General features: G+C 66.3%; 49 protein-coding genes (1 of these 49 cut by a window edge). 27 read left to right on the top strand and 22 right to left on the bottom strand.

The window, feature by feature from the left end; all coding sequences use genetic code 11:
* The first annotated feature begins 145 nt into the window (after positions 1-145).
* From P24_RS06310 to P24_RS06300, 3 genes are read left to right on the top strand one after another with little or no spacing between them, the layout of a single operon-like run.
* Positions 146-412: a hypothetical protein gene (locus P24_RS06310; protein ID WP_008943864.1), complete on the top strand. Its 267-nt coding sequence runs from the start codon at positions 146-148 to the stop codon at positions 410-412.
* 14 nt (positions 413-426) lie between these two features.
* On the top strand, positions 427-1,209 hold the full coding sequence (locus P24_RS06305; protein ID WP_008943863.1) for an ABC transporter ATP-binding protein: 783 nt from the start codon (positions 427-429) through the stop codon (positions 1,207-1,209).
* Positions 1,206-1,991, top strand: coding sequence for a sulfotransferase (locus P24_RS06300; RefSeq protein ID WP_008943862.1), 786 nt, complete (start codon positions 1,206-1,208; stop codon positions 1,989-1,991). Before P24_RS06305 ends, P24_RS06300 begins: the two co-directional genes overlap by 4 nt.
* On the opposite strand, the gene P24_RS06295 is transcribed toward P24_RS06300, so the two are convergent.
* From P24_RS06295 to P24_RS06275, 5 genes are all read right to left on the bottom strand, one after another.
* Complete coding sequence (locus tag P24_RS06295; protein ID WP_192813233.1) at positions 1,988-5,587, bottom strand: AsmA family protein; 3,600 nt, start codon at positions 5,585-5,587, stop codon at positions 1,988-1,990. The two genes, P24_RS06300 and P24_RS06295, sit on opposite strands and share 4 nt — an antisense overlap.
* A gap of 101 nt (positions 5,588-5,688) precedes the next feature.
* Complete coding sequence (locus tag P24_RS06290; RefSeq protein WP_008943860.1) at positions 5,689-7,092, bottom strand: FAD-binding oxidoreductase; 1,404 nt, start codon at positions 7,090-7,092, stop codon at positions 5,689-5,691.
* 95 nt (positions 7,093-7,187) lie between these two features.
* Positions 7,188-8,981, bottom strand: coding sequence for a chloride channel protein (locus tag P24_RS06285; protein ID WP_008943859.1), 1,794 nt, complete (start codon positions 8,979-8,981; stop codon positions 7,188-7,190).
* Between the two features lies 1 nt (position 8,982).
* On the bottom strand, positions 8,983-10,032 hold the full coding sequence (locus P24_RS06280; RefSeq protein WP_156816199.1) for a GGDEF domain-containing protein: 1,050 nt from the start codon (positions 10,030-10,032) through the stop codon (positions 8,983-8,985).
* 79 nt (positions 10,033-10,111) lie between these two features.
* Complete coding sequence (locus tag P24_RS06275) at positions 10,112-10,618, bottom strand: thioesterase family protein (RefSeq protein ID WP_008943857.1); 507 nt, start codon at positions 10,616-10,618, stop codon at positions 10,112-10,114.
* Positions 10,619-10,678: 60 nt separating this feature from the next.
* On the opposite strand from P24_RS06275, the gene P24_RS06270 reads away from it, so the two are divergent.
* Entirely contained in the window at positions 10,679-11,623 is a 945-nt protein-coding gene (locus tag P24_RS06270) for a Sodium Bile acid symporter family protein (protein WP_008943856.1), read from the top strand.
* A gap of 150 nt (positions 11,624-11,773) precedes the next feature.
* On the top strand, positions 11,774-13,474 hold the full coding sequence (locus P24_RS06265) for a tetratricopeptide repeat protein (RefSeq protein WP_156816198.1): 1,701 nt from the start codon (positions 11,774-11,776) through the stop codon (positions 13,472-13,474).
* Positions 13,475-13,484: 10 nt separating this feature from the next.
* Here the strand turns inward: P24_RS06265 and P24_RS06260 are convergent, their stop codons facing one another.
* Positions 13,485-14,096, bottom strand: a complete 612-nt coding sequence (locus P24_RS06260) for an MlaC/ttg2D family ABC transporter substrate-binding protein (RefSeq protein WP_008943854.1) — start codon at positions 14,094-14,096, stop codon at positions 13,485-13,487.
* 46 nt (positions 14,097-14,142) lie between these two features.
* A complete protein-coding gene (locus P24_RS06255; protein ID WP_040706812.1) occupies positions 14,143-14,913 on the bottom strand; it encodes an MlaA family lipoprotein in 771 nt (256 codons plus the stop codon).
* Positions 14,914-15,347: 434 nt separating this feature from the next.
* Between P24_RS06255 and P24_RS06250 the strand changes: the two genes are divergently transcribed.
* The 11 genes from P24_RS06250 to P24_RS06200 all read left to right on the top strand — a co-directional run bounded on the left by P24_RS06250 (position 15,348) and on the right by P24_RS06200 (position 30,334).
* Positions 15,348-16,364 carry an ArsR/SmtB family transcription factor gene (locus P24_RS06250; RefSeq protein WP_008943852.1) on the top strand — a complete coding sequence of 339 codons (1,017 nt, stop codon included), beginning with the start codon at positions 15,348-15,350 and terminating at the stop codon, positions 16,362-16,364.
* Positions 16,361-17,242, top strand: a complete 882-nt coding sequence (metF, locus tag P24_RS06245; protein ID WP_008943851.1) for a methylenetetrahydrofolate reductase [NAD(P)H] — start codon at positions 16,361-16,363, stop codon at positions 17,240-17,242. The genes P24_RS06250 and metF overlap by 4 nt, the downstream gene beginning before the upstream one ends.
* Before the next feature lie 22 nt (positions 17,243-17,264).
* Positions 17,265-20,768 (top strand): methionine synthase, encoded by a 3,504-nt coding sequence (gene metH / locus P24_RS06240; protein ID WP_008943850.1) that lies wholly within the window; start codon positions 17,265-17,267, stop codon positions 20,766-20,768.
* A gap of 89 nt (positions 20,769-20,857) precedes the next feature.
* Positions 20,858-21,136 (top strand): YggT family protein, encoded by a 279-nt coding sequence (locus P24_RS06235; protein ID WP_008943849.1) that lies wholly within the window; start codon positions 20,858-20,860, stop codon positions 21,134-21,136.
* A gap of 23 nt (positions 21,137-21,159) precedes the next feature.
* Positions 21,160-21,459 carry a DUF167 domain-containing protein gene (locus P24_RS06230; protein WP_008943848.1) on the top strand — a complete coding sequence of 100 codons (300 nt, stop codon included), beginning with the start codon at positions 21,160-21,162 and terminating at the stop codon, positions 21,457-21,459.
* Positions 21,456-22,343, top strand: a complete 888-nt coding sequence (folD, locus tag P24_RS06225; RefSeq protein ID WP_008943847.1) for a bifunctional methylenetetrahydrofolate dehydrogenase/methenyltetrahydrofolate cyclohydrolase FolD — start codon at positions 21,456-21,458, stop codon at positions 22,341-22,343. The genes P24_RS06230 and folD overlap by 4 nt, the downstream gene beginning before the upstream one ends.
* Before the next feature lie 6 nt (positions 22,344-22,349).
* Positions 22,350-22,613 (top strand): DUF1289 domain-containing protein, encoded by a 264-nt coding sequence (locus P24_RS06220; RefSeq protein ID WP_008943846.1) that lies wholly within the window; start codon positions 22,350-22,352, stop codon positions 22,611-22,613.
* Positions 22,614-22,695: 82 nt separating this feature from the next.
* Positions 22,696-23,742 carry a dienelactone hydrolase family protein gene (locus tag P24_RS06215; RefSeq protein ID WP_008943845.1) on the top strand — a complete coding sequence of 349 codons (1,047 nt, stop codon included), beginning with the start codon at positions 22,696-22,698 and terminating at the stop codon, positions 23,740-23,742.
* Positions 23,743-24,411 carry a monofunctional biosynthetic peptidoglycan transglycosylase gene (gene mtgA / locus P24_RS06210; RefSeq protein WP_008943844.1) on the top strand — a complete coding sequence of 223 codons (669 nt, stop codon included), beginning with the start codon at positions 23,743-23,745 and terminating at the stop codon, positions 24,409-24,411.
* A gap of 83 nt (positions 24,412-24,494) precedes the next feature.
* Positions 24,495-26,282, top strand: a complete 1,788-nt coding sequence (locus P24_RS06205; RefSeq protein ID WP_008943843.1) for an autotransporter assembly complex protein TamA — start codon at positions 24,495-24,497, stop codon at positions 26,280-26,282.
* Entirely contained in the window at positions 26,282-30,334 is a 4,053-nt protein-coding gene (locus P24_RS06200; protein WP_008943842.1) for a translocation/assembly module TamB domain-containing protein, read from the top strand. The genes P24_RS06205 and P24_RS06200 overlap by 1 nt, the downstream gene beginning before the upstream one ends.
* Positions 30,335-30,336: 2 nt before the next feature.
* Here the strand turns inward: P24_RS06200 and P24_RS06195 are convergent, their stop codons facing one another.
* Both P24_RS06195 and P24_RS06190 read right to left on the bottom strand, forming a co-directional pair.
* Positions 30,337-30,525: a PLD nuclease N-terminal domain-containing protein gene (locus P24_RS06195; protein WP_008943841.1), complete on the bottom strand. Its 189-nt coding sequence runs from the start codon at positions 30,523-30,525 to the stop codon at positions 30,337-30,339.
* A gap of 148 nt (positions 30,526-30,673) precedes the next feature.
* On the bottom strand, positions 30,674-31,231 hold the full coding sequence (locus P24_RS06190) for a sigma factor-like helix-turn-helix DNA-binding protein (RefSeq protein ID WP_008943840.1): 558 nt from the start codon (positions 31,229-31,231) through the stop codon (positions 30,674-30,676).
* A 199-nt stretch (positions 31,232-31,430) separates the two neighbouring features.
* On the opposite strand from P24_RS06190, the gene P24_RS06185 reads away from it, so the two are divergent.
* Both P24_RS06185 and P24_RS06180 read left to right on the top strand, forming a co-directional pair.
* On the top strand, positions 31,431-31,847 hold the full coding sequence (locus tag P24_RS06185; protein ID WP_156816197.1) for a hypothetical protein: 417 nt from the start codon (positions 31,431-31,433) through the stop codon (positions 31,845-31,847).
* A gap of 151 nt (positions 31,848-31,998) precedes the next feature.
* On the top strand, positions 31,999-32,508 hold the full coding sequence (locus P24_RS06180) for a sigma-70 family RNA polymerase sigma factor (protein ID WP_008943839.1): 510 nt from the start codon (positions 31,999-32,001) through the stop codon (positions 32,506-32,508).
* 118 nt (positions 32,509-32,626) lie between these two features.
* Here the strand turns inward: P24_RS06180 and ettA are convergent, their stop codons facing one another.
* The 8 genes from ettA to P24_RS06140 form a co-directional block, all read right to left on the bottom strand.
* The gene (ettA, locus tag P24_RS06175) at positions 32,627-34,309 is read right to left on the bottom strand and encodes an energy-dependent translational throttle protein EttA (RefSeq protein WP_008943838.1); all 1,683 of its coding nucleotides are present in this window, start codon (positions 34,307-34,309) and stop codon (positions 32,627-32,629) included.
* A 120-nt stretch (positions 34,310-34,429) separates the two neighbouring features.
* Positions 34,430-35,776 carry an O-antigen ligase family protein gene (locus P24_RS06170; protein ID WP_008943837.1) on the bottom strand — a complete coding sequence of 449 codons (1,347 nt, stop codon included), beginning with the start codon at positions 35,774-35,776 and terminating at the stop codon, positions 34,430-34,432.
* 6 nt (positions 35,777-35,782) lie between these two features.
* Positions 35,783-36,568 (bottom strand): WecB/TagA/CpsF family glycosyltransferase, encoded by a 786-nt coding sequence (locus P24_RS06165; protein ID WP_008943836.1) that lies wholly within the window; start codon positions 36,566-36,568, stop codon positions 35,783-35,785.
* Entirely contained in the window at positions 36,565-37,332 is a 768-nt protein-coding gene (locus P24_RS06160) for a polysaccharide biosynthesis/export family protein (protein ID WP_008943835.1), read from the bottom strand. The genes P24_RS06165 and P24_RS06160 overlap by 4 nt, the downstream gene beginning before the upstream one ends.
* Before the next feature lie 8 nt (positions 37,333-37,340).
* On the bottom strand, positions 37,341-39,491 hold the full coding sequence (locus P24_RS06155) for a GumC family protein (protein ID WP_083859575.1): 2,151 nt from the start codon (positions 39,489-39,491) through the stop codon (positions 37,341-37,343).
* The gene (locus P24_RS06150) at positions 39,488-40,300 is read right to left on the bottom strand and encodes an FkbM family methyltransferase (protein WP_083859587.1); all 813 of its coding nucleotides are present in this window, start codon (positions 40,298-40,300) and stop codon (positions 39,488-39,490) included. The genes P24_RS06155 and P24_RS06150 overlap by 4 nt, the downstream gene beginning before the upstream one ends.
* Before the next feature lie 175 nt (positions 40,301-40,475).
* Positions 40,476-41,894 carry an exopolysaccharide biosynthesis polyprenyl glycosylphosphotransferase gene (locus P24_RS06145; RefSeq protein ID WP_008943832.1) on the bottom strand — a complete coding sequence of 473 codons (1,419 nt, stop codon included), beginning with the start codon at positions 41,892-41,894 and terminating at the stop codon, positions 40,476-40,478.
* A gap of 127 nt (positions 41,895-42,021) precedes the next feature.
* Positions 42,022-43,326 carry a lipopolysaccharide biosynthesis protein gene (locus P24_RS06140; RefSeq protein ID WP_008943831.1) on the bottom strand — a complete coding sequence of 435 codons (1,305 nt, stop codon included), beginning with the start codon at positions 43,324-43,326 and terminating at the stop codon, positions 42,022-42,024.
* A 79-nt stretch (positions 43,327-43,405) separates the two neighbouring features.
* On the opposite strand from P24_RS06140, the gene P24_RS06135 reads away from it, so the two are divergent.
* On the top strand, positions 43,406-43,789 hold the full coding sequence (locus tag P24_RS06135; RefSeq protein WP_156816196.1) for a hypothetical protein: 384 nt from the start codon (positions 43,406-43,408) through the stop codon (positions 43,787-43,789).
* Between the two features lie 81 nt (positions 43,790-43,870).
* Positions 43,871-44,653 (top strand): FkbM family methyltransferase, encoded by a 783-nt coding sequence (locus P24_RS06130; RefSeq protein WP_008943829.1) that lies wholly within the window; start codon positions 43,871-43,873, stop codon positions 44,651-44,653.
* A gap of 6 nt (positions 44,654-44,659) precedes the next feature.
* On the opposite strand, the gene P24_RS06125 is transcribed toward P24_RS06130, so the two are convergent.
* Genes P24_RS06125 through P24_RS06105 form a run of 5 tightly spaced genes read right to left on the bottom strand, consistent with a single transcriptional unit; the run spans position 44,660 to position 49,178 of the window.
* Complete coding sequence (locus tag P24_RS06125) at positions 44,660-44,860, bottom strand: hypothetical protein (RefSeq protein WP_008943828.1); 201 nt, start codon at positions 44,858-44,860, stop codon at positions 44,660-44,662.
* Between the two features lie 10 nt (positions 44,861-44,870).
* Positions 44,871-45,686, bottom strand: a complete 816-nt coding sequence (locus tag P24_RS06120; protein ID WP_202802362.1) for a GNAT family N-acetyltransferase — start codon at positions 45,684-45,686, stop codon at positions 44,871-44,873.
* A gap of 50 nt (positions 45,687-45,736) precedes the next feature.
* Positions 45,737-47,197 carry a putative nucleotidyltransferase substrate binding domain-containing protein gene (locus P24_RS06115; protein WP_008943826.1) on the bottom strand — a complete coding sequence of 487 codons (1,461 nt, stop codon included), beginning with the start codon at positions 47,195-47,197 and terminating at the stop codon, positions 45,737-45,739.
* Positions 47,194-48,588: a 3'-5' exonuclease gene (locus tag P24_RS06110; RefSeq protein WP_008943825.1), complete on the bottom strand. Its 1,395-nt coding sequence runs from the start codon at positions 48,586-48,588 to the stop codon at positions 47,194-47,196. Before P24_RS06110 ends, P24_RS06115 begins: the two co-directional genes overlap by 4 nt.
* An 11-nt stretch (positions 48,589-48,599) precedes the next feature.
* Positions 48,600-49,178, bottom strand: coding sequence for a hypothetical protein (locus P24_RS06105; RefSeq protein ID WP_008943824.1), 579 nt, complete (start codon positions 49,176-49,178; stop codon positions 48,600-48,602).
* Positions 49,179-49,463: 285 nt separating this feature from the next.
* On the opposite strand from P24_RS06105, the gene P24_RS06100 reads away from it, so the two are divergent.
* From P24_RS06100 to P24_RS06070, 7 genes are all read left to right on the top strand, one after another.
* Positions 49,464-49,736 carry a DUF4212 domain-containing protein gene (locus tag P24_RS06100; protein ID WP_051013087.1) on the top strand — a complete coding sequence of 91 codons (273 nt, stop codon included), beginning with the start codon at positions 49,464-49,466 and terminating at the stop codon, positions 49,734-49,736.
* Between the two features lie 14 nt (positions 49,737-49,750).
* On the top strand, positions 49,751-51,505 hold the full coding sequence (locus P24_RS06095) for a sodium:solute symporter family protein (protein ID WP_008943822.1): 1,755 nt from the start codon (positions 49,751-49,753) through the stop codon (positions 51,503-51,505).
* A 111-nt stretch (positions 51,506-51,616) separates the two neighbouring features.
* Complete coding sequence (locus P24_RS06090; protein ID WP_008943821.1) at positions 51,617-51,940, top strand: YggT family protein; 324 nt, start codon at positions 51,617-51,619, stop codon at positions 51,938-51,940.
* A gap of 82 nt (positions 51,941-52,022) precedes the next feature.
* On the top strand, positions 52,023-52,388 hold the full coding sequence (locus P24_RS19105; RefSeq protein WP_008943820.1) for a hypothetical protein: 366 nt from the start codon (positions 52,023-52,025) through the stop codon (positions 52,386-52,388).
* Positions 52,389-52,513: 125 nt separating this feature from the next.
* Entirely contained in the window at positions 52,514-56,119 is a 3,606-nt protein-coding gene (cydC, locus tag P24_RS06080) for a thiol reductant ABC exporter subunit CydC (protein WP_008943819.1), read from the top strand.
* 103 nt (positions 56,120-56,222) lie between these two features.
* Positions 56,223-56,609, top strand: a complete 387-nt coding sequence (locus tag P24_RS06075; RefSeq protein ID WP_008943818.1) for a DUF983 domain-containing protein — start codon at positions 56,223-56,225, stop codon at positions 56,607-56,609.
* 287 nt (positions 56,610-56,896) lie between these two features.
* On the top strand, positions 56,897-57,671 hold the start of the coding sequence (locus P24_RS06070) for an ABC transporter substrate-binding protein (protein ID WP_008943817.1). 845 nt of this gene lie beyond the right edge of the window; the window shows 775 of its 1,620 coding nt (coding positions 1-775); its start codon is at positions 56,897-56,899; its stop codon lies off the right edge, out of view.

The following is a 57,671-nucleotide window of genomic DNA, read 5'->3' as shown; positions in this document are numbered from 1 at the left end:
TACACCCGCGCACCTGACAGACGATAGCCGCGCAGCGAAAACCGGGTCTGCAATCGCCGACCCTTCAATTTCCAGGCTTTTGCAGGCATAATCCCGCTTGAGCGTCGCGCCAGGTTGCGAAGGCCCGGCGGCGAAGGAGAGAGCGATGGCGATCAACCCAACCGGCCCCCGCATCGGCGGCCAGGCATCAGGCCAGGCCGGCAACCGGATTCAGCGCGGCCAGGGCGCGCAGCCGCGCCCGGACGCCCTGCTGGAAGGCCCGCGCGAACGACCGCAGCGCCGTTCCATCCTGCGTACCGCCATTGACGATACCGAGATTGGCCGGCAGCTTGCCCGGCTGGGGCGCCTGCTGGCGGCCGACGAGATCGATATGGACGCCCCGCGCGGTTCCTATCTGAATTTCCTGGTCTGATATTTCAAGTAACGATGGGCAGGCTTGAGATCGCCGGCGTCAGCCGGATCTTTCGCGGACGCGACGGCACGGTCGAGGCGCTGCGCCCGGTCGATCTCACCGTCGGCGAGGGCGAGTTCGTGGCGCTGCTTGGCCCCTCGGGCTGCGGTAAGTCCACCCTCCTGCGCATGGCGGCCGGTCTGGACCATCCCGATGGCGGGGCCATCCTGCTGGATGGACAGCCGGTCGAGAAGCCGGGACCGGAGCGTGGCATGGTGTTCCAGCAGCCGGCCCTCTACCCCTGGCTGACCGTGCGCGACAATGTCGCCTTCGGCCTGATCGAGCAGGGCATCAGCCGCAACGACGCCCGGCGGCGGGCCGACGAACTGCTGGCCCAGATCGGGCTGGAGAATTTTGCCGGGCACTATCCGAAGGCGCTGTCCGGCGGCATGCAGCAGCGCGTCGCCCTGGCCCGCGCGCTGGCACCTGACCCAAGCGTGATGCTGCTGGACGAACCGTTCGGCGCGCTCGACACCCAGACCCGCAGCCTGATGCAGGAACTGCTGCTGGCGGTGTGGGAGCGCAACCGCAAGACCGTGCTGTTCGTCACCCACGACATCGAGGAGGCGATCTTCCTGGCCGGCCGTGTCGTCGTGCTGACCGCGCGTCCCGGTACGATCAAGGCGGAAATCCCCATCGACCTGCCGCGGCCGCGCGACTACCACATCCGCACCACGCCTGAATTCTCTGCCCTGAAGGCGCAGTTGACCGACCTGGTGCGTGACGAGAGCCTGCGCGCGGCGGAACTGGCGGTATGACGGCCTCCGCATCGGGCCCTGTCCTTATCGGCGCCACCGGCGGTTCCGGCACACGAGCCATCCGCGAGGCGCTGGTCGCCGCCGGCTTCTTCATGGGCACGACAGTGAACCATGCCGGCGATCTGCGCCATGCACCGCCGGTGCTGGACCGCCTCATCAACCCGGTGCTGGACCGGACCGGCAGCCTCGATTACCGGCTGGAAGACCTGTCGAATGCGCTGGTTGCAACCGGTCTGGAAGGGCTGCGTGGGGTTGCCGCCAAAGTCCTGGAGGAAGGCAGCCAGCCATCCCTGTGGGGCTGGAAGAATCCCCGGCTGATGTTTGTCCTGCCCTTCCTTGCCGAGGCCTTGCCCGACCTGCGCTTTATCCATGTCGTGCGCGACGGGCGCGACATCGCGCTTTCCGACAACCGCCAGCAGATCGACCGGCATTTCGCCGCGCGCCACGGCCATGCCGCGCCGCAGGAACCGGACGCGCTGGCGCTGGCCGCGATCCGCTTCTGGTCGGAAACCAACCTGGAAGCGCTGGCCTGCGGCGAAGCCTTGCTGGGAGAACGCTACCACCTGCTGCGCCTGGAAGACGCGACGGCCCCGGACAGCCCGGCGCTGGCCGAATTGCTGCGGCTGCTGCGCCCCGATATCGACGCGGCCAGCCTCGCCGCCGCGCAGCAGGCCGTCGCACACCGGCCCGGCCATGGGCGCTGGCGCGACCTGCCCGCCGACAGCCTGGCCGCGCTGGAAGAGGCCGGCAGGCCCGGCCTCGCCCGGTTCGGGTATCTCTAGCGCTTCAGCAATTCCGGAATGATCTGGCGCAGCTTGTCAGCCGGCGTGGCGGGCGAGGCCGGTGCGGTCTGAGTACCGCTGCTGTCCTGCTGCTGTGGCGGCAGCAGGCGCATCAGCCCACGCTCCACCGCCCGCTGGACCAGGAACGCCTCCAGCTCCCGCGTGCGCAGATTGACCGCCGGATCGGCAAGCGGTCCTGTGATTGAGGCGCTGAAGGGCGGCGCGCTGGGGTGCCGGGTCAGGGTGAAGGCCGCCGTCGCATCCACCTGCTGGCGCGGCAGGTCGGCGATGCCGGTCACCTTGCCTTCGCCGGCGCTGGCGACCAGCTGGGTATCCTCGGTGCGAGCCACGCCATCGGTGATGGTGAAGCTGCCATCCAGACGCTGGAACGGGGTTTCGCCGCCGGCAAAGGCGGCACGGGCGAGCGTCAGGAAGGCCGCCGCATCGTTCAGCTCCTCCAGCCGGTCACTGATGCTCTGCAGGTCGAAGCCCTCCGCCACGCCTTCGCGCACAGCAAACCGGCCATTGCCGGCCAGTGAGGAGACCATGGCTGCCTCGCTCTGGCCCCGCCCGTTCACCTGCATGTCGAAATCCAGCAGCCCCCGCACACGCGGCGGCTGGCCGGCGGCGGTGGTCGCCGCGCGCAGATCGGCGTTACGCACCTGGAACTCGGCCCGAACGGTTGGCATATCGGCCGCGACCAGCCGGCCATTCATGCCGATGCTGCCACCGAACATGGTGCCGTTGATCTTGCTGATATCCAGCACGCCATCCTGCAGGGCAACCAGCGCCAGCACATCCTCCACCCGGTAGGCGTCATAGAGGACGGTCCTGGCGGTGGCGGTCAGCTCCGCATCGACGCTGCGCAGGGCGGTCAGGCGCAACGGCTCAGCCGACCAGCCGCCGCCGGAAACCGGCAGCGGCACGGGCGCCGCCGGCCTTGCATCGCCACCGCCGCGTGCGGGATCGGGAAGCCAGGGTTCGAGCTGGATTTCGCCCGCATCGAGCTTGGCGGTGATCTTCGGGCGTGCGGCAGAGAGCGAGACGGCAGCATTGCCCGTCGCCTCCACCGTGCCAGCCCGCAGCTTCAGGTCGCCCAGCGTGAAGGCCGCAGCATTGCCGGCGAGCCGCGCGGTGACTTCCAGCGGCCGGTCGCGGGTGCCGCCGGGCCGGTAGTCGGGCGCGAAGATGCGCAGGAAGCGCACCGCATTGCCGTGCCGCAGATCCAGCGCGAGCGCGAAAGTCGGCGAGGGCGCGAAGGGATTGACGTCGCCTTCCATGGTGAACATGCCGCCGGCGGCCTCGATCCGCCCGTTCACCGCCATCGCGTCGGTATCGCCGCTTTTCGCCGTCAGCCAGAGCCGGAAATCCTCCAGCGCCGGCCCGGCCTCCGGGTCGCGCCCCAGCAGCGTCTTCAGAAGCTTGCCGAAATCGGGATGGCTGCCTTCCGCAACCAGGTCGATCTTCGGCGGGAACTGGGCCAACGCCATGCCGCCGGTCACCTTCACCTGCCCCCCGGCCGCCGTCAGCGTGGTATCGATGTCGAAGGCTTCCGGCGTGCCCACAAGCCGGCCGGACAGTTCCAGCCGGCCAAGCTGTGCCGGGTTCGGCACGGTCGGCACGTTCAGCAGCTGCAGGAGGCGGGCAGGCTCGCGCGCCTCCAGCTTGAAGCCCAAATCGCCCGCAGACGCCCCTTCGCGCGCGGTCAGCGTGCCGCCGAGACCGACACGCGCGCCGGCGAAATCGGCGACAGCGGCTTCCCGCACATAGGCCACGCCATCGCGCACGGTGGCGTCCAGATTGATGTCGCGCAGCTGCTGGCCACGCAGCGTCACATGGCCGACCGTCAGCTTCACCTCGGCGTCGAAGCTCTTCAGGAATTCCAGGGGCGGCGGCGGCGCCTCGTTATTGGTGCGCGGCATCTGTTCCGGCACGACGGGGCCAGGCAGCAAGGCGGGCGGTTGCACGGCGTAGCCATCGAGATTGATCCGGTCGAGCGACAGCGACAGGCCGACAAAGGGCCTACCGGCAAACCGGTAGCTGGCACTGCCGGCCAGCTTGCTGGCATCGACGCGCAGGTCGAGACTGGCAAGGCGCAGTTCCGTGGAATCGACGGCAAGGTCGGTCTGCAGCGACAGGCTGCGCAGGCGTTCCGCCGGCACGTCCGGCAGCCCCAGCTGCAACCAGACCGCCAGATCGCGCATGCTGGTCGCCGTCAGTTCGGCCGATCCCTCAAAGCGTGTGCCAGAATCGCCCATTCCAGTACCACTGGGCCCGGAGGTGGCGACGCCATAGAGGCTGGCCTCGGCCCCGCCTGGAAGCTGTGCCGACAGCTGGTTCAGCGCCATGCGGCCATCCTGTACCGCGACATTGCCGCGCACCTGCCGGACCAGCCGGCCGCGATAGTCGATCGCGTCCACGGTCAGGTCCAGCGTCAGATTCACGCCGACTGGGATCGCCGGCAGGGCGAAGGGTATGGCCTGACCGGCTTGCTGGGCCTGAGAAGGCTGGCCCTGCGCCTGACTTTGCACCTGGCGCTGGCCGGAGCGCTGTGCCGTCCCGGTACCGGATTGCGCCGCCATCATCCTGTCCAGGTCGAAACGGCCAACCTCCAGCACCGCATCGACCGAGGGCGTGCCTTCCAGCCTGATGTTCACCGCGCCGGTGGCCTGCGCCTCGCCAAGCGCCAGACGCATATCGTCCAGCGCCACGGCCTGCGGCGTCGCCGACAGGGTGGCGCGCAGCGAGCCCGGCTGACGCAGCAGCGGCAGGACGGCACCACCACGGGACGCCGTTGCGGCCAGGGCCAGCACATCCGGCGAGTCCAGTTCCAGCTTGCCGGTCAGCCGCGGCTCCGCCCCGCCCTGCATCGCGCCAGACAGGACCAGCGTGCCGCGATCCGCGAGGCCAAGGTTCAGATAGACCGGTGCCGGCTTCCCGGGCAGGCCGATCCGCCCGACCGATACCTCGATCGTCGCCGGCACGCCCTGATAGGCAAGGTTCCCCTTCGCCTGATACGGCCCCTGCAGGGACTGCGCGTTCAGCGACAGGGACAGCTTGTCGAAGCGCTGCTCCGCCCCATCGGCGGACCGATAGAGCAGCGTGCCATTTTCGATGCGCACATCGTCCAGCGTGACGCTGGTGCCACCATCGCCGGTGAAGGCCGAATCGCCCGCCGTCTCGTCCGGGATATCCGATGCCTGCTGCGGGACCGTGAAGTCCCAGCTGCGTCGGCCATCGGGCAGTTCCTCCAGCGCGATGAAGGGCTCGACCAGCACCAGCCGCTTTACCTCGATGTCACCGGTCAGCAGGGGGCGCAGGGCGACCTCGACATCCAGCGCCTTCACGCGCACCAGATCGGGTGACGAGGCGCCTTCCAGATTGCGCAGGCGCACGCCGCCGACAGACAGGGTGGGCGTGGGCAGGATCGACAGGCCGATATCGCCCTCAATGACGAGGTCGCGGCCGGTCGTCTCGCGCACGGCCTCGGCGATGCGCGGCTTGTACCCGTTCCAGTCCACCAGCGAAGGCACAAGGAAGACCGCCGCCAGCAGCAACACCGCTACAACGCCCAGCCCGATCAGAACCCTACGCACCCTGCCTCCTATGCACATCGCGCCGAAAAACGCGCCCTGCGTCCGGCAAATCTTGTAAATTCCAGCTTATCCGCGGCCTATGGCCGTTTCGTGGCGCGGGTTCAGAGCCGGATGATCTTGCCGGGATTCATCAGATTATCGGGGTCCAGCGCCAGCTTGATCTGGCGCATGATACTGACAGCCTCACCAGCCTCGGCGACCAGGAAATCCATCTTGCCATAGCCGACGCCATGCTCGCCGGTGCAGGTCCCTTCCATCGCCAGGGCGCGCATGACCATGCGGTCGTTCAGCGCCTTGGCCTGCTCCAGCTCTTCCGGGCTATCCGGGTCAATCACATAGACCAGGTGGAAATTGCCATCGCCGACATGGCCGACCAGCGGTGCCAGCATGCCTGAGGCCGCGATGTCCTTCTTGGTCTCCAGGATGCATTCGGCAAGGCGCGAGATCGGCACGCAGACGTCGGTCGGCCAGCCTTTCGCGCCGGGGCGCAGCGACAGCGCCGCGTAATAGGCCTTGTGCCGCGCCTCCCACAGCGCCGTGCGATCCTCCGACTTGGTCGCCCATTTGAAATCGGTACCGCCGAAATCGGCGGCGATGGCCTTCACCATCTCCACCTGCTCGGCCACGCCCGCCTCGGTGCCATGGAACTCGAAGAACAGAGTAGGCGCGGGCTGATAGCCTTCCAGCTTCGAATAGGCGATGCAGGCGCCCATCTGCACCTCGTCCAGCAGCTCGATGCGGGCCACCGGAATGCCGGACTGGATGGTCAGGATGACGCTGTTCACGGCACCCTCCATGTCCGGGAAGGCGCAGACGGCTGAGGAGATCTGCTCCGGCACGCCATAGAGCCTTACCGCGACCTCGGTGATGATGCCGAGCGTGCCTTCCGAACCGACGAACAGGCGGGTCAGATCGTAGCCGGCTGCGGACTTCTTGGAGCGGCGCGCGGTCTTGATGATGCGCCCGTCCGCCGTGACCACGGTCAGCGACAGCACATTCTCGCGCATCGTGCCATAGCGCACCGCGTTGGTGCCGGACGCCCGGGTCGCGGCCATGCCGCCCAGCGAGGCGTCGGCGCCCGGATCGATGGGGAAGAACAGGCCGGTATCGCGCAGATGCTCGTTCAGCTGCTTGCGCGTCACCCCGGCCTGAACACGGCAATCCATGTCTGCCGTATTGACTTCCAGGATGCGATTCATCTGGCTGACATCGATGGTGATGCCGCCCTGCAGTGCCGCCACACCGCCCTCCAGCGAGGTGCCGATGCCGAACGGGATCATCGGCACCTTGTGCGCGGCGCAGATCTTCACGATGGCGGAGACTTCCTCGGTCGATTGCGCGAAGGCCACCGCATCGGGCGCCATGACCGGATGATAGCTCTCGTCTTTGCCATGCTGTTCCAGCACTGCCGGCGCCATCGACAGCCGGTCGCCCAGCAGCGCCTTAAGCTCCGCAATCGCCTCGGCGATATGCGCGTCATTCCGTCGGATCGCCTCGGCGCCCATCCTGCCCTCGTTTGCCAGACTGCCTGAAAGAGGCGAAAACCCTAGAGCGAGTCGGGCAGAATGAGAAGCGATTCCGTGCGCAGACGCCTTATGCGTCAGTTCTCGGCCCGCTCGCCATGTTCCTCGGCGCGCAGCTTGATCAGCGCCCGGTTATAGGCCCGCATGACGTCCCGTTCGTGCAGGCAGCCAGCCAGCCGCCGGCCATGCCGGGTCTCGACCACCGGCAGCAGCCCTTCCTCGACCTGGGAAAACAGCTTCACCGCCGCCTCCAGCGTATCGTCCGCGGTCAGGAAGGGCGGGTCGGCGCGCATCGCCTCGCCTGCCGTCGGCGCCTTGCCGGGCTTGCCGTCGAACGCCGCCGCACCGAGATCGGCCAGCGTCAGGATGCCGATCAGCCGGCCCTCCTTCACCACGAACAGCTCGGCCTGCGGCGCCTTCAGCAGGTGATTGCGCACCTCGACGATATCGTCTTCCGGGGCCACCACCTCATGATCGCGGCGCAGCAGCCGGCGGACCCTGATCTCCTGCAGCACGCCGACCTCGTGTCCGCCCTTGATCGACAGGCCGCGCTTGGCCAGCTGCCAGGTGAAGTAGCTGTGGCCCAGCAGCGACCGTGTGGCCAGGCTGGACACCGCCACCGCGACCATCGCCGCAATGGTGATCTCGTAATCGCCGGTCATCTCGAACAGCATCAGCACGGTGGAAATCGGCGCGCCCAGCACCGCCCCCGATACCGCCGCCATGCCGACCAGCGTATAGGCCCCCGTCCCCGCCGCATGCTGCGGGAAGGGCATCGCCGCAACGATGCCGAAGGCGCCGCCCAGCATCGCCCCCAGGAACAGCGACGGGCTGAACACGCCGCCCGGAAAGCCACCGCCCAGCGACAACGCCGTGGCCGCCATCTTCGCCGCCAGCAGCGCCACCAGCAGCCAGAAGCCGTACTGCGCCTGGATCGCGCGCTCCGTCGCCTCGTAGCCGACGCCCATCACCTCCGGCAGGATCAGGCCGATCAGCCCGACCGAGAACCCTGCGGCAACGATGGCGGCCAGCTTCGGCACCCGAAAGCGCTGCACGCCCCATTCCACCCAATCGACGCTGCGCACGAAGATGATGGCAACCGCCGCCGCGCACAGGCCCAGCAGGATGAAGGCGGGATATTCCAGCGCCGATACTTCCGCCGTGCCGGGAATGAAGAAGGCCGGGTAATCGCCGTAATGAATGCGGGTCACGATGGCGCCGATGACCGAGGCGATGACGATGGGCGCGAAGGCCTGCAAGCCATAATGGCCGATCACCACCTCCAGCGCGAAGAAGGCGCCGGCCATCGGCGCGTTGAAGGAAGCGGCCACCGCCGAGGCGACGCCGCAACCCAGCAGGGTGCGCACACTGGACCGGCCAAGCCGGAAGCGGCGTGACAGCCAGCTTGCCGTGGTCGCCCCCAGATGCACCGCCGGCCCTTCCCGGCCAACCGAGGCACCGCTGCCGATGGAGATCGAACACAGCACGGCGCTGAGCAGGCCCGATCCGCCATCGATACGCCCGCCGCGCAGCGCGCTGGCCTCGATTACATCGGGGACGCCCCTTGCCCGCCCGCCGGGCATGGCGTAGCGGATCAGCAGGCCGATCAGCAGGCCGCCCAGGGTCGGCGCCAGCAGCGTGCGCCACCAGGGCTGTTCCCGCAGCAGGCTGGCGATGCTTTCCCCGCGAAACCCCAGAAATCCGAATTGAAAGAGCTGGATCGCCTCGCGGAACAGGATGGCGCCGAACGCCGCCAGCACACCGATCGCCACCGACAGGATCGACAGGCGGACATGATCCTGGCGGAGGAAACGCCGCGCCCGAAGAACGATCAGCCGAGGGCGCCAGCGGAAGGCGGGAAGCCTCAACATCTCAGAATGCGTTCCGGTCCGGATCGTTCATCTGCTCTTCCGTGACGACCTTGTTGCGGCCGGTCCGCTTGGCGACATAAAGCGCCTCGTCGGCGCGGTCGATCAATGCGGGAATCGGCTCGCCCTTCTGATACAGCGCAACGCCGATGCAGGTGGTGATCGCGCCCAGCTCGACCTTGCTGTCGCGGCGGACGATGCGCCGCGTAGCGATGGTCTTGCGGATGCGGTCGCCGATCTCCGCCGCCTCCGCCAGATCGGCATTCGGCAGGATGACAGCAAATTCCTCCCCGCCGAAACGGGCGGGCAGGTCGCCATCGCGGATGCAGTCGCGCAGGGTGCGCCCGACCAGCTTCAGCACCTGGTCGCCCATCTGGTGACCATAGAGGTCGTTGAACTTCTTGAAGTGATCGATGTCGGCCAGGATCAGGCAGAGCGGCTTGCCATCGACCTCCGCCGCGGCGACGGCTTCCCGCAACGTCGCATCGAAGCGTTTGCGGTTGGCGATGTTCGTCAGACCGTCGGTCTGCGCATCGCGCTGGATCGCCTCCATGTCGCGGCGCAGGATGACCACCTGTTCGGTGGATTTCTGCAGGTCTCGCTCCAGCACCTCATTGCGCTTCTGCATCACGCCGGTCTGTTCGATCAGGGCGGAGATCAGCGTCTCGATATTCCGCACACCGGCATCGCCACCCAGCGCTTCCGATGTATCCTGCAGGAAGGCGGCGTAGCCGGCGACATTGGTCTTGGCGGTACTGATCTTGGACAGCACCTCCTGCAGGATGCGTTCGGTGCCGGCCGCCGCGCCCAGCGTGATCTTGCGCTGGTCGCCGCCAAAGAAACGCGCATAAAGCTCATCATTATGCTGCTCGTCGAACGGCTCCGCATCCTGGATGCGCTTGTCCACCAACCGGGTCAGGTCGCCATAGGTGTCCGAATGGTAATGGAACCAGATGGTGAAGTTTTCCGGCGAGGGCGGAATGCCGTGCTGGCGCATCGATTCGAAGGCCGCATTGGCAAATTCCTGGGTCTGCAAGATTGACGTCACTGACACTCCGACCGCTCCCCTTCCATCCGCCACCGATCCGGTGACGTCCTTCACGGCCCTACTCTAGCGTTTCCGCCGCCGGTTTCTAGCGTGGACGTCGCTGTCCGATGCCGATGGACCGGCCAACCTCCGGTGGCAGGGACCGTTCGGCGGCTTTTTGCTCCAATTCCATCAATCCGGCAAGAATGGGGGCAGGAAACGGCGCGCTGCGCCGGCTCTGCATGTCCATATGCAGGATCATCATCTCGCAGGTCGCCGCCTGCGCGCCGTCCGAGGCCCGCTCCATGCGCTCGAACAGATGCAGTTTCTTGCCATCGATGCCGAGCACGCGCGTCTCCACGCGGAAGGCCTCTCCCTCCAGCAGTTCCTGGCCATAGGTCAGGTGCGTCTCGACGACGAAAATGCCGCTCTGATGTTCGGCCCGATAGGCGCGGGTAAAGCCGATGGCATCGGTGAAATCGTCCAGCGCCTTGTCGAACGCCATCAGATAATAGGCGAGGTTCATGTGGCCGTTATTGTCGATCCATTCCGGCAGCACCGTACCGTGATGGAGCGTGCCAGGCGTAGAGCCGGCAGTCGTCAGATCAGTCATATCGGCTATGCTAGGGCGTGCTTGCCGGCCTGCCTAGCGTGAACCTACACTCGCCCCATCATGATCACCCGCTTCCTCGCGTCGCTTGGCCGGCGTGCCCCCCTCATCCTTGCCCTCGGCATCTTCATCGGCCTCGCCCTGCCGGACCTGGCCGCCTTTGTCCGCCCGCTGCTGACGCCCAGCGTGTTCTGCATGCTGGTCATCACCATGCTGCGCATCGACTGGCCGACCGTTGGAGGGCACATGCGCAGCCCGGCGCGGCTGACCCTGTCGCTGGGCTGGGTGATGATCCTATGCCCGGCGGTCATGGCGCTGCTGGTCGCCCCGCTGGACCTGCCGCCGGGGCTGAAGATGGCGATGGTGCTGTATGCCGCCGCCCCGCCGCTGCTGACCGCGCCGGCGCTGGCACTGTTCGCCGGGCTGGACGGCGCGCTGGCGCTGATCGTCGTGGTCGCCGCGATGTTCATCTATCCGGTGGTGCTGCCGCCGCTGGCCTTCGCCCTGCTGGGGGTCAACCTCGCGGTCGGCGCCATCGACCTGATGCTGCGCCTGGCGCTGCTGATCGGCGGTGCCTTCGGTCTTGCCATGCTGATTCGCCTGCGCGCCGGGACGCCGCGCATTGCCGAGCTGAAGCATCATCTGGATGGCGGGCTGGTGGTGCTGATGATCATCTTCGCCATCGCCACCATGGACGGCATCGCCGCACGCGCCATCGCCGAGCCGGCCTTCGTTGCCACCTTCGTGGCCGCCGTCTTCGCCGTCAATCTCGGCCTACAGGCATTGACCATGCTGGCTTTCTGGCGGCTGGACGCGATTCCCCGCACGACCCTCGGTCTTGTCGCGGGCAACCGCAACTTGGCGTTGCTGACCGCCGCACTGGGCAGCGCGGTCGATCCTGACCTGTTCCTCTATTTCGCTATCGGCCAGTTGCCGATATATCTGCTTCCCATGCTGCTGCTGCCGGTCTATCGCTGGTTGACCAGGCCACGGACGATGGCAAGCTAGGAAAAGAAAATTATATAAAATTTTTCCTTTTAATCCGATGGTGCCTGCCTATAGAAATCTGGTCAGCACCAAAACGGTGTTGTAGCCGAGGATGAGTCGTTGAGATCACCCGCCCGCCGGTCGGCCCGCCAGAAAAGACGGAACAGGTTGGTGCGCCGCTCGCTGATGTTCAGCGGGGCGCTCGCGGCGGCTGGCAGCAGCTATTTCCTGACGCTCGGCAAGCCCGAGACCTATCAGCATATCGTCGCCGGGGCGACCTTCCTGCTCGGTTGCGGCAGCATTCTCGTCGATGTAGTGACGACGCGCGGCCTGGAACGCGAGGGCGGCATCGACGCGCTGATGAGCGGCGGCAAGCTGAGCACCGGCCTGCAATCCGCCGCCGGGCGCAGCTGGGTGCAGGGCGAGGGGGCGAAGCTGCTGGAGCATGACACCGAGGCCAGCAGCTTCTATGAGGAGGCCCTCTCCCAGTTCAAGGAGAGTGAAGACGAGCTTGGCATTGCGCAGGTGCTTGTCGGCCGTGCCGAGCTGACGATGGCCAGGGGCAATCTGGCCGAGGCGCAGACCCTGTATCAGCAGGCGCTGGATGGGCTGCCCGAGGGAAAGCTGCACCAGGAACGCGGCGCCATCCTGCAAGCACTGGGCGATATCGCCTATTTCGGTAATGCGCTGGACGAGGCTGCCCAGCGCTATGTCGAGGCGCGGGCCAGCTACAAGCAGGCCGGCGACTATATGGGCGAAGGCAATGTGCTGATCGGCATCGGCGAAGTGGCCGTGAAGCAACTGAAGCAGGAGGATGCCGCCGCCAGCTTCGACCAGGCACGCATCAGCTTCGCGCAGAGCGGCGACAAGCTGGGCGAGGCACATGCGCTGACCCGCCGGGCCGATCTCTCGCGCGAGAAGCGGGACATGCCCGACGCCCAGGTGCGCTACGAGCGGGCGATCAGTCTCTACCGCCGCTGCGGCGACTTCGTCGGCGAGGGTGTGGTGCGCATCGTCATGTACGAGCTGCTGCGCATGATGGAACGCCAGATGGAAGCCCGCACCAGCCTGCTGAATGGCGCCGCGCTGATGCAGCGCGCCGGGCGGCGCATCGGCGACGGCTCGCTATTGTCCGGACGCGGCGACCTGCGCCGGGCGCCGGGCCGGTTCGAGCAGGCGCGGCAGATCGGGGCGGCGGCCTCCGGCATGCTGACCGACCCGAAGGAAAAGGCCGATCTGGCACGGCTGCTGATCGGCCTGGGCGAAATGGAACGCATGCTGGGCCGGCTGAATGAGGCCTCGCAGCATTTCGACCGCGCGGTAAAGCTGGCCCACGACGCCCAGGACAAGGGGCTGATCGGCGACGCGATGAAAGGCCAGGGGCAGATCCACCGGCTGCGCAACAATCAGCGCCAGGCCCGCCAGCTGTTCAAGGATGCCTATGGCTTCTACAGCTCGGCCGGCGACACCAAGGATCAGGCCCAGACGCTGCTGGCGATGGGGCAGACCGAGTTCCTGATGGAAAATACCGATGGCGCCCGGGTGACCTTCGCCTATGCCCGCAGCTTCTACGAACAGCTGGGCGACGGGGCCGGCGCGGGGGCGGCGCTGCGCGCCATCGGCGACCTCGAATCAAAGTCGGGCCGGCTGGCCGCCGCGATGGAGGCCTATACCGAGGCACGGAACTTCTACCAGCAGATCGGCGATGCGCTGGCCGAGGCGGACTGCCTGTTCATGCTGGGCATGATGAATGTCGGCTCGGACAATATGACGGCGGCGGCCCTGCTGGCCGCCTCCGGTCGTGTCTATCGCGTGGTCGGCGTGCCGAACTGGCAGCGCCGGGCGAACAGCTACGCCTCACGCATCCGGTAGGTAAGGCGCGTCAGGCTTTTCCCAGCCGTTCGCGCATCACCTTCAGCAGCGCTTCGATATTGCCGCCGCCCGACTGGATCACCGAGGCGAAGTCGGAGCGCTGGGTGACGCTCATACTCACCCCCTCCACCACGACATCGACGATCTTGAAGTCCTTGCCCTGCCCCAGCAGGCGCCAGGTGACCGCCACCGGGCCGCCGGTCGGACGCTGGATCACGCTGTCGACCAGGATGAAATCCTCGCCATCCTTCCGCGCCTTCTCGACCGCGATCGTCTCGCCCGAATAGTCGGAGAAGCGACGCGCATAGGTGCGGATGATGCTTTCCTCGAACAGCTTCAGATATTCGTCGCGCTGCTCGGGCGTCGCGACGCGCCAGTAACGCCCCAGCACGAAGCGTCCGATACCCGGCACATCGAAATTATCGTTCAGCAGGCTGCGGAACTGCCGCAGCCGTGCCTCCTCGTCCTGCTGGGTGGCGGCAATGGTGCTGACGGCCTTGTCGCCGAGGGTCTGGATGAACCCCTTGGCAGCATCGACGCCATCGGCGAGAGCGGTCCCGGCTGACAAGCCAATGGCCATGAAGACGGCAAGAACCGTCGTCCTGAAAGAAATCGCGGTCATCCGTTCAACCCTGTTGTCTCGTTGCCTTGATAAAACGGCGCAGAGGCTATTTTGTGGCAGCGTCCTTGCCACCCGGCACGTAATCGCGGAATGGCGATGTGGCCGAACCGCCATCAGTGCCGCGATTATTGCGGATTTCCACATCACGGCGCTGACGGTACAGGCTGCGGATCGCCGCGTAATAATCGAAATTATTGGCCTTCACATCATCCAGCGCCTCGATGCTGCGCGCGCGGGCATCGACGGCATTGGCGGCGGCACGGGAATAGCCGATCCACTCACGGTCGGTGTTCCAAGCGTACCAGTTCAGCGGATCCAGCACCATGTCGACGGCAAGGCCAACCGCATCGCGCGGGTTCGACGGGCCGATCAGCGGCAGCACCAGATAGGGGCCTTCCGGCACGCCATAGACGGCGAGGGTCTGGCCGAAATCCTCACTGTGCTTCTCATAGCCCTCAAGCGCGGCGATATCGTAGAGGCCGGCCGAGAAGCTGTTCAGGAAGAAGCGCTTGCTGGTCACGCCGGCGCGCTCCCACTCGCCCTGGAAGACGTCATTGGCCAGGATGACCGGGCTGGTGAGATAGTCCACAAGGTTGCGGACCATGTCCTTGCCCGGCTCCGGCATCCAGTCGCGGTAGGTCACCGCCACCGGGCGCAGCACGAAGGTATCGACCGTCTCGTTCAGCGCGAACACGAACCGGTTGGGAATCTCCAGCGGGTCGTTCGCCTCAGCGCGCCCCTCGTCGGCCATGTTCGCGCAACCGGCCAACAGGCCAACGGCGAGAAGACCGGACAGCGCGGTCGCCCTGCCTGCCAAGAAACGCCACGTCCCAAGCGTCATGCCTACTGCCTCATTTCCAAAACGAGCGGCCATCGGTACCGCCTTTTAGCACCCTTGTGATGCTCCTCGCAAAGACAGCGTCGGCGATCCTGCCGGCGCTGTCTTTTGTCCATTGAGACCTTTTATCAGCCCCGGACTATTGCCTCAAATTACCTTTTGTAACGAACTGTTTCGGTTCGCACACAGAAAAGCAGGTAGCACAGACAGCCCCCTTGTCCAACGCTGGGCGGGGAACAGCGGAAGAGATTCCGTCACAAGTGTTGCAGAAATAGCGCTTTACCAGCATACCGTTGCAGGATTTGCCGCTTTCTTAATCGACAGCCTGCAACAGCCGCCGGCGCAGAATCCAGTTGACGCTAAAATATAAATATATCTTTATGTCTATATCTTTTATGTGAACTGGAACACGCATGGCGCAGCCCCGTCTTCGCCCGGATATCGATATTGAAAGCACCGCCGCCCTGTCGGCGGATTTCCTGCTGGAAGGGCTGCGCGCCGCCGCGGAGCCAACCCGCCTGCGCCTGCTGGCGCTGTGCGCGCGGGCAGAACTGACCGTCAGCGACCTGATGCAGATCGTCGGGCAGAGCCAGCCGCGCGTCTCGCGCCATCTGAAGCTGCTGTGCGAGGCCGGCCTGCTGGTGCGCGTGCGTGAAGGCACCTGGGCCTATTACCGTCTGGCGCAAACCGGGCCAGGCGCGCAACTGGGCGAAACGCTGACCGGGCTGGTGCCCGACGCCGACCCGCTGTTCGCATTGGATGCCGAACGGCTGGACGCGATCAAGCGCGGGCGCGCCGAGGCCGCCGCCGCCTATTTCCGCCGCAATGCCGCCGAATGGCACAAGCTGCGCGCGCTGCACGCCGACCCCCGCGAGGTCGAGCGCAAGCTGCTCTCCCTGCTGCCGCCGGACGGCATTGGCGACCTGCTCGATATCGGCACCGGTACCGGCCGCATCCTCGATCTCTATGGCCCGGGCGTCGGCCATGCGATGGGCATCGACCAGTCCCGCGAGATGCTGGCGGTCGCCCGCGTCAATCTGGAGAATCGCGGCCTGTCGAACTGTGCGGTGCGCCAGGCGGACATGTACCAGCTGCCGCTGAACGGGGCGTCGGTCGATGCCGCGATCCTGCACATGGTGCTGCATTATGCCGAGCGGCCGGGCGAGGTGCTGGCCGAGGCAGCCCGCGTGCTGCGTCCCGGCGGCCGCCTGCTGGTGGTGGATTTTACACCGCACAAGGAGCTTGACCTGCTGAAGGAACACGCCCATCGCTGGCCCGGCTTCGCCAATGAGGAAATCACCGGCTGGTGCAGCGCCGCGGGTCTGACTGTCAGCACCGTCGATAGCCTTTCCGGCACGCCGCTGACCGTGGGCTTCTGGCTGGCGCAGAAACCACCCGCATTACAAAGTATCCAAGGAAACCGGCCATGAGCGGGAACCTGTCTTTCGAATTCTTCCCGCCGAAAACCGAGGCGATGGAGGAGTCGCTGTGGCGGGCGATCCAGCGTCTCGCCCTGCTACGCCCGAATTTCGTCTCCGTGACCTATGGCGCCGGCGGCTCGACCCGGGAGCGTACCCACGCCACGGTGGCGCGCCTGCTGGCCGAGACCGACCTCGTGCCGGCCTCGCACCTGACCTGCGTGAATGCCAGCCGGGACGAGCTGGATACGGTCGCCCGCTCCTACTGGGATATCGGCGTGCGCCATATCGTGGCGCTGCGCGGCGACGCGCCGGGCGACACACCGGGCAGCCTCGGCCCCTACACGCCGCGCGCCGACGGATATGCCTATGCCAGCGATCTGGTAAGTGGCCTGCGGCGGATCGCCGATTTCGAGATCAGCGTCGCCGCCTATCCCGAACGCCATCCGGAATCCACCAGCCTGCAGGCCGACCTCGACAATCTGAAGCGCAAGATCGACGCAGGGGCGACCCGCGCCATCACCCAGTTCTTCTTCGAGGCCGACACCTATTGCCGGTTCCTGGAAAACGCCCGCAAGGCCGGCATCACCGTGCCGATCGTGCCGGGCATCCTCCCGGTGACCAATTTCGGCCAGGTCTGCAAATTCGCCAAAGCCTGCGGCGCGGCCGTGCCGGCCTGGATGGGCGGCCTGTTCGAGGGGCTGGACAACGAACCCGACACGCGCCAGCTCGTCGCCGCCACCGTCGCGGTGAAGCTGTGTGAGAAGCTGCGTGAAAACGGGGTCGAGGATTTCCACTTCTATACGCTGAACCGGGCCGAGCTGACGCTGGCGATCTGCCGCGTGCTGGGGCTTGGCGCGCGAACTGCGGCACCAGCCCCGGTTGCGTGAACGACAAAAAAGGAATTGGGGAATGTCACGCTTTCTGAAGGCACTGGAAGAGCGGGTCCTGCTTGGCGACGGCGCCATGGGCACCCGCGTGCAGGCAGCCGACCTGGATGTCGATAAGGATTATCTCGGCTGCGAGAACTGCACCGAAATCCTGAACCGCAGCCGCGCCGACCTGGTGCGCGACATTCATGCGGGCTATCTGGAGGCCGGCTCCGACGCGGTGCAGACCAACAGCTTCGGCGGCTCGCCGATCACGCTGGCGGAATTCGACCTGCAGGACGAGGCGTTCGAGCTGAACCGCACGGCCGGCATCCTGGCGCGCGAAGCCATTGAGCGCTTCAAGGATGACGGGCGCGAGCGTTTCGTGCTGGGCTCCATCGGCCCCGGCACCAAGCTGCCCTCGCTCGGCCATATCGCCTATCAGCCGCTGGAAGACGCCTTCGCCCTGCAATCGGCCGGCCTGATCGCCGGCGGCATCGACGCCTTCCTGATCGAGACCTGCCAGGACCCGCTGCAGGTGAAGGCCGCAGTGAACGGTGCCAAGCGCGCCAACCGCGAGGCCAAGGCCGACATCCCGATCATGGTGCAGGTGACGGTGGAAACCACCGGCACCATGCTGGTCGGCACCGATATCGCCGCCGCCGCCACCATCATCGATGCGCTGGACGTGCCGGTGATCGGCCTGAACTGCGCCACCGGCCCGCAGGAAATGGCCGAGCATGTGCACTGGCTGGCGGAGAACTGGCGCGGCCGCATTTCGATCCAGCCCAATGCCGGCCTGCCGGAGTTGGTCGATGGCCAGACCGTCTATCCGCTGGCCGCACCCGAACTGGCGACCTGGCTGGAGCGTTTCCTGCGCGAGGACGGCATCAGCTTCGTCGGCGGCTGCTGCGGCACGCAGATCGAGCATATCCAGGCGCTGGACGCCATGCTGCGCCGGCTGGCGGCGGAGGAAGGTGGCGGCCATCACCGCCCGCGCCCGAAGACCCGCAGCCCGCTCTGGACGCCGTCCGTCGCCTCGCTCTATGGCCCTGTGGCGCTCCGGCAGGAGAATGCCTTCTTCGCCATCGGTGAGCGCTGCAACGCTAACGGCTCCAAGAAATTCCGCGAGCTGCAGGATTCCGGCGACTGGGACGGCTGCGTCGAGATGGGCCGCGACCAGGTGCGCGAGGGCAGCCACTCGCTGGATGTCTGCACCGCCTTCGTCGGCCGCGACGAGGTCGCCGACATGACCGAGGTGGTCAGCCGGATGCGCGGCTCCGTCGATTCGCCGCTGGTCATCGATTCGACCGAGCTGATCGTGCTGGAGGCGGCGCTGAAGCTCTATGGCGGCAAGGCGATCCTGAACTCGATCAATTTCGAGGATGGCGAGGAGCCGGCGGAAAAGCGCATGGAACTCGCCCGGCGCTTCGGTACCGCGGTGATCGCGCTGACCATCGACGAGGAAGGCATGGCCAAGACCGTCGAGCGCAAGGTGGAGGTTGCCAAGCGCCTGCACGACTTCGCCTGCGTGAAGCACGGGCTGCCGGCCTCCGACCTGATGTTCGACCCGCTGACCTTCACCATCTGCACCGGCAACGAGGATGACCGCAAGCTGGGGCTGTGGACGCTGGAGGCGATTGAGCGCATCGCGCAGGAACTGCCGGAATGCCAGATCGTCCTCGGCCTCTCCAACATCTCCTTCGGCCTCAACCCGGCGGCGCGCCATGTGCTGAATTCGGTGTTCCTCGACCATGCGGTGAAGCGCGGCATGACCGGCGCCATCGTGCATGTCTCGAAGATCATGCCGCTGCACCAGATCCCCGAAAATGAGGTGAAGGCCGCCGAGGATCTGATCTTCGACCGCCGGTCGGAGGGCTATGACCCGCTGCAGGCCTTCATGGCACTGTTCGAGGGACGGCAGTCCGCCGCCAAAGTAGAGAAGAAGCGCGCCGAGACGGTCGAGGAACGGCTGAAGGAACGCATCATCGACGGCGACCGCAAGGGGCTGGACGACGACCTCGCCGAGGCGATGAAGTCGCATCCGCCGCTCGACATCATCAACACCTACCTGCTGGACGGCATGAAGGTGGTGGGCGAGCTGTTCGGCGCCGGCAAGATGCAGCTGCCCTTCGTGCTGCAATCGGCGGAGACGATGAAGGCCGCCGTCGCCTATCTGGAACCGCATATGGAGCGGGTCGAAGGCCAGGAAAAGGGCACCATCGTGCTGGCCACGGTGAAGGGCGACGTGCACGATATCGGCAAGAACCTGGTCGACATCATCCTCACCAACAACGGCTACAAGGTCGTCAATCTGGGCATCAAGCAGCCCATCGCGACGATCATCCAGGCCGCCGAGGAACATAAGGCCGACGCCATCGGCATGTCCGGACTGCTGGTGAAATCGACTGTCATCATGCGCGAGAATCTGGAGGAGATGACCCGCCTCGGGATGAAGACGCCGGTGATGCTGGGCGGTGCCGCGCTGACCCGCAACTATGTCGAGACCGACTGCGCGCAATCCTACGGTACCGGCCAGGTCGCCTATGCCCGCGACGCCTTCGACGGGCTGAACCTGATGAACAAGGTCATCGATGGCGGCTTCGACGCCTTCCTGCAGGAAGAGCGGGAGAAGCGCACCAGCCGCGCCACCAGCTCACGCGCGCCGGGCAAGACCTCCAAGGCCGCGAATGACGATGCGCTGGACAAGGACGCCGCCCGCGCCCGCCGCCATGCGCTGGCCGACGGCGTGAAGGTGCCTGAGCCGCCCTTCTGGGGCTCCCGAGTCATTGCCCGCGTGCCGGTGCGCACGGTGCTGGCCTATCTGAACGAGATGACGCTGTACCAGTTTCAGTGGGGCTTCCGCAAAAGCGGGCGCACCCGCGCGCAATATCGCAAATATGCCGAGCAGGAGCTGAAGCCGATCCTGAAGCGCGTGCTGGAGACCTGCGAGCAGGAGGATATCCTGGTGCCGCAGGCGGTCTATGGCTACTGGCAGGCCGCCGCCGAGGGCAATGACGTGGTGCTGTTCGGCGAGAATGGCGGAACCGAGGTGTGCCGCTTCAAGCTGCCGCGCCAGGCTGGCCCGGACGGCAAGTGCCTCAGCGACTATTTCCGCGACATCGACGATGCCGAGCGCGACGTGATCGGCCTGCAGGTCGTCACCATGGGCTCCAAGGCCTCCGACATCGCGCGCGACTGGTTCGAGGGCAACCGCTACCAGGACTATCTCTACCTGCACGGCCTGTCGGTGGAGATGGCCGAGGCGATGGCGGAATATGTCCACAAGCGAATCCGCGCCGAGCTGGGCTTCGCCTCGGAGGAGGCCGCCGATATGCAAGGGTTGCTGAAGCAGGAATATCGCGGCAGCCGCTATTCCTTCGGCTATCCGGCCTGCCCGAACCTGGCCGACCAGCGCCCGCTGCTGGAACTGCTGGGGGCGGAGCGCATCGGCGTCAGCCTGACCGACCAGGACCAGCTGGATCCGGAGCAGTCAACCTCCGCCATCGTGCTGCATCATCCGAAGGCGAAGTACTTCAACGTGTAAGATAGGGGGATATCGCCGGCTTGCCCTTGCGCAGCGCCGGCCAACCCCCTACCTTTCCAAGGGCTTCCCCCGACGCATGGCGTGATCCGATGTATTCCTTCCTGGCTTTGGTCGATACGATTATTTCGCTCTATATCTGGGCGTTGATCATCTCCGCGATTCTCAGTTGGCTGGTCGCCTTCAACGTGGTGAACACGTCGAACCGCGTCGTCTATATGATCGGCGACTTCCTGTATCGCATCACCGAGCCGGCGCTGCGGCCGATCCGCCAGATCCTGCCCAATCTGGGCGGCATCGACATCTCGCCGATCGTGCTGATCCTGCTGCTGGTTTTCCTGAAGAACCTGATGTTCGAGTATCTGGCCTGAGCCTGCCGTCGCCCTTCACCACCGTGCCGGATGGGCTGCGCGTCCGTATCCGGCTGACACCCAAGGCGGCGGCTGACCGCATACAGGGGCTGATCGCGGACGATGCCGGCGATGCCAGCCTGAAGATCGGCGTCACCGCCCCGCCGGAGGATGGCAAGGCGAACGCCGCCCTGCTGAAACTGCTGGCGAAAAGCTGGAAACTGCCGAAATCCGACCTGACCATTGTGCTGGGGGCGACCGACCGTCGGAAAACGGTCGAAATCGCGGGCGATTCCGGTCTATTGATGCGGCGCCTGACCGACTGGCTGGAGACGATAGCATGAGCGACACCCCAACCCTGATCGACGGCAAGGGCTTCGCCGCCACCCTGCGCGCCGAGGTCGCCCGCAAGGCCGCCCTGCTGAAGCAGCGCGACTCCGTGGTGCCCGGCCTCGCCGTGGTGCTGGTCGGCAACGATCCCGCCAGCGAGGTCTATGTCCGCAACAAGGGCAAGATGACCGTCGAGGCGGGCATGAACTCCTACGAGCACCGACTGCCCGACACCACCTCGCAGGAGGAGCTGCTGGCGCTGGTCCGGCAACTCAACGAAGACCCGGCGGTCGATGGCATCCTGGTGCAGCTGCCCCTGCCCGCGCAGATCGATTCCGACGCCGTCATCAACGCCATCCACCCGGACAAGGATGTGGACGGCTTCCATGTCGTGAATGCCGGGCGGCTGGCGACCGGCCTGCCCGGCATGGTGCCCTGCACGCCGCTGGGCTGCCTGATGCTGCTGAAACATTATCTGGGCAACTTGTCCGGCCTGAACGCCGTGGTGATCGGCCGATCCAACATCGTCGGCAAGCCGATGGCGCAGTTGCTGCTGCGCGAGAGCTGCACCGTGACAATCGCCCATTCGCGCACCCGCGACCTGCCCGCCGTCTGCCGCAACGCCGATATCCTGGTGGCCGCCGTCGGCCGGCCGCACATGGTGACGGCCGACTGGGTGAAGCCGGGGGCGGCGGTCATCGATGTCGGGATCAACCGCATCCCGAAGGAGGACGGCAAGACCCGGCTGGTCGGCGATGTCGATTTCGAGGATGTCTCCCGCGTGGCAGGCGCCATCACGCCGGTGCCGGGCGGCGTCGGGCCGATGACCATCGCCTGCCTGCTCAGCAACACCCTGACCGCGGCCTGCCTGCGGCGCGGCATCGCCGTCCCCGACTGACACGCGATGCAGCACGATCCTGCCGACCTTAATACCGACCGTCTGCTGACCATGAGTCCCTGTCAGGCGGTGTGCCGGCTGGATGGCGACGGGCGCTGCGCCGGCTGCGGCCGCACGGCGGAGGAGATCGGCCGCTGGATCACCTACAGCGACGACGAGAAGAACACGATCAACCGCCGGCTGCTGCGCGAAGCGCAGGAAAGCCGCCTGACCGCCCGGCTGAGCCTGCTCTGGCGGCGCTTCTTCGGCCCCGGTACCGCGCCGAACTGATGCCACGATTTGCCGGCAGGCTGGCAAGGACTTATCTTCTCGTCTGACGTTCCGACAGAAGCCGACAGGAAAGGATGCCGCGATGCGACGCTTCCTCTGGATTCTGCTGGCCGCCTGCCTGCTGCCGGCCACAGCCCATGCCCGGCTCGCCAGCGGCGACTGGCCGGACGGTGCCGCGATCTCCGCCATCGATGGCCAGCCGGTCAGTTTCGAGAGCCGCAGCCCGTTCAGCCCGCGCGATATCGGCCAGGGGGAGGCACGCAATCCCATGACGCTGGCGTCCGGCCAGCTGTTCCTGCCGGACCGTGCCTCGTCGCGCGACAAGGTGCCGGCGGTGGTGCTGATCCATGGTGCTGGCGGCGTGCGCTACGGGCGCGAGCTGACCTATGGCAGGCAGTTCGCCGCCATGGGCATCGCCGCGCTGGTGGTGGATGCCTTTGCCGCCCGGCGCGAGCTTGCCAGCGGCTTCACCGAACGGCTGCTGAACATCACCGAGACCATGCTGGTGGCCGATGTCTATGCCGGGCTGCGCTACCTCGCCGGGCGCGGCGACATCGATACGGACCGCATCGCGCTGATCGGCTTTTCCTATGGCGGCATGGCCTCGACCTATGCGCTGCACGAGCAGATCGCGAAATCCCTCGCCCCGGAAGGCCTGCGCTTCGCCGGCCATGTCGCCTTCTATGGCCCCTGTGTCGCGCGCTTCGCCGACAAGCGCACGACCGGCGCGCCCTACCTGATGCTCTATGGCGGGCAGGATGCGCTGATCGACCCGGAACGCTGCCAGGAAGTGCTGGCGGATATCCGCGCCGGCGGCTCGCAGACCGATGTGGTGGTCTATGACGAGGCCTATCATCTGTGGGATGGCAGCTGGCGCGGCCCGCGCCGTATTTCCCGCAACCTTGCCGGCTGCAGCTTCGAGGTCTCACAGAGCGGCCTGGTGCGCGACCGCAATACCCTGCTGCCGATGCTGGGGCCGGTGACGCGGCGGCTGATCCTGGCCGCCTGCGTGACCGACGATGGCTATCTGATCGGCGGCGACCCGGATATCCGCCAGCAATCGAACGCAGTGCTGGGCCGTTTCCTCGCCCGGCTGTTCGGCTTCCCGCTCTCGGCGGAGGCGGGCTGAGTGCGGCGGCTGCGCCGTATCCTGCTGATCGCGCTGGCCGTCATCCTGTTGCTGCCGGCGCTGCTGGTGCTGGCCTATGCCATCCTGCCGCCGCCGGGTACGCCGCTGATGCTGATCCGCGCGGCGGAGGGCGAAACCATCGACAAGAGCTGGCGCTGGCTGGGGGAGATATCCCCCCATCTGCCGAAGGCTGTCGTCGCGGCGGAGGATAATCTGTTCTGCCGCCATTCCGGTTTCGACTGGAACGCGCTGGGCGAGGTGCTGCAGGATGCCAGCCAGGGAGAGCGCACGCGCGGCGCCAGCACCATCAGCATGCAGCTGGCGAAGAACCTGTTCCTCTGGCCTGGCCGCAGCTATGTCCGCAAAGGGCTGGAGGCCTATCTGACACTGCATGTCGAACTGCTGCTGCCCAAGCGGCGGATCATGGAGCTGTATCTGAACGTCGCCGAATGGGGCCCCGGTATCTATGGCGCGGAGGCCGCCGCGCGGCATCATTTCGGCAAGGGTGCCAAGACCCTGACCGCACGGGAGGCGGCGTTGCTGGCCGTCGCCCTGCCCAACCCGCGCCAATGGGCGGCAGGAAAACCGGACGGCTATCTCGCGGGCCGGGCCGGCACCATCGGTCGGCGGATCGGCCAGCTGGGGCCGCTGCTGGACTGCGTTTCGTAGTGCCGCGCCTTTCGCTCGCCGTATTCCCCTTTACTATCGCCACTCCACGAGAGTTCAGCCCGAGACGACATACTTTAAAGACGATGCGCTTTTTTCTGCTGACCTTGCTTATTTGCCTTTCCCTGCGCGCCGTGCCGGCGCTCGCGGATATCCGCTACGCCACCGATTTCACGGCGACGGAAAGCGAGGCAATGAAGGATATCGGCAACACCATCCGGCAGGTGGCAGAGGTCGAGCTGCGCAAGGACGAGACCATCGAAAGCCTGGAGCTGCTGCGCCGCCGCGCCGAGGGCGACGAAAAGCGTATCCGCGATGTGCTGAATGCCGAGGGCTATTACGATCCGCGGGTAGAGCTGGCCGTGGAACCGGTGGAAGGCGACCCCGACAAATCGGCCATCGTCAGGCTTTCCCTCGACCCCGGCCCGATCTACCGGCTGCAGCGCTTCACCCTGGTGTTCAGGACAGCAGAGCAGGAAAAGGCCGCGGAGGGGCTTACCTACGAGGCGCTGGGCGTCAGCCTGGGATCGCGGGCAAGGTCGGAGATGATCGTATCCGGCGAACGCGCGGTCACAAGGCGGCTGGGCTGGCGCGGCTACCCCTTCGCCCGGATCGAGGAGCGCGAGGTGGTGGTCGATCACGCCGAGCGCAGCGTCGCCGTGGACATCCGCGTCGATGCCGGCCAGCGGGCCTATTTCGGCCAGACCCGGATCGACGGACTGGAGGATGTCGATGCCAGCGTCGTGCGCCGCGAGCAGCGTTGGAAGGAGGGCGATCTCTACGACACCCGCAAGGTCGCGGAGATGCGGCAGGCGCTGGCCGGGACCGACCTTTTCCTGTCGGTCGCCATTGCCCCGAAGCGCGAGGAGATGGCCGAGGGCAAGGTGCCGATGACGATCAGCCTCGCCGAATCCAAGCCCCGCTCCATCGGCGGCGGTGTGCGCTATTCGACCAGCCAGGGGGCCGGCGTGCGTGCCTTCTGGCGGCACCGCAACCTGTTCGGCTATGGCGAGGATTTCCGGCTGGATGGCGATGTCGCCGAACAGCTGGTCGGGCTGAAGGCCAGCCTCGGCCGGCCGGCCTTCCTCAACCCGCAGCAGCGCCTCGACTTTTCAGTCTATGCCCAGCAGGAGGATGTCGATGCCTACGATGCCACCCGCTTCGGTGGCGTGACGACGCTGACCCGGCAGTTCGGCGGGCCCTACAGCGGCTCCGTCGGCGTGTCACTGGAACAGTCGCGCATCGAGGATGCGAACGGGACAGAGACCTTCACCCTGATCGGCCTGCCGACCAACTTCACGCGCAACACCACGAACGACCTGCTGAACCCCACCAAGGGCGGCAAGCTGACCTTGAGCGCCACGCCCTATACCGGCCTCATTGGCTCCGACAGCAACTTCCTTGTGCTGCGGCTGGACGACACCATGCATCTGCCCTTCGATCCCGAGGGCAAGTACGTGCTGGCGGGCCGTATCGCCGTCGGCTCCATCCTGGGTGCCACCCGCACCGACATCCCCGCCGACAAGCGCTTCTATGCCGGTGGCGGCGACACGGTGCGCGGCTATGCCCATCAGAGCGTGGGGCCGCTCGACGCCAGCAATGACCCGATTGGCGGCTCCTCGCTGATCGCCGGCTCCATCGAGATGCGGGCCCGGGTGATGGAGGATATCGGCCTCGTCGCCTTCCTGGATGGCGGCAATGTGTTCCGCAGCGAATTGCCGGATCTCGGCGTGGACCCGCTGTTCGGCGCCGGCTTCGGCGTGCGCTACTACACCCCCATCGGCCCGCTGCGCGTGGACCTCGCCTTCCCGCTCGACCGCCGCCCGAGCGACGACGCCTTCCAGATCTATATCAGCCTCGGACAGGCCTTCTGATGGTGGAGAAGAAGGACACTGAGAAGGCCGTGCCCGCCGCCCCGAAGAAACGGCCCGCAAAGCCGCGGCGGCGAACGGGCCGGCGCATTCTGCTGGCGATCCTGCTGCTGCCGTTTCTTCTGGCCGGGCTGCTGGCCGGCGCGGTGCTGGCGCTGAACACCGGGCCTGGGCGCGGCCTCGCGGAACGCCTCGCCAACGATCTGCTTGCCGGCCAGGTGGAGATTGCCGGGATCGAACGGTTGGCCCCGTTCGAGGGCATCAGCGTTGGCAGCATTACGCTCCGCGATGCCGAGGGGCCCTGGCTGACCGTCGAGCGCGCCGTGCTGGACTGGTCTCCCCTCGACCTGCTGGACCGGCGCCTCACCCTCGACGCGCTGACGGCGGAGAGGGTGTCGGTGCTGCGGCAGCCCGTTGCCGGCACGACGGAAGAAAGCCAGACCACCGCCTCCCCCTTTCCGCTGCCAGTCGATATCCGGGTGGAACGCCTCAAAATCGAGCGTATCGAGCTGGCCGAACCGGTCGCCGGAATGGCCGCCACGTTGACGGCGGAAGGCAAGGCAAGCCTGCCGCGCGACGGCAAGGCCATCGACATCGCTCTCGACGCAAGACGGCTGGATGCGCCCGCAGCGGCCAGCGTCCTGCTGCGCTACGACGCGACCAGCGACCGTGTGGAAGCGCGGCTCACCGCCTCGGAGCCGGAAAATGGCGTCATCGCCGGGCTGCTTGACCTGCCGGGGCGCCCTGCCGTGGAGGCGACACTGAACGCCGAAGGGCCGCTGGACGGGCTAACCGCCCGCCTGACCGCCAGCGCCGGGCCGGAGATCGGCATCACCGCGGATGTGACGGTCGAGGGCAGCACGGACCGCCATGTGACGCTGGACAGCCGCGTCCGCGCCGGCCCGCTGCTGCCGCCGGAGCTGCGCGCCGTGCTGGCCGAGGAACTGCACATCACGCTCGACGCGGTGGTGCCCGCCGCCGGTCCGGTCCGGATCGGCAGCCTGACGCTGCGCGACGGGCCGTCCGAGATCGCGCTGGCCGGCACCGCCGACCCGCTCAGCCTCGATTTCGATCTGACCGCAACAGCGACAGGCCCGGTTGAACGTTATGCATCGCTCGCCGGGATCGATCTTGCCGGCATGCTGCGCCTGGACGCCACCGCCAGCGGCCACCCTGACGATGCCGGGTTCGATATCACGGCCAGCCTCGCTGATGCCGTACTGGATGGTGCACCCCTGCCACTGCTGGGGAATACCGCCGAGCTGACCGCCGCCGGCCGCATCCGCCAGAAGGCAGGCGAACTTCAGCTCGACCATGTCGGGTTGGCCGGTGAAGCGGCTACGCTGGATGGCAACGCCACCCTCTCCGACAGTTTCCAGAATGTGGCGGCCAGCCTCGCCCTCGACCTGCCCGACATGGCGGAGGCCGGCCGGCAGGCTGGCCTGCGCATGGCAGGTGCGGCCAGCGCCTTCGTGAATATGTCCGGTTCCTGGCCCGCCGGAGTGTCGGGTGAGGCCAATCTGGACTGGCGCAATGCCCGGCTGGAAGGCGAAACGCTGGGCGCCGTGACCGCGGCCCTGTCGCTCGACCGGCTGGCGCTGGATATGGAAACCGGCACGCCCGCCGCCGAGGGAAGACTGCGCCTGACGGCCAGCCCGCGCGGTCTGGCAGCAACCGGAGAGACCCGCTTCGCGGTCGCCGGAAACCGGCTGCAACTGGACGGGCTGTCACTGAACAGCAAGGCGCTGACGCTGCAGGGCGCCCTTGCCATCGACCTGGAACGGCAACTGGCCGCCGGGCGGCTGAAGGCCAGCAGCGACGACCTCGCCACACTGGCGGCGCTGGCCGGCCAGAAGGAGCTGAACCCGTCCGGCAACATGGCGCTGGCGGTGGAGCTGGCCGACCGGTCGGGCCGACAGCATGCCGGGCTGGTGCTGGAAGGCAGTAGCCTCGCACTGGACGGGATAGCCAGCCTCCATAGGCTGCGGCTGGAAGCGCAGCTCGCCGATATTAGGGGTACACCGCGCGGGCCGGTCGCGCTGCGCGCCGAAGGGCTGGAGGCCGACGGGCAGCGGCTGGACAGCCTTGTCCTCGATGCCGACCTGGAACCGCAGGGCGGCGGCTTCTCGCTGCAGGCGGAAGGGCCAGAGCTGTCGCTGGACAGCACCGGCAGCATCGCCGTCGCAAAGCTCGTCACGCTGCGTCTGGACCGGCTGGACGCCACGGTGCGGAAGATAGCACTGGCGCTGCGCCAGCCGGCGACGCTGCGTTATGGGCCTTCGCTGAAGGAGATCGAGGGTCTCGACCTCGCCATTGAGGAGAAAGCCCGGCTGACCGGTCAGGCCCGGCTGACGGATGACGCTGTGGCGGCGCGGCTCTCTCTCTCCGGCCTGCCGCTGGCCCTGGCGAAGAAACTGGGCGCCGGCCCGGACCTCGCCGGTACCGCCGCGGCGGAACTGTCGCTGCAGGGCAAGCCGACCGATCCCAGCAGCGATTTCCGTATCACCCTCAGCGGCATTGCGCTGAACGACCCTGCTGCCCCCGACCTGCCGCCTGCCTCCGCCACGTTGGAAGGCCGGCTGCGGGGCGGGCAGCTTGACGCCAACCTGGCGCTGGACCGGATCGAAGGTGCCCATATCGAGGCACGGGCCAGCCTGCCGGTCCGTCTCGACCTGGCGGTCGGCACGGCCACCTTGCCGCCTGACGGCGCGCTCAGCGGGCGTCTCGAGGCGCAGGCCGAGCTGAGCAGGATCACGCTGCTGGCTCTGGCGCTGGGCGAGGATCGGCTGGAAGGGAGCCTCACCGCCGGCCTCGACCTCGGTGGCACGGTGCGCGACCCGCGCCTCAGCGGCGAAGCGGAGTTTGCCGATGGCCGGTATATGAACGACATGACCGGCGCCACGCTGCAGAACATCGCCTTTCGCATCACGGGCGACGGCGACAGCCTCACCCTGCGCGATCTTGGGGCGCATGACAGCACCGGCGGCACATTGTCCGGCGAAGGCCGCGTCCGGTTCGAGGGCGAGGGTCTGCCGAAGGTCGACATCAGGCTGCGCCAGAACCGGCTGCGCATCCTGAACCGCGAGGAAGGGACGGCCTATGCCAGCGGCACGCTGAGTCTGGAAAGCACCGCCGACGATATGCTGTTGACCGGTCGCATCACAGTGGACGAGGCCGATATCCGTATCCCCAACCGGCTGCCACCCTCCGTGACCGTACTCGATGTCCGCGAGATCAACCGCGATGCGCGCACCAATGTGGATGCCGAACGGCGGCGGGAGGAGGCCCGTCAGGCGCGCGCGCGGCAAGCGGAAGACGATGAAGACGGCTTCGGCCCCAACCTCGTGCGCCTCGACATCGCCATTGAGATACCGGGCCAGGTTTATGTACGCGGGCGCGGGCTGGAGTCCGAATTCAGCGGCAGGATCGAAATCGCCGGCACGGCGGCGGCACCGGCGATTACCGGCGACGTGTCGGTGGTGCGCGGGCAATTTGACTTTGCCGGGCGGCGCTTCGTGCTGGATCGCGGCACCATCGATTTGCTGCCGGACGTACAGGGCGAGATGGAAATCGGCCTTGATATCCTGGCGGTCGCCGATGTCGGCGATATCCAGGCACAGGTGGCGATCACCGGCCCTGTCAGCCGTCCGGATATCGCGCTGTCCTCCTCGCCACCGCTGCCGCGCGACGAAATCCTGTCACGCATCCTGTTCGGCAGCAGTGTCGCCCGGCTGAATGCCGTGCAGGCCGCGCGCCTGGCGCAGACCGCGCTGGAGCTGACCGGCACGGTCAGCAGCGTTGGCATGGTGGACGATCTGCGCCAGTCGCTGGGGCTGGACACGCTGGAGGTCGATGGCGGAGACGTGAACGGCGCCTCGGTACGCGCCGGACGCTATTTGTCGGAGGATCTGTTCGTCGGGGTCAGCCAGGGCTTCGGCGCGGAAAGCACCGCCCTGCTGCTGGAATACAAGGTGCTGCCGAACCTGAAAATAGAAAGCCGGCTGGGCGCTGCCACAGCCGGCGATATCGGTTTGATCTATGAGAAGCGCTACTGACGCTACGCCTTCACGCTGCGCGGCCCCAGAATCAGCCAGACGATGAAGCCCAGCAGCGGCATGATGAGGATGAACAGAATCCAAAGCACCTTGCCGCCTGTGGACGCGCCACTGCCAACGACATTGACGATCGCCCAGATGTTGGCGATCAGGAGAAGCAGGCCCAGAAGGCCGCCGACCTCAATACCCATCGCGTTATTCCTTTCGCTTGCTGCCGGCGCCGTTTCTGGCGCCGTTAACGGTATCCTGATGACTTAACGGCGGGATCGGTCAACGCGTTCCCCAGCCGCTTCAGAAATAACGCCGGCAACGGGCTGGCAATGGGCAGGGCTTACACCATCACTGCTGAAAGGCCGGCGCCCGGTCAGCGGTGCGGCGGACGAAAGACGGTGCCTGCAAGGGTACATCGAAGGCGTCTTCATCATCCGACACACCGGCGGCACCGCCCTGCAGCAGATGACGGTCGATCATGCGCCGGCGTAGCAGCGCGGTCGCCTCGTCGAGGCGGCGGCGCGCATCAGCCTCGTCGATATGCAGGATCGTGGCGATCTCGATTGCCGAGAAGCCTTCCAGGCGCCCCAGCAGGAAAACCTGACGCTTCAGCGCGGGCAGGCTCTGCAGGCCGTCGGCGAGCGGGTCGTCGAGACCGACACCATCGGCCATATCCTCATCCAGCTGCGGCAGGGTCAGCGCCACCACCGACCAGACCTCATGAAACAGGGCAAACAGCCGGACCTTGGTTCCGCCAATGCCGGTCAGGCGCTGCGGCTCCTCCAGGCAGGTCTCAAGGCACAGCTTCACATAGGCATCGCCCCTGGAGCGGCTGCCCGAAAGGGCATGCGCATAGCGCCGCAGATAGGGAAGAGCCTCCGTCAGATCGGTACTATGGGACATCATCTCGTTCGCTCCTTTGTCAGGCCGTCTTACGCGATGCTGCCTTGCGGCATGTCATTGAAATCCCCAACCACCGGTCCAGATTCCCATCGCGAACAATCGACGCTGACCAAGTGGCTAATCTTCGTTAATGCCGGATTTTGGTTGCCCCAAGGCAAACAAGGGCAATTTTGCGGCAGACTGGTGATTGTTGCGGAACAGGATGGAAGCCCATCGCGTTAATCAGGCAGGACATGCGGAAGAGCGGCTGGCAGAAGCACAGCCTGCGTTGCCGCCACCGCAGATGCCGATGAACCCTCTGGCCACGCCATTACAGATGCAGCCGATGACAGAGCGAGCCCCCTATCTGAGACTTGTTTACAGCCGCCCCGCAACGGGCACGGCGATGGCGCGGTCACGGCAGGCCAGTGAACGAAGGCCGGCACCCCGCCCTCAGGCTGACGCCTCCCGGGGGGAGCCCCCCCAGGGTGAGAATGGTGCCGACCCGCATTTCGCGCATTGGGTCGATGCCTATCTGCAAGAGATGTATGACGGGATCGTGGAGCAGCCGCTGCCCGACGAAATCTCCACTCTTATAGAAGACATATCGGGTAAATCGAAAAGCCGTTCGAAAAAATAAACGGCACATCGGGCAAAACATCCGGGAAGAGACATTGTGGCCATATCGGGGAGCGTTGCCCCGACATGGCCTTTTTTCTTCCATGCTCTCACCCAGAGTCGGCGGCGTAATCAGATCGTCTATTCGATATCAATAATAACGGAGGCAGAGAATGCCACGCCCGTTTCAGGATGAGTTGGTTGACGTCATTCCTCACCTGCAGGCCTTCGCCCGCATGCTGTGCCGCGACGAGGATCGCGCCAAGGATCTGACACAGGATGCCGTGCTGCGTGCACTGAAGGCGCAGGACAAGTTCCAGATGGGCACCAACTTCAAGGCCTGGATGTTCACCATCCTGCGCAACATCTTCTACGATCAGCTGCGCCAGCGCCGCTTCGAGATGGAGCCGATCGACGATCGCGCGCTGAGCCAGTCCACCCCGGCCGTGCAGGAAGTGAAGCTGCATGTGCGCGATTTCGACCGCGCCTTCCAGACCCTGACGCCCGACCAGCGCGAGGTGCTGATCCTGGTCGGCGCCAGCGGCTTCAGCTATGAGGATGCCGCCGAGATCTGCGGTTGCGCCGTCGGCACGATCAAGAGCCGCGTGTCGCGCGCCCGCGCCGAACTGGCGCAGGTCATGGAAGCCCGCGAGCGCCCCGCCGCACGCAGCCAGGCCGCCTGACCGGCCCTGAGTGGCTAAGAGATTACCCTTGCTGCCTCACACAGCAAAAAGGGCGGATGGTTCTCCATCCGCCCTTTCCTTTTGCCCTATTGCCCTTTTGCCTGAAGCCAACCGGCGATCAGTTGCGGCTGATCGGCTTGTACTTGATGCGGTGCGGCTGGTCGGCCTCGGCGCCCAGGCGGCGCTTGCGGTCTTCCTCATAGGCCTGATAGTTGCCCTCGAACCACACCACCTGGCTGTCGCCCTCGAAGGCCAGGATATGGGTCGCGACACGGTCCAGGAACCAGCGGTCATGGCTGATGACCACAGCGCAGCCGGCGAATTCCAGCAGCCCTTCTTCCAGCGAGCGCAGCGTATCGACGTCCAGATCGTTGGTCGGTTCGTCGAGCATGATGACATTGCCACCGGACTTCAGCATCTTCGCCAGATGCACGCGGTTGCGCTCACCGCCTGACAGCTGGCCGACCTTCTTCTGCTGATCGCTGCCGCGGAAGTTGAACAGCGAGACATAGGCGCGGCTCTGCATCTTGCGCTTGCCGAGCTCGATTTCGTCATTGCCGCCGGAGATTTCCTCCCAGACGGTCTTGTTCGCTCCCAGATCGTCGCGGCTCTGATCGACATAGGCCAGCTTGACCGTCTCGCCGACGCGGATCGCGCCGCTGTCCGGCGTCTCCTGTCCGGTGATCATGCGGAACAGCGTGGTCTTGCCGGCACCGTTCGGGCCGATCACGCCGACGATGCCGCCCGGCGGCAGCTTGAAGTCCAGATCGTCGATCAGCAGCCGGTTGCCATAGGCCTTGCGCAGATGCTCGGCCTCGATGACGAGGTTGCCGAGGCGCGGGCCGGCCGGAATGACGATGCGGTTGGCGTCGGGCGCGCGATCCTGCCCGGCAGCCAGCAACTCCTCATAGGCCTGCAGGCGGGCGCGCGACTTGGCCTGGCGGGCACGCGGGGAGGCACGGACCCACTCCTCCTCCTCCTTCAGGGTGCGGATGCGGGAATCCTCGGCCTTCGCTTCCTGCTCCAGGCGCTTGCGCTTCTGTTCCAGCCAGCCGGTGTAATTGCCCTCATAGGGGATGCAGCGGCCGCGGTCGATCTCCAGAATCCAGCCCGCCACCTCGTCCAGGAAGTAGCGGTCATGGGTCACGGTGACGACGGTGCCCGGATAATCGTGCAGCGTGCGCTGCAGCCAGGCGACCGATTCGGCGTCCAGATGGTTGGTCGGCTCGTCGAGCAGCAGCAGATCCGGCTTTTCCAGCAGCAGCTTGCACAGCGCCACGCGGCGGCGCTCGCCGCCCGACAGTTTGGAGACATCGGCATCGCCCGGCGGGCAGCGCAACGCGTCCATGGCGATCTCCGCCGTGCGCTCGATCTCCCAGCCATTGTTGGCGTCTATCCTCTCCTGCAGCTCGGCCTGTTCGGCCAGCAGGTTGTTCATCTCGTCATCGTCCATCGGCTCGGCGAACTTGGCCGAAATCGCGTTGAACCGCTCCAGCAGGTCGCGGGTCTCGGCCAGCGCGTCCAGCACGTTGCCCATGACGTCCTTGGCCGGATCGAGCTGCGGTTCCTGCGGCAGATAGCCGACGCGCGCACCCTCGGCGGCCCAGGCCTCGCCGTTGAACTCCTTGTCCATGCCCGCCATGATCTTCATCAGGGTGGACTTGCCGGCGCCGTTCGGGCCCAGCACGCCGATCTTGGCGCCGGGCAGGAAGGACAGCCAGACATCCTTCACGACCTCACGGCCGCCCGGATAGACCTTCGACAGGCCCTTCATCACATAAACATACTGATAGGAGGCCATGCCGCTCCTCACTCACACTTCTTCGGGAAAGACGGTAGGGCGGCCTGTACCGCGGGCCGCCCAGCGCAGGCTTTGTAGCCGATAGCGGGGGGTGGACGCAATCTAGGCCTTATTGACGCGCTAGGGCCGGGGGACCGATGTGTCGCTGTGCAGCCCCAGATAGGTTGCCAGCGCCAGAGCGGTCGCCATCTCGCCGGGCGTGAACACCAGCGAATAGACCAGCGAGGTGATCAGCATCAGCACGATATGGTCGCCCAGCGCGGCGGTTATCATGGAATAATGTGTCGCCTCCTGGATTCGGCGGATGCGGCGCAGCGAGGCGAGATACACTGCGAGAATCAGGCTGGCGCCGATCAGCCCATATTCGAAGACGATGCCGAGCCAGCCAATATCCGCCAGGTAGAAATGGGCGTTGCCCAGAATCGTCTGCAGATTGTTGTCGCTGAGCCGGGTGACCGAGCCGGCGCCGAACCACATGACCAGCGGGTTGCTGAGCACGTAATCGGTGGCGATGGTGATCGACAGCTGCCGGATGGTCAGCGAGGCGCCCAGCGCCTCCTCGATCCGCTCCAGAAACTGCGCGTAGATCAGGCCCGCCGCCAGCAGCCCGCCCGCCGTGCCGAACAGTAGCAGCAGCCCGCGCCGCCAGCCGGAACTGGCGGCAAGCGCGATCAGCCCCACGGTCAGCAGCACCGCCAGGATGACCGTGCGCTGCTTGTAGATCATCACCATCAGGGCGAAGCAGACCAGCAGCACCAGGATGGTCGCCAGCTCCTGCCGGGCGAAGACACGGCGCGTCAGGTAGAAGATGAAAATCGTGCCGAAGAACATCGGCATGAAGATGCGGTAGCCGCGCTCGGCCTCCAGCAGGAACAGCTTCGATTGCGCCGGGTCGGCCTTGTAGAAATCGGCCGGGATCACGACCCACAGCAGCGCCATCGCGATGAAGGTCGCGGCCCCCAGCCACAGCACCGCCCGCACCACCGTCTCCGGCCGGGGGCGCAGCAGCAGAAGCAGCCCCAGCGCCGAGAAATAATACAGGAAGGGCAGGGTCTTGGCGGTGGTCGCCAGAGCGTCCATAAGGCCGGTGCCGAAATAGATCATCGACAGCAGCGGCGTCAGCCCCAGCACATAGGCCACCAGGACGCCATAGAGTACGAGCAGCGGCAGCGACAGCCGGACCAGCGCGTACAGCGCCAGCGGTGCGGTCAGGATCGGCCAGGCCTTGGACAGGAAATAGAGTGGCGGCACGTCGATCATGTAGTGGAAGCTCTGCCCGAACATCGGCAGGGCGAGCAACAGCGCAAGGAACACTGCGGTCTGGCCGGCCTCGGCCTTGTGATCCGCCGCGCCGGAATCGCCATCGAGCAGCAGCACACGACCGGCAGGCAGCAGGACGATCCGCCCGTCCGGATGAGTCTCCTGCTGCCATCCCTGTTGCGCCAGCTTTTGCACCCCCTGGGGCATGGCCGTTCAACGCTCCTTCGGCGGCACGTCCGGTCGCCGCGCCGGCATCAGCCTCTGCTTCACGGCAATATACAGGAAAGGCAGCGAATCGACGAACACACGGCGGGCATGGCTGCGCGGCGCGCGCAACAGCCGGAACAGCCATTCCAGCGCCCATTTGCGCATCCACAGCGGCGCGCGCGGCACCAGCCCGGTGATGAAATGCAGCGAACTGCCGATGCACAGGCCCGTGCCCGTGGCCTTGCCGCGTGCCCGCACCCGATACGCCAGCAGCTCCGAGCGCGGCGAGCCGACCGCCAGGAAGACCAGCCGGCTGGGATGCGCCTCGATGAAATCGATACAGGCCTGTACCGCCGCCGGATCGGCCATGAAGCCCATCGGCGGTTCGTGCCGGGCCAGGTTGCGCAGGCCATATTTCTCGCGCAACCGGCGCTCCAGCTCGGCATCGCCGCCGATGACGCAGAGGCTGTCCTCCGGGCGGATATGCTGCGCGAATAGGGCGGCCGTCAGATCGCTGCCGGCGCACAGCGGCAGGTCGCGCCGAAACAGCAGCCGGGCGACCAGCCGCACGATCTGGCTGTCGCACAGCCGCAGCCAGGCGCCGTCATAGGCGGCGCGGAAGGCCGCATCGCCCCGGTCGAGCTGCACCAGATGCTGGGCGTTCGGCGTGACCACATAGGCGAAGCGCGCCTCCGCCGGCCGCGCCATGATGGCGGCAGCAGCGCCCGGTACGTCCAGTAGCGCGATCGGCGTGCCGAAGAGGGAATCTTCCGGGATCGCCCCCTCTGTCACGGGAAGACTGTCCCGGTGCCGGTCCCGTTCCGCGTGACCGTATAGGTGAAGTTCGCGCTGCGCTGGAACGGCAGCACCTTGTTGATGAACTGGTCGATCCAGAGATTGACCTCGGCAATGCCGCTGCGCGGGACATAGAGAATGTCGCCGGCGGCCAGCGGGATGGTGCCGTCCGCCCCGCCGGTCTGGATGAAATCCTGCAGATCGAGCGTGCGCAGCATCGGGCTGTCATCCGGGCTGCGCCGGATCAGCACCACCTCGCTGGTGCGGGCCTCATCGGTGAAGCCGCCCGCCAGCAGCACGGCTTCCAGCGCGCCGATGCGGCGATCCAGCGGAATTGCCCCGGCCCGCCCGACCTGGCCGCCGACATAGATGCGCGCCGACCGCGCCTCGCGCACCGCGACCCGCGTCACCGGCTGCCGCATCCATTTCGCCGAGGCCTCGGTCACCGCCTGGTTCAGCTGCTCGACCGTCTGCCCCTCGGCCTGCAGGCGTCCGGCAAGACGCAGCGTGATCGTCCCATCGGGCGCGACCAGCGCCTCCTGATCCAGATTCGGGGTGAAGAGATAGCTGACCTGCACCGTGTCGCCGCTGCCCAGGCGATACTCCGGCACGTCGTCACTCCAGGCGGCGAACCGGCTGGCAGCGGTTTCGCGCGGGCTGAGGTTCTGGTCCGTGCCGCAGGCCGCAAGGCCCGTCAGCAACAGCATGGCCAGCGCGAGACACGCTGCCGGCCGCCGGATCTTCTGCAGAATGAATGCCATGTGCCGCCTCACAGCCGCCGGTAGATGGCTCTTGGAACATAATAGCGCCGGCCGCTCATCACGAAGCCCAGAAGATCGCCACCGGCTTCCAGCAGGGCATCGCGCAGCCGCACGGCGGACATCACCCGTGTCTTGTCAGCGACCAGCACCAGCAGGCTGGCATCGACACGGGCCGCCAGACGCTGCGCAATCGGGTCGCGGTTCAGCGGCGGCGCCAGGATCACCGTCATGTCGAAACGCTGCCCAAGCTCGCTCAGCGTCTCGCGCAGTTCCGGCAGCGGCGTACGCAGGTGGGCCAGCGCCGAATTCTGCGCGCCCCTGGTCGCGAACAGCCCCTGCATGCTGGTCTCCACGATCTCCAGGTCGCGCACGGTTTCCCGCGCGCCGCTCTCGCCCGGCGGCATGAGCCGCAGCACCGCATTGCCGTTTTCGCTGAGGTCGACCACAAGCACATTGCGGCCATGGTTCAGCGCAAACTCGCTGGACAGGGCGGCGGCGATGCGCGGCAGGTCCGCGCTGTCGGTATCGGCGACGATCTGGAGTCGCTTCAGCCGCTCACCATCGACGGAGAATTCCGCCAGCCTTGTCGCCAGGAAGGCGATGGCATCCTGGGCCTGCGGCAGCCCGTCATTGCCGCCGGTTTCCGACAGGCTGGCGAGCGCCGGAATGCCAAGCCGCCGCTCCGCTTCCGTCGGCAGGATGAAGACCGGCCGCAGCCGGGTGACGGCAAAGCCGACGGCAGTAGCGAACAGCAGCCCGCCGACCAGGCCGGCGGCGATCAGACCCGGCGCCCTCGAGCGCCCGAAGACGGGCGGCGAGGCCCATTGCACGACGCTGACATTCTTGTCGCGCTGCTCGGCGGCGATGCGGTCCAGCCAGGCAGATTCGATCTGCAGCACATAGTCGCGCTGGATCGTCTCCAGCACGCCGCGCCGCTGCTCCAGCTCCTGCAGCCGCATGTCGGCGGTACGGATGACATCCATCCGCTCCCGGCTCTCATCATGCTGCCGGGCGAGTTCCGCAAGCTGCTGTTCCGTGGCGCTTATCTCGATCTCAAGCTGCGCCAGATGGTCGGACAGGAAGGCATGGGTGGGGTTGCGCACCCGGCGCAGCGTCGTGAAGTTCGGCCGCTCGTCGCTTGCGATGGCCTTGCGCACCGTCTCGATCTTCTGCTCCAGCTCCTGCAGCGGCGGATAGTCCGGCTTGAAATAGGCGCGCATCTGGTCGCGCTGGAGCTCCAGCTGCAGCAGCACATTCTTGTCGTCGATGTTAGGCGACTGGTCGCTGGTCTCCACGAAATCGAAGACCTGCTCCGGCAGCGAGGCCACCTTCTGCTTGGTCTCAGCGATCTGGGCGAACAGCGAGACCCGCCGTTCCCGCGTCTGCCGCTGCCGCGCCCGGATGGTATCGACGGTATTGGCGATGAGCAGGATTTCCTGCTCAATATTGACGATCTGGAAGTCGCGCTTGATGGTGTCGATCTCGTCGCGCACCTTCTGCAATTCCTGCTTGTTGCGCTGCATTTCCGCGGTCAGCAGGTCGAACTGGTTGTTCTTGAAGATGGTACGGCGCTGCGCCAGGTAGGTTTGCAGCAGGTCGTTCACGACCAGAGCCGCCACCTCCCTGTCCGGATGCGCGAAGGTCACGCGCACGATGTTGGAGTTGGCACCAGCCTCGGCACTCAGGCTCTCCAGAATACGCTGGGTCGCCCGGCCAACCAGTTCCGCACGCGGATGCGGCGGCAGCAGGCCAAACAGCCTTTCCTCGACCAGGTCGGGATAAATCCAGTCCGGCTCCAGCGTGCCGACCAGCGAGCGGACGACCGCTTCGCTGACCAGCAGGTTGATCTCGGTCTGAACGATCTTCTGGCTGTCCACCGTGACGAGGGAGGATGCCAGCGCGCCTGCGCCCAGCGCCCGATCCGGCGCTTCCTGGGAGGCCACGACCAGCAGCCTGCCTTCCGCCGTATAGCGGGTCTTGGTCAGGATCGCGGCGGCGAGGCCAATCGCAAAGACCAGCAGGAAGGCCGCCAGGATCGGCCGCCAGGCATAGAAAGCCTGTACGAGGATGTCGCGCAGCGTGAAGGCGGTGGACGCTTCGCGGGGATGCGGGTTCAGGGCACGCGGCCGTCGCAGCGCGGGCAGCGTCTCTTCCATCATCGGCCTTCGCGTATCCCAACCGGGCCGTCGGGATGAATTGCGACCAGATTGCCGAACGCCTCGCCGACGCCATCGGCGGCCTCAAGCTGCCCGTCCCGCAAGCGATAGAACCGGTAGCCCAGATCCTTCAGGGCATGCCAGGCGGCATGGCGATCGCCAGCCGCCTCAGCAAGCAGGCGGGTATTCACCTCGAAGATGACAATGGGGTGGAAGCGCTGCAGGGTCTCGCGACCGCCGGCGATCACCAGCGGCTCCGCGCCCTCGACATCCATCTTGATGAGGTGGAGCGCCGCGATGCCCAGCCGGGCAGCCAAAGCGTCCAGCGTGTCGATGGCAACAGTCTCGCCGGTCTCCGCACTGCTGTCCGGCATCAGCGAATAGGCCTGCGGGTCGTCGCCGAGCGGGATATGGTGCAGCGTCGCCTCGCCGGCATGATCGGACAGCGCCAGCTGGGCCACCGTCACCTGCGGAAAATCGTTGAGCGCCAGATTGGCCCGCAACTGTCGCGAGGCTTCTTCCCCCGGCTCCACCGCGATCACGCGCCCCATGGAGCCGACAAGACTGGCCGCCTTCAGGGTGTACAGCCCTATATTCGCGCCGATATCGATGACCGTCTGACCCGGCTGCACGAATTTCTCCAGATGGCGCAGCTCCGGCTCGAACCAGTCGCGCCACACATAGCTGGCCACCGAGGTGAAGCGCAGCGTCGCGGGAACCCGGATGAGGGCCCCATGGCTGCTGAGCAGGAAAGCCGGCGCGCGCCCGATGGCGACATAGAACGCCCAGGCCAGGCATCGCAGGGACATCATCACGGGCTGTGCCCGGAAGCCTTCATGGCTGACCAGAGTCTTCAGGCGGCTGAGCACGGAGATGGACCTTGATCCATTGAATTATAGACAATTGCGAATCTAGCGCGATTCCCCGCTTTTGTATAGGAAGCCAGGGGAAATACACCAGATATTGTTAGGCGCGCAGAGCGGGCGATCAGAAGATGTCGCGGCCGACCATGCCGACCAGCAGGGTGCGCGCCATGATCTTCAGGTCGAGCCAGAGCGACCAGTTCTCGATGTAGTAGGTATCCAGTTCGACACCCTTCCTGGCCTTCTCCACCGAATGGATGCCACCGCGCATGCCGTTGATCTGCGCCCAGCCGGTAATGCCCGGCTTCAGGCGACTGCGCGTCGCGTAGCGGCGCACCGCCTCGGCGTAGAGCTGGTCACTGACCAGCATCTTCGGCACATGGGCGCGCGGCCCCACCACGGACATTTCGCCGCGCAGCACATTGAGGAGTTGCGGCAGCTCGTCGATGCTGGTGCGACGCAGGAAAGCGCCGACGCGGGTGATGCGCGGGTCCTCCCGGAAGGTGCCCCGGCTGCCATCATCGCTGGGGTCGAGCCTCATGGTGCGCAGCTTGTAGATCATGAACGGCTTGTTGTTGAGGCCGAGGCGCGGCTGCCGGAATAGCGCCGGCCCCGGGCTTTCTAGCTTGATGGCAAGCGCCGCAAGCGCCAGAATCGGCGCCACGAGGACGAGCCCGACAGCGGCAACCGTATAATCCTCCACCAGCTTCAGCAGCGCCTTGGTGCCCTTCAGCGGCTCGCGCATCAGTTCCAGCACGGGGATGCCGGCAACCTGGCCGCCATGCGGCAGCCGCAGGTTCAGCACATTCTGCTTCAGCGGCAGGACGATATCGGCGGCGATCATCTGCAGCCGCTCCAGTAGGCCGAAAATCCGCTCCGTCGCCTCCCAGGGCAGGGCGATGACGACGATATCGACAGGATGCTCCTGGATGTAGGCATGCAGCGTATCGATCGCCCCGGTGATGCCGATGCCTTCGTTTTCGTCCCGGTGTTCGCTGTGCAGACGGTTCACCCGGTCGTCGAAGACCGCCACCACGCGATAGTAATGGCGCCATTCTGGCGTCTGCGTATTGCGGATGATCTGTCCGGCAATCTCGGTCGAGCCGACAATGACAATGTCGCGGCGCAGCCGGTTTGTCTCGATCATGTGGCGCGCCACGCGCCCGACCGCCAGCCGCCCGGCGGACAGCGCGACCCAGGCCGCGACATGCCACATCGCCAGCGCTTCGGGCGGATGCGCCGCCGAGCCGCCGACAAGCGCCTCCAGCCCCGCCACGACCGCGAATCCGGCGGCCAGGCAGAAGGCGAAGCGGGCCGCTTCATTCAACGGCTTGCGATAATTCTCGAACCGGTAGGCACCGGCGAAGATCATGCAGCTGACGAAGACGATGCTGTCCAGCAGCAGCAACGCGATCTCCGGCGCCGTCTGCCCTCCGGCCGGGACCGACCCGTCCAGATGCGAGGCCAGGAGCAGCACGGCCCCGCACATAACCAGATCGGACAGAAGCACCAGCCGATTGAACGACCCGAATGTCCACCGCATGAGGCGTCCGTTACCCTGTATCTTTCCGGAGAAAATTTCGGCGGGCGCATGGAACGCCCGCCCGGTTAAATGCGTACTCAGAATCACCGCACCAGGCAATGTTTATCAAATATATTTTAATATAAGGTTAATTTCGTCCTATCGACAGGACATGGCGCCGCGCTGCCCAATGTGTCCCCAGCGCGCCCTGCAGGACGGTCAGCGACGCCGCCAGCGCCGCCCCGGTCAGGCCGAAGGCCGGGACCAACACGCCACACAGCACCAGTCCGACCGCAAGCTGAAGCAGGTTCAGCCGCCACAGCACGTCCCCCTTGCCGGCCATCGCCAGCAGGATGTCCTGGCACGAGAACAGGCCATTCGCCATCTGTCCCAGGGCCAGGATCTGCAACGCCAGGGCAGCGACGCGGAAATCCGCCGAGATCAGGCCGAGCAGGAATTCCGGCACCGCCAGCATCACCAGCGTTGCCGGCACCGCGACCAGCGCGGCGCCGCGCTGCACCAGCCGGTTATAGGCACGCAGACCATCGCTGTCGCCAAGGCGGTATAATGCCGCATAGCGCGGTGCGGCAAGCGTGCCGATGGAAATGATGATGACCCAGATCAGCATCGATATCCGGCTGGCGATGCTGAAGGCGCCGACCGTCGCCGCATCCGCCACCATGCCGAGCACGAACACCGGCAGGCCCGACAGCCCGACCTGGGTGATCTCGACCACCAGCAGGGGCCGCGCCGTCGCCCACAGGCTGGGCAGCGCCTCTGCAGCCGGTTGTGCCGGTATGGTGCGAAGCCGGTCCCGTTCCCGCAGCAGAATGGCACCACCGAGCAGGCAGCTGGCCGCGAGGGCAGCACCCAGCGCGACGATGACGCCCTCAACCGCAATCGGCAGCGCCAGCAGGGCGGCCAGCGTCAGTACCGGCCAGAGGGCGTTCTGCACGACCTGCGCGGCCACGCCCCTGCCGAAGCCGGCCAGCGCCGCCCCCAGGGAGAAGGCAAGGGTCTGCGGCACCAGCACCAGCGCCGAGAGGTAGAGCGGCCAGGCCAGGTCCGGAAAGCCGAACAGCCGCACCGCCGCCAGCTCCGCCACCAGCACGGTCAGCAGCGCGGCCGCCACGGACGCCAGGGCGGTCAGCGCCAGCCCCTGCACCAGCGCGGCGCGCGCCGCCCTTCCATTGCCGACGGCGAGTTCCGCTGCGATATGGCGGGTCATCGCGCGGTCGAAGCCGAGGCGCGCCACGGTCGAGACGATGCCGATCCAGGTCAGGCAGAGGAAGAACAGCCCGGCATCATGCGCGCCCAGCCGCGCCCCGACAGCGACATAGAGTCCCAGCTTGCCAATTGTCTCCACACCACGCACGCCCAGCCCGGCGGCGTAGCGCCACAGCGCGCCGCCCCTCAGCGTCGTGATCAGGGAAGAGAAATTGGCCGGCATCATTGCGACAGATCGTTGAGGGGCGCGCGGAAACCGTGATAGCTACCGGCATGCGCCTGCACCACGATATTCCGCCCCGCCAATGAGCCGAAGCACCCGTGCCGCGTTCTGCATGGCGGTCGCGCTGGTCGCGGCGCTGACGGCCGCGCCCGCTGCGGCACAGGGGAACCGCTCATCGCGGGCCCTGCCCGGCTTCTCGCCGGAAACCTTCGACCTGCAGCTTGCGCTTCACGAGCATTTCACTGCCGCGCTGCCTGCCGGCTGGTGGATCGGCCCGCCGCAGCGCTGGGGCAAGGAAGTGGTTGTCCGCGTGAACATCCCGGACTCCTGGAACGGCAACCCGACCGCCGCCGTCATGACCAGCTGCCCGGCCGACAACAGCCCGATCTGGCAGGTCGCGGACCGCATCACCATCACCCCGCATTATCGAAACCTTCCCTGGGCGCCCCATAGCTGCCTGCCCTGATGTGACGCCGATTGGCGGCGACAATATCGCGAGTTTAAGCTAATTTACAGGCTTCCTCTTTCCTGCCTTCCGGATATCTCCTTGCAAGCTTTCCTGTCCAAGCGCATGCCGGCCCTGTACCGGGTGCTTCTCGACCTGCGCGACCGTGCGGCCCCCTTCTATGCCGACCCGGAACTGTCGCTGCTGCCGGTCCTGTGCCCGGCGGGGACCGTGGCGCTGGATATCGGCGCCAATACCGGCCTGTACACGCACTGGCTGCTGCGCCGGGCGCGGCTGGTCGTCGCCGTCGAGCCGATCCCCCGCCTCAGCCAGCTGGTGGTCCGGCGCTTTGCGGCGGCGGTCAGAGATGGAAGGTTGATCGTCGAGAATTGCGCGCTCGGCAACGAGGATGGCAGCGCCACCCTGCATATTCCCGATGGCATGACCGCCCTCTCGACACTGCAGCCGTTGGAGGGCATGGCGAATGTCGCCGATATCACCGTGCCCGTGCATCGGCTGGACGGGCTGGACTCGGTCCGGGACCTGCCCATCGGCTTCATGAAGATCGATGTGGAAGGTTTCGAGAGCGCGGTGATCGAGGGTGGGCTTGGCCTGCTGCGGCGACATCAGCCGACGATCCTGGTCGAGGCGGAGGAACGCCACCGCCCCGGCGCCGTCGCCGCGCTGCGCGGCCTGCTGGAGCCGCTGGGCTATAGCGGCTTCTTCCGCATGGACGGGCAATGGCACCCCGTCGAGTCCTTCGATGCGGCACGGCTGCAGAACCGCGCCGCCCTCAACGAGGCCGGTACCAAGCGCCTGAAGGGCGCAACCTACATCAACAATTTCGTGTTCACCGCATCGCCCGAAAGCCTGCGGGCGGCCTGAGACAGCCTACACCCGCCCCCCGGCATGGTTGCGCAGCGTCGGGTGGCGCTGATATTCGCCATGGCAATCGACATTGCTGCGATCCTGACAGAGCGAGCGGACCCAGCCGTCGGCGGTGCGGTTCCAGTCGATAGTCTCGACAGCGCCGCAACCCGCCAGCATCATAGCGGCAAGCAGCAGGGCGCCAAGGGAAGCAAAAGACGGCATCGTCGGCTCCTCATCCCAGTTCCAGCGTCGCCGGTGCGTGCAGCAGCGATGTGGCCGGCGGCGGTGGCCCTTTATACATCCGTGCGGTTGCAAATGTCTCTACCATACCTGTGTCGGCCAGCAACTGGCCGAGCGCCTCATTGCTGTCCGGTACATCGACGATAACCGGACCGCTATCGGGGAAGATACCGGCGGCAGCCCGGATCAGCCGCAGCGCCGCATCGGCATCGGGTGCGACGACCGGGCCGACCTTCGCCCCGCTGCGACAGCGCCTTATCGTGGCGAAGCCTTCCGGGCCGCCGGCCCCTTCCAGAACCAGCGTCCGGCGGGTTTCCAGCGGCGCCACCCAGCCGGTCAGGAAAGTCGGACGGGCATAGCCGTTCGCCCGTTCGTCCAGCGCCAGCAGCGCCGGCAGATCGGCCGGTTCCGCCGGACGGATATCCGTGCTGCCCTGCGTACCCGGTGCGCCTTCCAGCCGCCGCGTCGCACCAGTGCGCACGAATCCCGATTTCGCATAATTGGCCTGCTGTGCGGCAACGCCATCCAGCCCCACGGTGCGGTGTCCGGCGTGGCGCAGCGCATGGTTCCAGAGGGCAAGACCGATGCCCTGGCCGCGCCATTCCTCCCGGCAGATATACAGGCCCAAAAAGGCGAAGCCGGGATCGAGATTGACCACGGAGATGGCGGCGACGGGCTGGTCCTCATGCTCGGTGACGAAGAACCCCTCGGGATCGGCCGCCCGGAAAGCGGCGGCATCCTCCAGCCCCGGATTCCAGCCTTCCGCCGCCGCCCAGTCGATCACGAGATCGAGGTCGACCGGTGTCATCGTCCGCATCTTCATGGCATGTCCCTGTTTCGCTTCGTATTGCGCCGACCTTACGCGGAAAGGGCGTCCTGCACCATGTCGGGTACCTGGCCGATGCGGCGCAGTACCTCGCGCAGCAGATGGCGTTGCGGCTTGGTCAGGCGGGCCAGCTCCACCCTTGTGCCGGGTTGGCGGCCCTCGGCGATATCCTCGATCTGCTGTTCCAGCACCAGCCGCACCAGAATGCGATGGGCGCCGGCAAGGTCGGCGGCGTCATTCTCCGCGATCAGCCCCAGGCTGGCGGCCTCGCGCAGCCGCTCCGCCGTCGCCGTCGCCGCGACCCCGCCCCGCAGCGCCAGGATACGTGCGGCGCTGACCACCGGCAGCAACCCGCCGATCTTCAGATCGACGCGCCCGTCGATGGTCTGGATGCCGCCGAAGAAGCCCAGCGGCGGGCGCATCTCGCGCTGGTTCAGCGACAAATTGCGCAGGAAGCCGATGGTCTTGCGGGCGCGGTCCAGCGCGTAGGCGCGCAGCAGCTCCGCCAGATCGCCCCGGCCCGCGACCGCCTGAAAATCGAAGAAGATATCGACATTCAGCAGGTTTTCCCCGATTGGCCGTTCCGCCCAGATATCGATGGCGCGGCGCCAGCCAGTCTCGTCATGGCGCCATTCCGGGTTCTTCGCCATCACCCCGCCCTTGCAGTAGGGGATACCGGCCTCGTTCAGCATGTCGGCCATGCGGCGGCCCAGCTCGGCGTACCAGGCATCGTCCTTCGGCGTGCCGGCATGCAGGATGCCATTGTCCTGATCCGGGGCCAGCAGGCTCTCGCCGCGCCCGCCGGACCCCAGGATCAGCGCGCACCAGGGCGCCGGCGCGGGACCCCAGCCGGCCTCCGCCATCGCCTCTGCCGACAGGTGCGCAGCGCGGCCGGTCACATCGCGCATCACGCCGGAGATGACGGCGGCCACGTCCAGCGGTGCCACCTGCTCGGCCAGCAGCGAACTGGCGAGGGCCGGCAGGCCGCGCACGATCTCCAGCATTTCCTCCGCGCTGCGGGCAACCCCGATACGGTCGCCGATGGCCAGCGCGGAGCCAGCGCGCTGGCGCAACAGCTGCCGCGCCGACAGGATGCCGACCACCGACCCGTCGGTATCGAACACCGCCAGGTGGCGTACACCCAGCCGGTCCATCCGGCCCAGCGCCAGATAGACGAAGGCATCCTGCGGCACGCCTTCGACCGGGCTGCTCATCAGCCGCGACAGCGGCGCCCCGAGAGCGGCCTCTCCTTCCTCGGCAATCAACCGCAACGCATCGCGCTCGGTCACGATTCCCAGCGGGGGGGCGAGAGTGGGCGCCAGCCCGCTATCCCCCGTGACCAGGACGGAACTAATGCCCTTCTCGATCATCAAGTCGCAGGCCTGCTTTACCGTGGCCGCCGCCGGCATGGTGACGACCGGGCTGCTCATCACCTCCGCCACGCGGTGGCGGTAGGGGAAACTGTCCAGCCGCTGCAGCGCTTCGGCATTCATCGCTCGCCTGCCTTTCCATCCGCTGGCGCATGCCACCCGGCCTCATGCTGGCGAGCCCGCATGACGGAAGGCTGCGCCAGGACGCGCTGGGCATCCGCCAGCGTGGTGACGCCCTGTTCGGCCAGCAGCGGCAGCATGCCGGCGAAGATCTCGGCGGTCACCAGGCAGTCGCCGAAAGCGGTGTGGCGGCCCTCGATCTCCGCGCCGCACATGGCGGCCACCGCCTCCATGTTCAGGTCGCGGTGGCGCGGATACAGGAAGCTGAACAGCAGCGCCGTACACAGCGCCGGCGGATCGCTCCAGGCGACGCCGTGCCGGGCCGCCTCGGCACGCAGCACCGCCAGGTCGAAGGCGATGTTGTGGCCGATCACGACACGCCCGCGCAGCAGCTCGGCCAGTTCCGCCAGCACCTCGGCGACCGGCGGCGCCGATGCGACCATGTCATCGGTGATGCCGTGGATCGCTGTGGAGGCAGGCGGGATCGGCACGCCCGGATTGACCAGCCGGTCATAGGCGAGATGGCGGTAGAGCCGCGGCCCGTGCATGACGATACCGGCGGCGGAGACGACGCGGTCAGTGGCAACATTCAGCCCGGTCGTCTCGCAATCCAGAGACAGGGCCGGCAGCTCGGTCAGCGGCAGGTCCGGGTGCGGCGCGATATCCGGCGGCGTGTCGTGCAGAGCCATGTCATGCTCCACAATGCCGGCGGCATGGCCCGGCACATCGGACAGGAACACGATCAGCAGGCCGTCGGGTTCGTCCAGCGGCACGACCCGCGCGGGGTAGGTATCGCCCGCGACCCCGGTGAGGGTCCGCTCGACCGGCGCGCCCGCCGCCCGCGATTCGCCGGAGGCGTCGATCAGCGGCGTCCGGTCGAGGATGGCGTAGAGGCTGCCGCCCAGATGCAGCCGGTCCGCGCCGAGCAGGGCAGCGGCCTTGGCGTTCATCAGGCTGATGAGGCCGGTCTGCGTCACCACCAGGATCGGCTCGCCGATGGCGCCGAGGATCGCGCTGAGCCGCGCATCGACACGGCGGTCATCGGCGCGGTCGCGCGCCAGCATGGCGGCGATGGCGCCGGCCAGCCGCTGCAGCTCGTCCGGCTTTCCGCCGCGCGCATTCCAGCTGTCCGGCAGCGTGCCACCGCGCACCCCGGCGCCCAGCACCGCGCCATGCAGGCGCACCAGCTGGTCGAAATGCCCGTCCAGCAGGGTCATCATGACCCACAGCCCGGCGAGGCCGGCGGCAAGGCCTACAAGGCTGGCCAGCGCCCAGACGCCGATGCCCTCAGTAAGGTCGGCCAGCCCGAACAAGGCGGGGAACAGCGCAGTCAGGAAGCCGCCAGCCGTCACCAGCAGGGTGACGAACAGCGCCTTCCGCAAGCCGCCGCGCAAGAGGCCCCCGCTCAGCTCTCGCCAGAGGGGGCGGCCGGATGGGCAGCCGGGGCGCTGGTCAGCAGGTCCGCCACGACGGCAGCGGGCACCAGCCGCCGCTGCATATCCTCATGGAAACGGCACAGCGCGAAGCGGATGTTATTGGTCACCAGTTCGCGGTCGAAGCGGGTGAGGTTGCTGTGGATCGGCAGCACCTTGTAGATGCGCCCGCCTGAGGTCAGGCCGATATCGTAGGGCGCCCTGGGCGCCGCCAGCTGTGCCTGGGCAAGGCGCAGTTTGAAGGCCTCGATCTCATCGCCCCAGCCCTCCGGCCGGTGGTCGGGGATGGCATGTTCCAGCAGGCACAACTCGAACAGCCGCCCCATGCGCTCCGCCAGTTCGAGCTCTCGCTCCGCCGCGTGCGGTCGCAAGGCGCCCTCCAGGATGATCCCGATGTCGGACAGCACATAGCAGAAGGCTTCCCAGCGCGATTTTTCCACCGCCTGGCGGAAGGCCATTTCCCGGAACAGCTTGTCCCAGTTCAGCCCGGCGCGGGCGCGTGCATACTCGAATGTGCATTTCTGCGCCACAAAAGCCGACTGCTCGGCCATGAAACGACGAAAGGCCGCAGCGTCCTCTACTGAAGATTCGGGCCGCCAAAGACGTGTAATCGAAGCTAACAAATCCTCCCCCGCCCAGAATTATTGTTTTGACAAATAATAGGCTATGCTATTTTCGGGTAAGCGCAAGAGAAGGTTTAGGTAGAGCCGTTTCGATTGCGCGCACAGCTTTGCCTGAAAAAATCGGGCAAAGACAATTGTGCGTAAAAGGGTCATTTGGGGCGGAAATAAACAAAAAATCAGCCGCCCGGCAAACAGGAGGGAGACGTATTCGAAATGTCTAGCGATTCCTCGACTTCACCCGAAAAGGCGGTGGAGCACTGGCAACGGACCAAGTCGCTGATGTGGGTCACATTGGCCATCTGGTTCTTTTTCAGCTTCGTCGTGCACTTCTTCGTCAGTGCGCTGAACGAAATCAACTTCATCGGCTTCCCGCTCGGCTTCTACATGGCCGCGCAGGGTTCGCTCATTGCCTTCGTCGTCCTCATCTTCTGGTATTCGGCCAAGCAGAACCAGATCGATGAGGAATGCGGCGTCGCTGAAGACTGAGCGGGGGACATGCCATGAAAGGGGATTTCATTTCCAACCTTGGCCGCATCTACGGTGTCTATACCGGCGGCTTCCTGGGCTTCGTCATCCTGCTCGCGATCCTTGAGCAGCTGGGCGTCCCGAACAAGATCATCGGCTATCTGTTCGTGTTCTTCACGATCGCGGTCTATGCCGGCATCGGCATCCTGTCGCGGACCATGCAGGTGTCCGAATACTACGTCGCCGGACGCCGCGTGCCGCCGCTCTACAACGGCATGGCGACCGCCGCGGACTGGATGAGCGCCGCATCCTTCATCGCCATGGCGGGCGGCCTGTATGCCCGCGGCTATGACGGCCTTGCCTTCGTGCTGGGCTGGACCGGCGGCTATGTGCTGGTGGCGGTGCTGATCGCACCATACCTGCGCAAGTTCGGCGCCTATACCGTGCCCGACTTCCTGGGTGCGCGTTTCGGCGGCAACTTCGCCCGGTCGATCGGCATTCTGGTGCTGTTTGCCTGCTCCTTCACCTACATTGTCGGTCAGGTGGTGGGTGTCGGCACGATCGCCTCGCGCTTCCTCGGCATCTCCTTCGAGATCGCCGTGTTCGTGGGTCTGATCGGCATTCTGGTCTGCTCGATGATGGGCGGCATGCGGGCGGTTACCTGGACGCAGGTCGCACAGTACATCGTGCTGATCATCGCCTACCTGGTGCCGGTCGTTATCCTGTCGGCCCAGACCACGGGCATTCCGATCCCGCAGCTGATGTATGGCGAAATCCTGCAGCGCATCACCGAGCTGGAGCAGACGAAGCCGGCCCTCGCGGGTGCCCAGGCACACGTGATGCCATTTACGACCTTCGATCCGCTGAACTTCTTCGCGCTGATCCTGTGTCTGATGGTCGGTACGGCCTCCCTGCCGCACGTGCTGATGCGGTTCTTCACGACGCCCAGCGTCCGTGATGCCCGCAAGTCGGTCGGCTGGAGCCTGCTGTTCATCTTCCTGCTGTATTTCACGGCGCCGGCCTATGCCGCCTTCGCGAAGTACGAAATCTTCACCAACGTCATCGGTGCGACCATCGCCGAACTGCCGAACTGGGTGAAGATCTACTCCGACATCGGCCTTGTCACCATCGCCGACGCCAACAAGGACGGCATCCTTCAGTTCGCCGAACTGAAGATCAATCCGGACGTGATCGTGATCGCGACCCCGGAAATCGCCGGCCTGCCCTACGTGATCGCGGGTCTGGTCGCCGCCGGCGGTCTGGCAGCCGCGCTGTCCACTGCGGACGGCCTGCTGCTGGCCATCGCCAACGCGCTCAGCCACGATATCTACTACCGCATGATCGATCCGCAGGCCTCCACGGCCAAGCGTCTGGTCGTCGCCCGCATCCTGCTGGTTGTGGTCGCGATCCTGGCAGCGGCGGTCGCTTCGACAAGACCGGGTGGCATCCTGGCACTTGTCGCCTGGGCCTTCTCGCTGGCGGCGGCCGGGTTGTTCCCCGTGCTGGTGCTGGGTGTGTGGTGGAAACGCTGCACGAAGGAAGGCGCCATCGCCGGTATGCTTGTCGGCTTCGGCTTCACCCTGTTCTACCTGGTGGGGACGAAGTATTTCGGCATGCCGCTGTGGTTCGGTGTCTCCAACATCTCGGCGGGCCTGTTCGGTATCCCGACGGGCTTCCTGGCGACCATCATCGTCAGCATGATGACGCCGCCGCCATCCAGGGAGATGCAGGATTTCATCGACTCGATCCGCATCCCGAGGGGTCAGACCCTGATGGAGGAAAAGGCCTAAAAGGCCTCTTCCGGAACGAAACTGGGCAGGGCCGCATGGCCCTGCCCTTTTCTTTTCCGCTTTGCTAGGCTTTGTCCCGGCAGGAAACGTCATTCAGGACAAAAAAACAGCATGATCTCCGGCAATCCGTTCTGGGACTATTGGTACTTCCATATCCCCAACTACATCATCGCCGCCCTGATCTATACGCTGCTGGGCCGCATGCTGCTGGGGCTGTTCGTGTCCCCCGACTGGCACAACTATATCTGGCGGGCCTTCTGCCGGCTGACCGATCCCGTCCTGAACGCTGCGGGCGCGATCACCCCCGATTTCGTCACACGCGGGCTGCTGCCGCTGGTAGCCATCTTCTGGCTGCTGGTCATCCGCTTCGTCTATTGGGCGGTGCTGGGCTATTACGGCCTTGCCCCCAGCCTGGGCCTGCAGTCAGCCAGCTGAATCCCTCTTGCGCAACGGTTTGCGCACATTCAGATTATGAAGTTCTGATATTGACCGTCACCTGAAGATGGGGTGGCTGTTCATGGACCGTATAAAGGATTGCGCGGAAATTTCGGTGCGCCGGGGCACGGCCTTCGCCCTGCTGGCGGTTGGCACCCTCATGATCGCCTTCAGCTTCGATGTCACCCTGTCCCTCAAGGTCGGGGCGGCGACCATGATCATCATGGCCGCCATCCTCGCCTATCGCGCCATGGCGGCGGCCAGCACCGACTACCGCCGCACCGAGACGTGGCTGCTGCTGGGCAAGACCCATCCGCTGCCGGAAAGCCGCCGCCAGAAGGTGATCGGCAGCACCTTGCGTGACATCTACCAGCGCTATGCGCGCTACAGCGCCGGCGGCGCCGTCTCGCTGTGGCTGGCCAGCCTGGTGATCCCGCTGATCCGCTAAGCTAGCCGTTACCGATCTCCGGCTGTTACAGGGGCGTATCGCCCCTATCCCGTCATGCAGGCTGTTCTGACTGTGCGCATGCGATAAGCTGTTGCGATCCAGTTGCAGCGAAAGCGGAGTTCGACATGCATTTTGAGATGCGCCTGTGGGCCTATACCGAGGGTGTGCGCTGGCGCATCGCCGGTGCCGTTGCCATCGGCCTCATGGCAGTCGCCCTCGGCATCGCGCGCCTTGCCTTGCTGGGCTGGCTGATCGCCAGGGTGTTCCAGGGCGCGACGCTGCAGGAAATCCTGCTGCCGGCGGTGCTGGTCGGATTGGCCATGATCCTGCGCGGCTTCTTCGAGCAATGGCGCATCATGGTCGCACACGAAACCGCCGCCCGTGTGCAGGCGAAGCTGCGACGCGCCATCTACGACAAGATCGCGGCACTGGGGCCGGCCTATGTCGGCCAGCAGCGCTCCGGCGACCTGGCGCTGACCCTGATCGACAGTGTGGAGCAGCTGGAGACCTATTTCGGCAAGTACATCCCGCAGCTGCTGGTCTCCGCCCTCACCCCTTTCCTGATCTTCGGCTTCGTCGCCTGGCTGGACCTACCGGTGGCGCTGATCATGCTGGGCTTTGCCCTGCTGGCGCTGTTCGCCCCGGCGGCCTGGCACAAGCTTGACACCCGCAAGGCACGCGACCGGCAGCGTGCCTATTCGGCCTTCGCCTCCGAACTGCTGGATTCGATCCAGGGCCTCGCCACGCTGAAGGCCTTCGGGCAGAGCCGCCCGCGCGCCGAGTTGCTGGCGGTGAAGGCGCGCGATCTGTTCCGCTCCACCATGTGGGTGCTGGCGACCAACACGCTGGCACGTGGCATCACCGATACCTCCATCGCGCTGGGCGCGGCGGCGGCGCTGGCGCTGGGCGCCTTCCGCGTGGAGGCCGGCGCCATGGAGCTGACCGCGCTGCTGATGATCCTGATGACCGGCATTGAGATGTTCCGCCCGATGCGCGATCTGCGCACCGTGCTGCATGAGGGCATGGTCGGGCTGTCGGCGGCGCAGGGTGTCTATCGCATCTTCGACGCCCAGCCGCCGGTGCCTGACGCGACCGGTCCTGCGCCTGCCGCGCTGGAGCCTTCCATCAGCTTCGAGGATGTCGCCTTCGCCTATCCGGGCAGCCGGCGGCTGACCCATGATGGCCTCAGCTTCTCCGTAAAGCCGGGCGAGCGGGTCGGCATCGTCGGCCCGTCCGGCGTCGGCAAATCCTCCATCGTGCGGCTGCTGCTGCGCTTCTTCGATCCCGACCGGGGCCATATCCGCATCGGCGGCACCGACCTGCGGCAGATTCCCTTCGCCGATATCCGCAGCCGCATCGCCGTCGTGCATCAGGACGCCTATCTGTTCCACGGCACGATTGGCGAGAATATCCTGCTGGGCCGCCCCGACGCCGACCGGGACGCCATGATCGAGGCGGCGAAAGCGGCCAACATCCACGATTTCATCATGGGGCTGCCGCAGGGCTATGACACGCTGATCGGCGAGAAGGGCATCAAGCTGTCCGGCGGCCAGCGCCAGCGCGTGGCCATTGCCCGCGCCATCCTGCGCGACGCCCCGATCCTGATCCTGGATGAGGCGCTGTCGGCCATCGATGCCGAGAATGAGGCGGTCATCCAGCAGGCGCTGGACCGGCTGATGCAGGGCCGCACCACGCTGGTGCTGGCGCACCGCCTGTCCAGCATCATCGGCTGCGACCGCATTCTGGTGCTGGATGAGGGCAGAGTGGCGGAGGAAGGCAACCACGCCGCGCTGATGGAAAAGGGCGGCGTCTATGCGGCCCTCATGGCCGAGCAGGCGAAGGATGCCGAACGCCGGCAGGATGCGCCGCTGCTGGACGGTGCGGCGAAGACCGATGCGCCGGCGCAGGCTGCTGCCGATCTTCCCACCGGACAGGCCGTCGGGCCGACCGAGGGCATCGTCGCCGCCGAGGGGCTGGGCTGGGGCCAGCTGATCGTCATCCTGATGCGGCTGATCACCCCATGGCGCGGCAAGATGGCGCTGACCTTCATCTTCGGCGTCACCCGGGTCGCCGCCTTCATCGGCGTCGGCGTGGTCAGCGCGCTGATCGTGCTGGCACTGAAGAACGGCCAGCCTTTCGGGCACCTGCTGCCCTGGCTGTTCGTGACGGCACCGCTGGCCGGCATCCTGCACTGGGCGGAATCCTGGCTGGCGCACGATGTCGCCTTCCGGCTGCTGGCGGAGATGCGCATCGCCATGTTCAACAAGCTGGACAAGCTGGCGCCGGCCTATCTGGTGCGCCGCCGCACCGGCGACCTGATGGGCATCGCCACCCATGATATCGAACTGGTGGAGTACTTCTTCGCCCACACCATCACCCCCGCCGTCGTCGCCGTGCTGGTGCCCGCCGTCGTGCTGGCGGTGCTGGCCGGCCAGGACCCGCTACTGGCGCTCGTGCTGCTGCCCTTCCTGCTGGCGGTGGGGTTGAGCCCCTGGCTGATGCGCCGCCGCGTGGACCGGCTGGGATCGCGCGCGCGGGAAGCCGCCGGCGAGCTGGCCGCGCATGCCGTCGATACCGTGCAGGGGCTGGGCGAGATCGTCGCCAACCGGCAGGAACGGACGCGCGGCGATGCGCTCGACCGGCTGACCGAGCATCACATGCATCTGCGCATGCCGTTCTTCCGCGAGCTGACGGCGCAGCACAGCCTGCTGGAGGTGCTGACCGGACTTGGCGGCCTCGCCATCGTCGTCACCGGGGCCTATCTGGCTTCCATTGGCGCCATCGATGCCGGCCATCTGCCGCTGCTGACCCTGCTGGCGCTGGCCGCCTTCCTTCCGGTATCCGAGATCGCGCAGATCGGCCGGCAGCTTGCCGACACGTTGGGCGCCACACGGCGTATCCATGCGGTGGAGCAGGAAAAGCCTGTGGTGGAAGACGGCCCCGGTGTGGAGGTCGCGCGGGCAGAAGGCGCGCAGGGCGCCGATCTGGTGCTGGAGGAAGTCGGCTTCCGCTACCCCGGAACCAGCCGTCCGGCACTGACCGGCGTCAGCTTCCACGCACAGCCGGGCGAGACGGTGGCGCTGGTCGGCCCGTCAGGTGCCGGCAAGACCACGCTGGCGCAACTGCTGATGCGCTTCTGGGACCCGGAATCCGGCCGCATCGTACTGGACGGCCAGGATCTGCGGCGCTGGAAGCTGGACGATCTGCGCACCCGCATCGCGCTGGTGGCGCAGGACACCTACCTGTTCAACGACACGCTGGAGGCCAATATCCGCCTCGCCCGGCCCGATGCCAGTGCTACGGATATCGAGGCGGCAGTGCGCAACGCCTCCCTCACCGATCTGGTGGAGGCCCTGCCCGATGGGCTGGCGACCAGGGTCGGCGAACGCGGCACCAGCCTGTCCGGCGGACAGCGCCAGCGTGTCGCCATCGCCCGCGCCTTCCTGAAAGACGCGCCGGTGCTGGTGCTGGACGAGGCCACCTCGCATCTGGACGCGGTGAACGAGCAGGCGGTGCGCGCGGCGCTGGACCGGCTGCAGCAGGGCCGAACCACCATCGTCATCGCGCACCGGCTGTCCACCGTGCGCGGCGCCGACCGCATCGTCGTGCTGGACCAGGGCCGTGTCGTCGAAACCGGCCACCATGCGGAGCTGCTGGCACAGGGTGGGCTCTATGCCCGGCTGGTCGGGCGGCAGCTCGCCTCGGCGGCGGACAGGAGTGCGGCGGAGTGACGGCTTGAGGCATAGCGCCGCACCATGCCTGCGGGAGGATGGCAAAAGCCTCGCCTGCTGCCATGTTAGCGGCTAGCCTTACGGAACACCGGACAACAGCGACATGAAAGCCGTGAACGCCCTGCGCCTTCCTCCGTCCCTGCCGACCGTGCTGTGGCGCGGCCTGCAGCGCCGATGTCCGAAATGCGGCACGCCTGGCCTGCTGCATGCCTACCTGAAGGTGACGCCCGCCTGCAGCCATTGCGGCGAGGCCTATGGCCATTTCCGTGCCGACGACATGCCGCCGTGGCTGACGGTCTTCATCGTCGCCCATCTCGTCATGCCGCCGATGCTGTGGCTGGAGCGTGCCTACCAGCCCGATATCTGGCTGCAGGGCATCGGCTGGTCGGTGATCACGCTGGCGCTGACCCTGCTGTTGCTGCCGCGCTGCAAGGGCGCTGTCCTGTCGCTGATGTGGGCGCTGAAGGCGGAAGGCTCCGAGCGGAGCTGACGCGGCACCCGCCGATCCCGACCATCGCTGAACCGTTTTCCATCGGCCTGGGGCACATCCCGGGCCGATGCGTTTTTGATGCCCGATATTCGCGGCCATATCTGTGTCCAATTTTTATGCAATAAAATTGCATCGCCTATTTTTTGATCTCTCCAGTTTTTGGAGAATCCAAAGGCTTCTGATCAAGACAGATAATACATTGAATTAAATGACATAAATTTGAAGTAACCGACTGGCCCGGAAAGTGCATGCACTTTGGCAGTTCCACTGTCGAAGGATAACCCGCCATGAACCGGAGAGACTTCCTCAAGGCCGGCACCAGCGTCGCTCTCGGCGCCGGCATGCTGCCCTTCCTCAAGGTCCTGCCCGCCTCCGCTGCCGCCGCCGACACGCTGGTCGTGGTGATCGGCAGCACGATCAACAGCCTGGACCTGCATCGCACCGGCACCAACCGGCCAAGCTATCAGGTCTCGGTGAACTGCTATGACCGGCTGCTGACCTTCGGCACCAAGACCATGCCGGACGGCTCGCTCAGCTACGATTATTCCAAGCTGGAAGGCGAGCTGGCGGAAAGCTGGGAGATCGCGCCGGACGGCAACTCCGTCACCTTCAAGCTGAAGGATGCCACCTTCTGGGATGGCAGCCCGGTGACGGCGGAAGACGTGAAATGGTCGCTCGACCGCGCCGTCTCCGTCGGTGGCTTCCCGACCGTGCAGATGAAGGCCGGCTCGCTGGAAAAGCCGGAGCAGTTCGAGGTGGTCGATGCCAAGACCTTCAAGATCAACTTCCTGCGCCAGTCGAAGCTGACGCTGCCCGACCTTGCCGTGCCGGTACCCTTCATCATCAATTCCAAGGTCGCCAAGGCGAACGCCACGGAGAAGGACCCGTGGGCGATGGAGTATCTGCACCGCAACCCGGCCGGTTCCGGCGCCTACAAGGTGGAACGCTGGGACCCGGGCCAGCAGCTGGTCTATAGCCGCAACGACGCCTGGAAGGGCGGCCCGCTGCCCGCCGCCAAGCGCATCATCGTGCGCGAGATTCCCTCGCAGGCGACCCGCCGGG

The organism is Oceanibaculum indicum P24 (assembly GCF_000299935.1).
GTDB lineage: Bacteria > Pseudomonadota > Alphaproteobacteria > Oceanibaculales > Oceanibaculaceae > Oceanibaculum > Oceanibaculum indicum.
Note: the sequence above shows the minus strand (reverse complement) of the source record. Positions and strands in the feature narration are given on the sequence as shown.

Bases quoted from the DNA above. Each gene is read 5' to 3' on its own strand.
- P24_RS06310 (WP_008943864.1), top strand. From the start codon at position 146: ATGGCGATCAACCCAACCGGCCCCCGCATCGGCGGCCAGGCATCAGGC.
- P24_RS06305 (WP_008943863.1), top strand. From the start codon at position 427: ATGGGCAGGCTTGAGATCGCCGGCGTCAGCCGGATCTTTCGCGGACGC.
- P24_RS06300 (WP_008943862.1), top strand. From the start codon at position 1,206: ATGACGGCCTCCGCATCGGGCCCTGTCCTTATCGGCGCCACCGGCGGT.
- P24_RS06290 (WP_008943860.1), bottom strand. From the start codon at position 7,092: ATGGGCGCCGAGGCGATCCGACGGAATGACGCGCATATCGCCGAGGCG.
- P24_RS06285 (WP_008943859.1), bottom strand. From the start codon at position 8,981: ATGTTGAGGCTTCCCGCCTTCCGCTGGCGCCCTCGGCTGATCGTTCTT.
- P24_RS06275 (WP_008943857.1), bottom strand. From the start codon at position 10,618: ATGACTGATCTGACGACTGCCGGCTCTACGCCTGGCACGCTCCATCAC.
- P24_RS06270 (WP_008943856.1), top strand. From the start codon at position 10,679: ATGATCACCCGCTTCCTCGCGTCGCTTGGCCGGCGTGCCCCCCTCATC.
- P24_RS06260 (WP_008943854.1), bottom strand. From the start codon at position 14,096: ATGACCGCGATTTCTTTCAGGACGACGGTTCTTGCCGTCTTCATGGCC.
- P24_RS06250 (WP_008943852.1), top strand. From the start codon at position 15,348: ATGGCGCAGCCCCGTCTTCGCCCGGATATCGATATTGAAAGCACCGCC.
- metF (WP_008943851.1), top strand. From the start codon at position 16,361: ATGAGCGGGAACCTGTCTTTCGAATTCTTCCCGCCGAAAACCGAGGCG.
- metH (WP_008943850.1), top strand. From the start codon at position 17,265: ATGTCACGCTTTCTGAAGGCACTGGAAGAGCGGGTCCTGCTTGGCGAC.
- P24_RS06235 (WP_008943849.1), top strand. From the start codon at position 20,858: ATGTATTCCTTCCTGGCTTTGGTCGATACGATTATTTCGCTCTATATC.
- folD (WP_008943847.1), top strand. From the start codon at position 21,456: ATGAGCGACACCCCAACCCTGATCGACGGCAAGGGCTTCGCCGCCACC.
- P24_RS06220 (WP_008943846.1), top strand. From the start codon at position 22,350: ATGCAGCACGATCCTGCCGACCTTAATACCGACCGTCTGCTGACCATG.
- P24_RS06215 (WP_008943845.1), top strand. From the start codon at position 22,696: ATGCGACGCTTCCTCTGGATTCTGCTGGCCGCCTGCCTGCTGCCGGCC.
- P24_RS06205 (WP_008943843.1), top strand. From the start codon at position 24,495: ATGCGCTTTTTTCTGCTGACCTTGCTTATTTGCCTTTCCCTGCGCGCC.
- P24_RS06200 (WP_008943842.1), top strand. From the start codon at position 26,282: ATGGTGGAGAAGAAGGACACTGAGAAGGCCGTGCCCGCCGCCCCGAAG.
- P24_RS06195 (WP_008943841.1), bottom strand. From the start codon at position 30,525: ATGGGTATTGAGGTCGGCGGCCTTCTGGGCCTGCTTCTCCTGATCGCC.
- P24_RS06190 (WP_008943840.1), bottom strand. From the start codon at position 31,231: ATGATGTCCCATAGTACCGATCTGACGGAGGCTCTTCCCTATCTGCGG.
- P24_RS06185 (WP_156816197.1), top strand. From the start codon at position 31,431: ATGGAAGCCCATCGCGTTAATCAGGCAGGACATGCGGAAGAGCGGCTG.
- P24_RS06180 (WP_008943839.1), top strand. From the start codon at position 31,999: ATGCCACGCCCGTTTCAGGATGAGTTGGTTGACGTCATTCCTCACCTG.
- ettA (WP_008943838.1), bottom strand. From the start codon at position 34,309: ATGGCCTCCTATCAGTATGTTTATGTGATGAAGGGCCTGTCGAAGGTC.
- P24_RS06170 (WP_008943837.1), bottom strand. From the start codon at position 35,776: ATGCCCCAGGGGGTGCAAAAGCTGGCGCAACAGGGATGGCAGCAGGAG.
- P24_RS06160 (WP_008943835.1), bottom strand. From the start codon at position 37,332: ATGGCATTCATTCTGCAGAAGATCCGGCGGCCGGCAGCGTGTCTCGCG.
- P24_RS06155 (WP_083859575.1), bottom strand. From the start codon at position 39,491: ATGATGGAAGAGACGCTGCCCGCGCTGCGACGGCCGCGTGCCCTGAAC.
- P24_RS06150 (WP_083859587.1), bottom strand. From the start codon at position 40,300: ATGATGTCCCTGCGATGCCTGGCCTGGGCGTTCTATGTCGCCATCGGG.
- P24_RS06145 (WP_008943832.1), bottom strand. From the start codon at position 41,894: ATGCGGTGGACATTCGGGTCGTTCAATCGGCTGGTGCTTCTGTCCGAT.
- P24_RS06140 (WP_008943831.1), bottom strand. From the start codon at position 43,326: ATGATGCCGGCCAATTTCTCTTCCCTGATCACGACGCTGAGGGGCGGC.
- P24_RS06135 (WP_156816196.1), top strand. From the start codon at position 43,406: ATGAGCCGAAGCACCCGTGCCGCGTTCTGCATGGCGGTCGCGCTGGTC.
- P24_RS06125 (WP_008943828.1), bottom strand. From the start codon at position 44,860: ATGCCGTCTTTTGCTTCCCTTGGCGCCCTGCTGCTTGCCGCTATGATG.
- P24_RS06120 (WP_202802362.1), bottom strand. From the start codon at position 45,686: ATGACACCGGTCGACCTCGATCTCGTGATCGACTGGGCGGCGGCGGAA.
- P24_RS06115 (WP_008943826.1), bottom strand. From the start codon at position 47,197: ATGAATGCCGAAGCGCTGCAGCGGCTGGACAGTTTCCCCTACCGCCAC.
- P24_RS06105 (WP_008943824.1), bottom strand. From the start codon at position 49,178: ATGGCCGAGCAGTCGGCTTTTGTGGCGCAGAAATGCACATTCGAGTAT.
- P24_RS06100 (WP_051013087.1), top strand. From the start codon at position 49,464: ATGTCTAGCGATTCCTCGACTTCACCCGAAAAGGCGGTGGAGCACTGG.
- P24_RS06095 (WP_008943822.1), top strand. From the start codon at position 49,751: ATGAAAGGGGATTTCATTTCCAACCTTGGCCGCATCTACGGTGTCTAT.
- P24_RS06090 (WP_008943821.1), top strand. From the start codon at position 51,617: ATGATCTCCGGCAATCCGTTCTGGGACTATTGGTACTTCCATATCCCC.
- P24_RS19105 (WP_008943820.1), top strand. From the start codon at position 52,023: ATGGACCGTATAAAGGATTGCGCGGAAATTTCGGTGCGCCGGGGCACG.
- cydC (WP_008943819.1), top strand. From the start codon at position 52,514: ATGCATTTTGAGATGCGCCTGTGGGCCTATACCGAGGGTGTGCGCTGG.
- P24_RS06075 (WP_008943818.1), top strand. From the start codon at position 56,223: ATGAAAGCCGTGAACGCCCTGCGCCTTCCTCCGTCCCTGCCGACCGTG.